Here is a 57671-nt window from a genome sequence, read left to right as displayed (position 1 = left end):
GCAAAAGTATTCCTACCGTAACCCACACGCAAATTGTAGTTCAATTACAGGGGGATCATGCACAAGGTTTGCCCGCGCTGGAACGGAGTGAGGCCTTGCGACATAAGCCTGGATGTTATGAACTGATTCATGAACGCATGAAAGCCATCCAACAACAATGGCAGGAACGTCCGTCTTATTATGTCATGATGAGCCAAGCCTTATTGATGGAAGTGCTTATTTATATAAATAGGGAACTGGATCGCGGAGTTATTCCACCGGAGAGACATGTTCATGCGGAGCGGATGAAGCGATACATTGAGCGGCATTACCGGGAGAAAGTTACGAAAGAAGAGCTCGGGGACGAGATCCGTAAAACCCCAAATTACGCAGCCGCGTTATTTAAAAGCATGACGAATCAGACGATCAGCCAATATGTTCATGATCAACGAATGAAAAGGGCGGTGTATTTGCTTACCGAGTCACAACTCTCTATTCAGGAAATTGCAGAATTTCTCGGTTACCGTGATCTGTCTTATTTTTACCGGATATTCAAGCGTTTAATGGGAACTCCTCCATCTGATTTGCTCCATGAACGTCCACCTATTGTATGAAAGACAGGGTCTTCATGGTCTCTTGAAAAGTTCTTACATTTAAACATCAAGCTGCAATCACGCAAAAAAAAGAGGGCCTCGGCCCTCTTTTTGGTCTCACGACAGTCGAATTACTCCTGCCGATGCAATATAAATCATATATTAAGCGTTGCTGCTTGTATTTGTAGCCGTGATTGGTTGCTTTGTTTTTTTGCTTGCCAGACCTGCGCGAACCGCAAATACATGCACAGCCCAGTACGCTGCTTCCGCGAACAGAATGCCGCCTGCTACATCCAGCAGCGAATGCTGCTTCACAAACACCGTAGAAGCAATGATCAGCCACAGCCATATCGACCAGGAAATTCGTGCCAGTGGTTTGAAGTTCAAATGGCGATTGATGATAATGAAGAGCAGATAACTTGTGAGACAGTGGATGCTTGGAAAACAGTTGAATGGAGCATCATTGGTATAAATAAATTGTACGAGCGCACTGCTCAAGCCAGTTCCGATAGCTTCTGGTCGCGGTACGTAAGTAGGGAAGACCGCAAAAACGATATTGGCTGCGATTACCCCTACGTTATAGGTAATTATCATACGCCAGAATAGCGATTTGTTCGTTAGACCCAAGTAAAGAAATCCAAGATACAGAATCGGCATCCAACTGACATAAGGATAAATAAATTCTTTGATAAAAGGAATCTGTGTATCAATCCAGGCATAATTGTAGAAGACATCACTTCCGGTGTTATTGCCCAACAAAACATAAATGGAACCTTGAAGCGGTATACATAAGATTGCCAGCAGATGTCCCCAGCGCAAAAATAATGCTTTCATAGTATCCCCCTGATTTTGTTCTTCATTTCAGCTTTCATCTTAACTCTTCATATATATGACGTTGCAGAAATGTCGTACCCCTGCACTGAAACATTCTATTAATACTATAATAGACATTTTAGCACTTGAGCCATACCTGATTGTAAGGTAAAAGCTGTAAGAGGAATTCTCTTTTTTGTTACTTTTATAGTTTTATCCAGAAAAGGATATCCGAATATCCACTAGATATGATACAACTAAATTGTCATATGAGTTCATGTGACAACCATTAAAAATGAAATGAGGCTGGTACAATCTATGAAAACCCCGCAATCCAAGCAAAATCAATCCTTTTCCGCGCGAAGGCCCGTGCTGACGGTAGTCATTATTGAACTGCTCCTTTTGCTGGTGGTTTTTGCGGCAGGGGCGGTCGCTACCGTGAAGCAACTGGACTACACATCACCCGTATTGATGTCGTTTACTCCAATTGCCCTCGTGCTCATTATTTATCTCACCCTGCGACGCAAATGGAGAGAGACTGGATTTCGCTCCATAAGAACTATCCCGGCAAGTCATGCAAAGTATTATATTCCACTACTCCTTGTACTGGGTACTCTTGCGCTGAAAGGATTTACTGAATTAACCTTGTCCAAGTTAGCTTTTTTTATCTTTTTCACCTTGCTTGTCGCTTTTGTGGAGGAAACCATTTATCGTGGACTAATCTTCAAAACTTTGCTTCGTAAGAGTGTGGTTGCGGCAGTTGCGACTTCAAGTGTTTTATTTTCTATCACTCATATCATGAATGCATTATCCGGTCAGAGTATGGCAGACACCCTTCTGCAACTGATCTATGCACTGCTGTTGGGAGCAGCGCTCGCGCTGTTAATGTTGAAAAACGGAAATATCGTGCCGCTGATTCTGTTTCATTTCATACATAATTTGATTCAATTTCTTGGGAACGACCGGCAAGATACCGGAACACTTCCCTACGATATCTTCATATTGGTTGTGTTGGTTGCTTATTGCGTATGGTTGACGTTTAGCGTTCGAACGAAGTCATCTTCTCCAGAGAGTAGTACACCGGGGAGTTCAATGGTTCATTAAATGGGCGTGTGATCAGTTGATGCATAACTCTGTTTACCGCCAGCCATAGGATCGTGGTATACTTCAGTCTGGCGGTATGACAGGCTTGTTCATAATCGGAGGCCCGTTCATCCGTACAATGCATAGATAAATAGGTGATATTGTGGAAAAGACAGCACAGGCAGTGGCGGAATGGATGGTACAGGAGATTAAATTCACCGGTACACTTCATCAGGAAGCTGCAATTGAATATGTGAAGTCCAATTTTGGGGAAGAATTTGTATTTGTGAATGAGAATGGAAATACTTCGTTATCAAAAGAAGTGAAGAAAGCGTTCCGCAAGCTACATCGTGGGCAGATTGCATGGGATCGTGATGCTTTTATGTGGGCATGGACCTAGTGTGTTATCATGTAATGGATTGAGCTTTCATGGATGTGTTGGATATGCATGTCAAAATATTTTATAGAAAATGTATAAGTTGGTTCGGATCTGCATATCCTTTCATAAGACCGCAATGAGCGGCAGGGCAAGCGACAAACCCTGTTCCAGTGCGTGCGAATACATGTATTTCCAAAGCTGTTTGAAAAGAAAATACAAAGATTTGCTTTTTGGTGGAAACGGAGTTATAATAAAAACAAGTTGTAGAGAGTGGAAAACCTAATTCACATATTGTAAAGGGCGATCACTTATAGGTTATGACTGGTACCTTTTTCAATGTGTGAATTTTTATTTGCTTGCTGCAAAGAACAAAGGAACATGTTAATCTTTATTTGGAGGTGTAATTCACATGCAAAACGGAACAGTAAAATGGTTCAACGCTGATAAAGGCTTCGGTTTCATCGAAGTTGAAGGCGGAGAAGATGTATTCGTACACTTCAGCGCTATTACAGGCGAAGGCTTCAAAACGCTGGACGAAGGTCAACGCGTGCAATTTAAAATTGTACAAGGAAACCGTGGTCCTCAAGCAGAAGAAGTTGTAAAACTGTAATTAAAGCATAGCTGCCTTTAACATGTTATAATGGTAAAGGCAGCTTCTTTTTTTTGAGCAGTTATAATGAAAGTCGGCCCAATAGTTGTCGAGACAGAAGTCCGGACGGGACAAAACTTCCGCTAAGTAGTGGCTTCTGTGAAATAACGTCGGATTAGATGTTTTTCCATAACAAAGGGGGTAGAAGTCATGTATAATCGCAAAAAACCGTTGGAAGAGATTCCACAAGCTGATGCGGCAATCTGGGAATGTACGAGTGATACGTGCAAAGGATGGATGCGGGACAATTTTGCGTTTGATAACGTACCTACTTGTCCGATATGTGCTTCTGAGATGGTCAGCACGACTAGGATGCTACCATTGCTTGAGAATTCGAATAGTAATCTTAAAACGATGCCTAAAGGAAATCGGATTTAACATAGCTTACCCGCCTCTAACGAGGTGTTTTTTTTTAAGTTGAACCTGACATCTTGTACAAAGGTAAGGGTATTAAATATGAAGTTCCCGGCATTCGTTTTGACGAATGCCTTTTTTTATATCTTTTTTTCCAATATGTCGGATAATGAAATGGAAATATATCCAATTTACAATGTATTTATTTGAATCCAGGGTTTGTAGAATAGATAGTAATCACATTTACACGCAATAAATAAAACGTTTTCGATAAAATTGTTAACGCTTACAGTTTGCCGATGACGTAATCGTATGTTCTCAGAGGAGGAAAAGCATTTTGAAGAAATGGTTAAGTCTTTCACTGGTTGCTGCTTTAAGTGCGACTCTTGTTGGTAACGCTTTCGCGGAAAGTGTGGAACCGAGCTCGACTCAATCTCCATCATTGGCTACAAAAGAGCAGACTTATGATTGGGGAAGGGCCAAAGTAGTGGGTGGCGGCTTCGTTCCGGGCATTATCTATAATAAGGCAGAGAAAGACCTCGTATACGCCCGCACGGATATTGGTGGTGCATATCGTTATGATGCTGAGAGTAAATCGTGGATTCAACTGCTTGATTTTGTTGGTTTTGATGAATGGAACATGTCGGGTGTGGAGAGCTTGGCTACAGATTCCGTTGATCCGGATCGCGTCTATATAGCAGCAGGTACATATACGAATGACTGGACAGATATGAACGGTGTGTTATTGCGTTCAACGGACAGAGGCGATACATGGCAGCGGACAGAGCTTCCATTCAAACTTGGCGGTAACATGCCTGGGCGTTCAATGGGTGAGCGTTTATCTATCGATCCGAACAACAACCGGGTGTTGTATCTGGGTGCTCGCAGCGGAAATGGACTATGGAAAAGCACGGATTACGGAGTGACCTGGAGCAAGGTAGACAGTTTTACAGCAGTCGGAAATGTTAAGGATGACTATAACGATATTGCAGGCGTAGCCTGGATTACCTTTGATCCAACTACAGGTTCGCGTGGCCATACGACTCAGACGATATACGTTGGAGTGGCAGATTCTGAGAAGAGCATCTATCGTAGTACGGATGGTGGGCAGACTTGGGCGCCTATAGAGGGCCAACCTACGCAAGGGTTTGTTCCCCATCACGGTGTGCTCGCATCCGATGGCTCCTTATATGTCACTTACAATGAGTTTGTTGGACCATACAGCGGTGGTAAAGGTGCCGTCTGGAAACTGGATACGAAAACAGGGAAATGGACCGATATCAGTCCAACTGTTAATACAGATAACCCGTATGGTGGGCTTGCAGTGGACAGCAAAGATCCGAATACACTAATGGTCGCAACGATGAACAAATGGTGGCCAGATGACTTCATTTACCGCAGCACCGACGGCGGGAAGACATGGAAATCATTCTGGACACTGGATTACGCCAAAGACCCAAGTCGGGAAAATCATTTTACTATCGATTATTCTCTATCTCCTTGGCTGGATTGGGGCGAGAAAAAGGAGTTGCCTGAAACTTCACCTAAATTGGGATGGATGATTGGTGACTTGGAGATTGATCCGTTTGATTCGAATAAAATCCTATATGGTACAGGCGCAACGTTGTACGGTTCGGATAACGTAACAGCTCTAGACCGAGATGAAACGGTGAAAATTTCCGTCAAAGCGGATGGTATTGAAGAGACGGCCATACTTGGTCTTATCAGCCCGCCATCGGGGGCGCCTCTTCTGAGTGCGATGGGTGACATTGGCGGATTCCGTCATGCTGACCTGGATAAGGCGCCGGAGATGATTACGAATCCGTATCTCGGAACCAGTACGGATATTGATTATGCAGAGTTGAACCCGAATCTAGTTGTACGTGTAGGTAACGCGGAAGGAAAGGCTGCTCGAATGGGAATTTCCACGGATAACGGCGTAACTTGGAAGCCGGCTTCGAATGCCTGGATCTCTTCTGATGAAGATAAGACAGAGGGTGGACATGCGGCCATTAGCGCTGACGGGAAATCGATTCTATGGAGTCCTGTCAGCAAGGCTGAAGGAGCTGCAAGACCGGTGAGTGTTTCGACCGATCAGGGTGCGACCTGGAAAGCTTCGAAAGGTATTCCGGAAGGTGCACGTGTCTCGGCTGACCGTGTGAATGAATCTGTTTTCTACGGATTCTCGAATGGGGCCTTTTATGTGAGTCGTGATGGTGGCGTTACGTTTGAGAAAACGACCGCAACTGGACTGCCTGTTGCCTTAACGAGTAACTTCAAAGCTGTACCGGGTTCAGAGGGTGAGATCTGGCTGGCTGCGGCAAAAGATAACAAGAAACTCGATAGTACGTATGGTCTGTTCCATTCCGTAGACTATGGTCATACCTTCACCAAGCTGGCTAATGTGGAAGAAGCAGCCACGATAGGTTTGGGTAAAGCGGCGGAAGGGCAAGAGCATATGGCATTGTATTCCTACGCCAAAGTAGAAGGAACGTATGGGATTTTCCGTTCGGACGATAACGGTGCTTCCTGGATTAGAATTAATGATGATCAGCATCAGTATGGTTCAGCCAATGTAACGATTACAGGTGATGCGAGAGTGTACGGACGTGTGTATGTGGGAACCAATGGTTATGGAATTGTAACAGGGAATCCAGCAGGCGCCGAGGGCGGAAATGTCGATCCTGAGCAAGAATCAGGTGCAGGGTCATCTACAACAGCTCTTCCATTCACTGATCTGGATGGACTGCCTCAAGATGTACAGGATAAGCTGGTTGCATTGCGTAAAGACGGAATTATTGACGGCAAAGTGGGTGGTATTTTTGCTCCTTATGCAGGTGTATCACGTGCCGAGTTTGTGAAAATGCTGTCTGGTGTCCTTTCGACTGTATCCGAATTGACGGAAGCGAAGGGATCGAAATATGCAGATGTAAAAGCGGGAAGTTGGTATGTGGGTTATGTAGCAGCTTTGGAAAAGATGGGTGTTCTTGTTCCTAAAGCTCAAGACAAATTCAGACCATCTGCTCTGATTACCGAGAAAGAAACGAATGAACTGCTGGCAAGCACATTGAAAGTGCTGAAAGCGGATCTGGACACGAAGGACCAGGGGCTGGTTTCTTATCTGGCAGAAGACTATAGCGCGGATGAAGTGTTGGGTGTAAGCCGGGGTAAAGCATCCGTAGTGTTATATAACCTGCAACAGTGGCTGCAGGAGAAACTTTAAGTGTGATAAATGAAAAACGAAGAACCTTCTCGCATGAAGCGAGAAGGTTCTTTGTTTGTTTGGAGAGTTTAGATGAACAGGAATGGCAGCAGAAAAAGTGTTGCTACCAGAGCCAGATCGATTCCTGCTCCAGCTCCATAGCCGTAACCACCGTAACCCCCACCATATCCTCCATAACCATATGGACCGTAGGCCGAAGATTTAACTTTCTTTGTTGCAACAGCGTTTTTCATGCTGCTTTTTACAATTTGCTGTTTGGATTTGACTGAACACAGTCGTGGTCCCTCGAAACATCCGTTCAAATAAACTTTGCCATCACGACATTGACTAAGCGTGCCATACATATGCTTACCGTCGTTCATAACGAGACAAACGGAACGTCCAACGTGCGGAGAAACCGTTTCTTCACATACCCGATTAATTCTGTACATGCAAATCCCCCTCATTAGGTGCGGTTGCCGCTTGAATTCAACGGTTTGTATATCATAGTAAAAAGAAGAACGATTGGTATGGACGAGTACCCGGATATTAGATGGGGAGGAGCCGTTTTTATATCTGCTCCATACACTGGAGGGAGTAAAAGGGAGGGGAGCTCATGGATTATCATGATTTGCTGGCCCGGCTCGGAGAAGGGAGTGCCCATCCGGGAGGGTTTACAGCAACGATGCAACTGTTGGATACGCTGTCTCTGCCTGCGCATAGTAAGGTGCTTGAGGTGGGGTGTGGTACAGGGAGGACGGCTTGTTATCTGGCTCGAAACGGTTATCGGGTAACTGCGGTGGATCTTAATCGGCAGATGTTGGAGAAAGCGGTGCGACGCGCAAGACGGGAGCGCTTAGATATTCGTTTTATTCAGGCAGATGTGAAATCCTTGCCTTTTCCGGATCATTATTTTGATGTGGTATTTGTGGAGTCTGTCACTATCTTCACCCAATGGCGAAGTACCCTTGCGGAATATAAGCGAGTATTGAAGCCAGGGGGTCTCTTCATTGATCGGGAGATGGTGTTATCCGGAAGGAAGACAGAGGTGATGAGCCGAAGGCTGAAACAATTTTATGGAATAAGGACACTGGCAACCATGACTACATGGAAGAAACGTCTCAGACAGTGTGGATTTATTGAAGTCTTGGTCAAGGAACAGTCTCGTTCTATGGGAAAATGGGGCGTGGATCATGATCCTCATCGGGAGATGGATATGAGCTTGTTTGAGGATGAGCAAGTGCAGCGCATGGGTCGCACCAATGATCGTTTGCTTGCGAGATACGGAAAAAGACTGGGTTATGCGGTTTTTGAAGCAAAGTCATCAATGGATAGCGATAATAAACAGAAAGAGTAGGATTACTTGTTGGCGAGAGGGTAGTCTATACGATATACGAATTTTTAAAAAAAGGTGGCTGATGCCAAATCTGGCATCTAAAAAAGCAACCCACTTTAAAGTGGATTGCTTTTTCTTTGTTTTGGGACTCTCAATCCAATCCAGTAAGTGATGAAAATAGTTCACGCCAGAGTTTGGTTAAAAGCATTACAGCATATCGTTGTCGATAATACGCCAGTGATGCTTCAGTAGAGCTTCCAGTTGCGGTTTATCTTTGGCTCGAAAAGCGCTTAGAATTTGGCGATGTTCTTCATTTACTTCATTAAGTACACTGGATAGCTTCGGCTTGTTGTCGCTAACATACGACTGGCGAATAAAGCTGTTTTTTAACGTGTTTAACATCTCGATGACAGTGGCGTTACCGCAGCGCTGGATGTACAGGTTGTGAAATTGATATTGACTCTTACTGTAAGCAGCCAGATCGAGCTGGGTAATATCTTCATCCATTCGTGCAACAAGGGCTTCCATCTCCAGGAACTCAGACGGTTTGAGGTGGTCTACTGCAAGTGTAGCAGCAAGTGCCTCAAGCGCACCGATGGCTTGCGAGAATTCGAGTTTTTTGCCAGCGTCAAAAGGAGCGACGATAAATCCCCTGCGTGGGATATATTGCAGGAGGTTGTCAGAAGTGAGTTGAAATAAGGCTTCCCGAGTAGGTGTGCGGCTGATGTCCAGCTTTTTGCAAATCTCCGCTTCATTAATCTTCTGATTGGGGAGCAGTGTCCCGTCTTGAATTTTCTGTGCGATATAATCGTAAACGTGATCTTTCAAGGACCGGTATTTGGGTGCCTCCATACCGAATCCCCCCTTCTGTATATAGTGATGATTGGATGTGTGAGGGTGTGAGCCCTGTAATGGTGCGCCGTTCGGGAGTTTCAAGTTTTTATCATCTTAACACCGAGGGGGGAGTTGGGCAAGCAATCTTAATGATCTAAAATGGTGTTAGTTTCATGTTAAATAAATTACGTAATATGGAATTATAGCGTATAAATGTGTTAAATTCATTGCCATACAACAGATTGTTTGTTAGTATTACTTACATTAAAGCCCATATATTGTCTTGTGTATATTGTATACAAGTTATATGCCTTTATCATTCCAAAACAGAACAGGGGTATGTTGAGTGAAAAGAGTGCTTTTGCCAATGATGCTGTTGTTAATGGTGGTAATCATGTCGGCTTGTGGGCAGGAACAAACGACGGGGGCCGGATCGGAACCTTCTCCATCCTCGGAGAGTGGTGGCGCAGAGAAGAAAGTAATCGTACTTGGCACCAGTGCAGACTACGCACCTTATGAATTTCACAAAAGCATTAATGGCAAAGACACTATTGTTGGTTTTGACATTGAGATTGCCAAGGCGATTGCTGCGGACATGGGAGCTGAGCTGAAGATTGAGGATATGGATTTTGATGGTTTGCTTATGGCGCTCAGCACGGACAAGGTTGATTTTGTGATATCAGGTTTAACCCCTACAGAAGAGCGAAAGAAGAACGTTGATTTTACGGATATCTACTACTATGCAGAACAGGCTGTACTCGTTAGAGCTGACGAAGGCGAATCGATAGCCTCACTGGATAATTTGTCGGGTAAGCAGGTGGGTGTGCAGAAAAGCTCTATTCAGGAAGGCATTGCTCAGGACATTCAAGGTGCCAAACTTACTTCTCTTGCCAAAATTCCCGAATTGATTCTTGAATTGCAGACCGGGCGGGTAGATGCGCTTATTCTGGAGAAGCCGGTTGCGCAGCAGTATGTAAAGAACCAGGAAGGACTGGTTGTTGCAAACGTGAAGATTGAACAGGCAGAGGATGAAGGAGGATCGGCTATCGCTGTGAAAAAAGGCAACCAGGAGCTCGTTGATCAGATCAACAGTACGCTGGAGAAGCTCAAAACGGGCGGAGATATCGAACGCTTCGTCGTAGAAGCCAATGAGATGTTAGGCGAATAAACCGGGCGAGTGAGGGATATGCCGTGAATTTAGATTTCTCCTTTCTATCGGAACATTGGCAGGACTATGTGCGTAGCGCGTGGGTAACATTGGAGCTTTCCTTCTTTGGGGTGTTGTTTGGCACATTACTGGGGGTTATGGTGGCACTGCTGCGTATATCACGAGTGTGGCCTATCAAATTCGTAGCATCGGCATATATCGAACTCATTCGCGGTACACCGATGTTGGTGCAAATTCTCATTATTCATTATGGTCTGACCGTAATCGGTGTGAACCTATCCGCATTTATGTCGGGGGTGGTCGCGCTGACCATGAACAGTTCGGCATACATGGCAGAGGTGTTCAGGGCAGGCATTCAGGCAATCGATAAAGGACAGACTGAAGCTTCGCGTTCTCTTGGGATGTCTCGTGGCATGACGCTTCGCTACATTATACTGCCGCAGGCCTTTCGTAACATGCTTCCAGCTATCGGCAATGAATTCATTATTATCATTAAAGATTCCTCGCTTGTTTCCATGATCGGGATTGCTGAGATTATCTATACAGCCAGAGCCGTTCAGGGGGTTACCTTCCAACCGCTTGCCCCGCTCCTTGTTGCTGCTGCCCTCTATTTTATAATTACATTTACGTTGGCCAACCTGCTCACCTGGCTGGAACGCAGACTTTCCATATCCCGATAACTTGCATACGGACTCTACGAATGAGTGGATTTAGGTGATAGCGGAAAAAGTGAGCAGGAGTCGTAAATGGTCGTGGCGAAGCATACATTGATATTGTATTTTGTATACAATATAATCAAAGAGGGGTGCTGGGAGTATATGTCAGATTCGAAAATGTTAATGGATTGGTCGGAACGTTATGCTGCACCTAATTATCATCCGCTCCCGATCGTTATTGAGCAGGCGGAGGGAGTATGGGTCGAAGATCCGGAAGGTCACCGTTATATGGATATGTTAAGTGCATATTCGGCATTAAATCATGGGCACAGACATCCAGCGATTATTCAGGCACTGAAGGATCAGGCAGATCGGGTAACATTAACATCACGGGCATTTCACAGCAGTGCGGCATCACATTTCTATCAGAAGCTCTCGCAATTTACGGGCAAACCCAAAATTCTGGCCATGAACACGGGAGCTGAAGCGGTTGAAACGGCCGTGAAAGCAGTGCGAAGATGGGCATATCGATGCAAGGGTGTACCGGAAAATCAAGCTGAAATCATCGTATGCTCCGGAAATTTTCATGGAAGAACACTGACGGTCACCTCTTTCTCATCTTCAGAAGAGTACAAAAAAGACTTTGGACCGTTTACACCCGGATTCAAAATCATTCCTTATGGTGACATTGAAGCGCTTAAGCTTGCGATTACACCAAACACGGCCGCTTTTCTCGTGGAACCCATTCAGGGGGAAGCTGGTATTGTCATCCCACCTGAAGGATATCTTGCTGAAGCCTTTACACTGTGTAAACAGCATAGGGTGTTGACCGTGGCGGATGAGATTCAGACCGGATTCGGACGAACGGGACGGCGATTTGCCTCTGATTGGGAGGGGGTTGAGCCTGATATCTGGATTATGGGTAAGGCACTGGGCGGGGGAGTAATGCCTATCTCGGCTATTGCTGCTAATGCAGAAATACTGGATTTGTTTGAACCGGGTTCTCATGGCTCCACATTCGGGGGGAACCCACTCGCTTGTGCCGTGGCTGTCGCAGCACTGGAAGTTCTGGAAGATGAGAAGCTTGCAGCGCGCTCGGAGCGTCTGGGGAATTATTTTATGAAACAGCTTCAGGGAGTTCGCAGTTCAGCTGTGCGTGAGATTCGAGGTAGAGGATTGTTCATCGGTGTTGATCTGCATGTACCTGCACGTCCTTATTGTGAGAAATTAATGTCTGTTGGATTGCTCTGTAAAGAAACTCATGAGACAACGATCCGTTTTGCGCCGCCACTTACCATTATGGAGGCTGAGATCGACTGGGCGTTGGAGCGAATTACTCAGGTGTTGGGTGACTGATAAAAATTTCATTCTTTGATTACTTCATATAAGCAGCGGAGGAGCTGACCTACATGGAAAACAATGATATTGAAACTAGAGGAACGCTAAATACTTCTAATGAAACGAGACAATTCGTTTTGCATCATAGTGATGTTGCCATCATTAAGGTTCCTTTTGGATTAGGAGGGGCACGAGGTGGTGCTGAGTTAGGTCCGGATGAACTCATTACAGCAGGATTGAAACGTGAAATTGCCAGCCTTGGGTTGAATGTATCAAAAGAGATCCGTGTAGATTGTCCCTCAGAGTCTGTTGCTCCAATTGAACGAAACCGTGTGAAATATTTATCCGAGGTTAGACAGGTGAGTGAGCGAGTGTGCAATGAAGTGTCTGGGGCGATAGCGGGAGGTTCTTTTCCGCTTGTTCTGGGTGGGGATCACAGTGTAGCTATAGGTTCTCTTGCTGGGGTGTCTGCACATTATTCCAATCTAGGTGTGATCTGGTTTGATGCCCATGCGGATTTGAACACAGAAGAGCGTAGTCTGTCTGGAAATATGCATGGGATGAGTGTTGCTGCCGCTTTGGGGCATTCTGCATTTAACTTGTCTCATATTCCGGGTGCAGGGTCGTTCGTTAATCCTTCCAATCTGGTCTACATTGGCTTACGTGATCTGGATGTGTATGAAAAGGAACAGATCCGAGCGCTTGGCATTAAGAGCTTTACAATGCATGATATTGATCGGATAGGTATACAACAGGTTGTTGAACAGGCGCTGGCTGTAGTCGGGGAAGGAACAGATGGTATTCATATTAGCTTTGATATGGATTGTCTTGATCCGCGTGAGGCTCCGGGTGTGGGTACGCCGGTACCAGGGGGATTGAATTACCGTGAAGCTCATTTCGCACTGGAGCTACTCGCTTCTACCAACCGAATCACGTCCATGGATCTGGTGGAAGTTAATCCGCTATTTGATCAGAATAGGCATACGGCCCGCCTTGGAGTAGAACTGATTGCTTCATTGCTGGGTAAACGGATCTTATAACGGTTGTATAGATATTTCTTGTTCGGATGAATTCATGCTTATATAGAAGGTAATGTCTAATCATATAATGTAAGGTTATATAAGAGCCAGGGTCAGACTCATCCATACGATCTTCAACGGAGTGAAGATAGGTATGAGTACTTCCCTGGCTAATGGTTGTTGGGTGCACTTCTTTACTTCTGAACGGATGGAGGGTGAAGTTAGCTTTATAGAGTAATAATGTTTGGTTGAGCGTGGCTTTCTTTTTACTTAAGAAGCATTGGGTATATATACGAGGGCTCTACTATAGAAGAAAGAGATTGTAGATTATCTGATGGAGAATGTGGTTCTAAAGTTTTTTGAAAATAAAGCTTGCGTTCCGAATCTCTACATGGTATATTCTAATTCCGGCCAAGAAAACACGAGAAACACGGTGCGGCAAGCGAATAAAATAAGCTTCGAAAGAAACTTAAAAAAAAGAGCTTGCAAAGTTGGTTCGGATGTGATAAGATATAAAAGTTGCTGAGGTGAACAACACACGGCAATGAAATAAGTTTGATCTTTGAAAACTGAACAACGAGTGAGTAAACATTCTGCTTGCAGAATGAACGCAAAAGTTCGAGACAAGCCTTGGTTTGAATCGACTGGAGCACAAATGAGATTTTTAATCTCGTCAGTTTCAAAATGAGCTTATCGCTCTTTTCAATACTTTATTGGAGAGTTTGATCCTGGCTCAGGACGAACGCTGGCGGCATGCCTAATACATGCAAGTCGAGCGGACTATCAGAGAAGCTTGCTTCTCTGATGGTTAGCGGCGGACGGGTGAGTAACACGTAGGCAACCTGCCCTCAAGTTTGGGACAACTACCGGAAACGGTAGCTAATACCGAATAGCTGTTTTCTTCTCCTGAAGAGAACTGGAAAGACGGAGCAATCTGTCACTTGGGGATGGGCCTGCGGCGCATTAGCTAGTTGGTGGGGTAACGGCTCACCAAGGCGACGATGCGTAGCCGACCTGAGAGGGTGATCGGCCACACTGGGACTGAGACACGGCCCAGACTCCTACGGGAGGCAGCAGTAGGGAATCTTCCGCAATGGGCGAAAGCCTGACGGAGCAATGCCGCGTGAGTGATGAAGGTTTTCGGATCGTAAAGCTCTGTTGCCAGGGAAGAACGCTTGGGAGAGTAACTGCTCTCAAGGTGACGGTACCTGAGAAGAAAGCCCCGGCTAACTACGTGCCAGCAGCCGCGGTAATACGTAGGGGGCAAGCGTTGTCCGGAATTATTGGGCGTAAAGCGCGCGCAGGCGGTCATTTAAGTCTGGTGTTTAATCCCGGGGCTCAACCCCGGATCGCACTGGAAACTGGGTGACTTGAGTGCAGAAGAGGAGAGTGGAATTCCACGTGTAGCGGTGAAATGCGTAGATATGTGGAGGAACACCAGTGGCGAAGGCGACTCTCTGGGCTGTAACTGACGCTGAGGCGCGAAAGCGTGGGGAGCAAACAGGATTAGATACCCTGGTAGTCCACGCCGTAAACGATGAGTGCTAGGTGTTAGGGTTTCGATACCCTTGGTGCCGAAGTTAACACATTAAGCACTCCGCCTGGGGAGTACGGTCGCAAGACTGAAACTCAAAGGAATTGACGGGGACCCGCACAAGCAGTGGAGTATGTGGTTTAATTCGAAGCAACGCGAAGAACCTTACCAGGTCTTGACATCCCTCTGATCGGTACAGAGATGTATCTTTCCTTCGGGACAGAGGAGACAGGTGGTGCATGGTTGTCGTCAGCTCGTGTCGTGAGATGTTGGGTTAAGTCCCGCAACGAGCGCAACCCTTATATTTAGTTGCCAGCACTTCGGGTGGGCACTCTAGATAGACTGCCGGTGACAAACCGGAGGAAGGTGGGGATGACGTCAAATCATCATGCCCCTTATGACCTGGGCTACACACGTACTACAATGGCCGGTACAACGGGCTGCGAAATCGCGAGATGGAGCCAATCCCAACAAAGCCGGTCTCAGTTCGGATTGCAGGCTGCAACTCGCCTGCATGAAGTCGGAATTGCTAGTAATCGCGGATCAGCATGCCGCGGTGAATACGTTCCCGGGTCTTGTACACACCGCCCGTCACACCACGAGAGTTTATAACACCCGAAGTCGGTGGGGTAACCGCAAGGAGCCAGCCGCCGAAGGTGGGATAGATGATTGGGGTGAAGTCGTAACAAGGTAGCCGTATCGGAAGGTGCGGCTGGATCACCTCCTTTCTATGGAGAATCGTTTCCCGAGTGGAAACATTCAAATACGCAGCTTAGCTGCAAATACTACTCACTCGTTGCTCAGTTTTGAGAGCTCAAACTCTCAAACAGCTTGCTTTTGCATGGAGCTTGTTCTTTGAAAACTAGATATCGAAACGAAATTTTGCGATTTAGAACATTCCTTTTTAAGCTGAACTTGTGTTAAAACAAGTTTTAATAAATAGTGAAAACTGCATTGCGATGGTATCGAATGAGAGCGACTTTTGGCTTTGCGTAAGCAAAACAAGGGAAGCGAGCAGTCGAAACCGGAGCAATTATGGTTAAGCTACTAAGAGCACACGGAGGATGCCTAGGCGCTAGGAGCCGATGAAGGACGTGGCGAACAACGAAACTGCCTCGGGGAGCTGTAAGCAAGCTTTGATCCGGGGGTGTCCGAATGGGGAAACCCAGCTGGGGTAATTTCCAGTTACTCATAACTGAATACATAGGTTATGTAGAGGCATACCAGGGAACTGAAACATCTAAGTACCTTGAGGAAGAGAAAACAATAGTGATTCCGTCAGTAGCGGCGAGCGAACGCGGAGAAGCCCAAACCAGAGAGCTTGCTCTTTGGGGTTGTGGGACATCTCACATGGAGTTACAAAGGAATCGGTTAAGCGAAGAGGTCTGGAAAGGCCCGCCAAAGAAGGTAAAAGCCCTGTACTTGAAAGTCTGTTCCCTCCGAGATGTATCCCGAGTAGTGCGGGGCACGTGAAACCCCGTATGAATCCGGCAGGACCATCTGCCAAGGCTAAATACTTCCTAGCGACCGATAGTGAAGCAGTACCGTGAGGGAAAGGTGAAAAGCACCCCGGAAGGGGAGTGAAATAGAACCTGAAACCGTGTGCTTACAAAAAGTCAGAGCCCGTTTTAGGGGTGATGGCGTGCCTTTTGTAGAATGAACCGGCGAGTTACGTTCCCGTGCAAGGTTAAGGTGAAGAGCCGGAGCCGCAGCGAAAGCGAGTCTGAATAGGGCGACATAGTACGTGGACGTAGACCCGAAACCGGGTGATCTACCCCTGTCCAGGGTGAAGGTGCGGTAACACGCACTGGAGGCCCGAACCCACGCATGTTGAAAAATGCGGGGATGAGGTGGGGGTAGCGGAGAAATTCCAATCGAACTCGGAGATAGCTGGTTCTCCCCGAAATAGCTTTAGGGCTAGCCTCGGAAAACAGAGTCGTGGAGGTAGAGCACTGATTGGGTGCGGGGCCCGCAAGGGTTACCAAGCTCAGTCAAACTCCGAATGCCATAGACTTACTTCCGGGAGTCAGACAGTGAGTGCTAAGATCCATTGTCAAAAGGGAAACAGCCCAGACCATCAGCTAAGGTCCCCAAGTGTGTGTTAAGTGGGAAAGGATGTGGAGTTGCACAGACAACCAGGATGTTGGCTTAGAAGCAGCCACCATTGAAAGAGTGCGTAATAGCTCACTGGTCGAGTGACTCTGCGCCGAAAATGTAACGGGGCTAAACACACCACCGAAGCTATGGCTTGATGCTTTGCATCAGGGGTAGGGGAGCGTTGTATAAGGGTTGAAGGTGTACCGTAAGGAGCGCTGGACATTATACAAGTGAGAATGCCGGTATGAGTAACGAAAAGATCAGTGAGAATCTGATCCGCCGAAAGCCTAAGGGTTCCTGAGGAAGGCTCGTCCGCTCAGGGTAAGTCGGGACCTAAGGCGAGGCCGAAAGGCGTAGTCGAAGGACAACAGGTCGAAATTCCTGTACCACCGTAAGCCGTTATGAGCAATGGGGGGACGCAGCAGGGTAGTGACGCGGACTGATGGATGTCCGTCTAAGCAGTGAGGCTGATGTGTAGGCAAATCCGCACATCGTTAAGGCTGGGCTGTGATGGGGAGCGAAAATTATAGTAGCGAAGGTCATGATCTCACACTGCCAAGAAAAGCCTCTAGCCAGGTGATGGTGCCCGTACCGCAAACCGACACAGGTAGGCGAGAAGAGAATTCTAAGGCGCGCGGAAGAACTCTCGTTAAGGAACTCGGCAAAATGACCCCGTAACTTCGGGAGAAGGGGTGCCCCGGTAGTGTGAATAGCACGAGGGGGCCGCAGTGAAAAGGCCCAAGCGACTGTTTAGCAAAAACACAGGTCTGTGCGAAGCCGTAAGGCGAAGTATACGGGCTGACGCCTGCCCGGTGCTGGAAGGTTAAGGGGAGCGGTTAGGAGTAATCCGAAGCTGTGAACCGAAGCCCCAGTAAACGGCGGCCGTAACTATAACGGTCCTAAGGTAGCGAAATTCCTTGTCAGGTAAATTCTGACCCGCACGAATGGCGTAACGACTTGGGCGCTGTCTCAACGAGAGATCCGGTGAAATTTTAATACCTGTGAAGATGCAGGTTACCCGCGACAAGACGGAAAGACCCCATGGAGCTTTACTGCAGCTTGATATTGAATTTGGGTACGATCTGTACAGGATAGGTGGGAGCCTTTGAAACGTGAGCGCCAGCTTGCGTGGAGGCACCGTTGGGATACCACCCTGATCGTATCTAGGTTCTAACCTGGTACCGTAATCCGGTGCGGGGACAGTGTCAGGTGGGCAGTTTGACTGGGGCGGTCGCCTCCTAAAGAGTAACGGAGGCGCCCAAAGGTTCCCTCAGAATGGTTGGAAATCATTCGAAGAGTGCAAAGGCATAAGGGAGCTTGACTGCGAGACCTACAAGTCGAGCAGGGACGAAAGTCGGGCTTAGTGATCCGGTGGTACCGCATGGAAGGGCCATCGCTCAACGGATAAAAGCTACCCTGGGGATAACAGGCTTATCTCCCCCAAGAGTCCACATCGACGGGGAGGTTTGGCACCTCGATGTCGGCTCATCGCATCCTGGGGCTGAAGTAGGTCCCAAGGGTTGGGCTGTTCGCCCATTAAAGCGGTACGCGAGCTGGGTTCAGAACGTCGTGAGACAGTTCGGTCCCTATCTGTCGTGGGCGTAGGAAATTTGAGAGGAGCTGTCCTTAGTACGAGAGGACCGGGATGGACGTACCGCTGGTGTACCAGTTGTTCCGCCAGGAGCACCGCTGGGTAGCTATGTACGGAAGGGATAAGCGCTGAAAGCATCTAAGCGTGAAGCCCCCCTCAAGATGAGATTTCCCAGTATGTAAGACCCCTTGAAGACGACGAGGTAGATAGGCTGGGGGTGGAAGTGCAGCAATGCATGGAGCTGACCAGTACTAATCGGTCGAGGGCTTATCCAAATATGCACGTTGTAAATCGCACATTTCGTTTCGGATCTAGTTTTCAGAGAATAAACTCTGAATGTAAGCTAAGCTATGCGTTTGGTGGCGATGGCGGAGGGGTTCCACACGTACCCATCCCGAACACGACCGTTAAGCCCTCTAGCGCCGATGGTACTTGGACCGCAGGGTCCTGGGAGAGTAGGACGCCGCCAAGCGAATTCCCTTTGGGGTATTTTTTTTGCCCCCCTCGTAAGGAAAAGGGAAATATATTGGGGCCCTTAGCTCAGTTGGTTAGAGCGCACCTCTGATAAGGGTGAGGCCGGTGGTTCGAGTCCACCAGGGCCCACCATTTAAGTTTTAAACCACAGTGTATGGGGCCATAGCTCAGCTGGGAGAGCGCCTGCCTTGCAAGCAGGAGGTCAGCGGTTCGATCCCGCTTGGCTCCACCATTCCCTGATAGCTCAGTTGGTAGAGCACTCGACTGTTAATCGAGTTGTCACAGGTTCGAGCCCTGTTCGGGGAGCCATTCAGGAGAGGTGTCCGAGTTGGTCGAAGGAGCACGATTGGAAATCGTGTAGGCGCCAAAAGCGTCTCGAGGGTTCGAATCCCTCTCTCTCCGCCAGATAGAATTTTGTTACTGTGGCCCGTTGGTCAAGGGGTTAAGACACCTCCCTTTCACGGAGGTAACAGGGGTTCGAATCCCCTACGGGTCATATATATGGAGGCTTAGCTCAGCTGGGAGAGCATCTGCCTTACAAGCAGAGGGTCGGGGGTTCGATCCCCTCAGCCTCCACCATATAGATTTCTGAATAACGACGCGGGGTGGAGCAGCCCGGTAGCTCGTCGGGCTCATAACCCGAAGGCCGCAGGTTCAAATCCTGCCCCCGCAATTATACTTTCTTTCAAGAAAGTGATCTGGAACCGTGGTGTAGTTGGCCTAACATGCCTGCCTGTCACGCAGGAGATCGCGGGTTCGAATCCCGTCGGTTCCGCCATTTTTACTCAAGCAACATTTTACACCGTGCCGGTGTAGCTCAACTGGTAGAGCAACTGACTTGTAATCAGTAGGTTGGGGGTTCAAGTCCTCTCGCCGGCACCATTTATTGCATTTACCTCTGAATTTATAATAGAATGTATATTGTAGTTTCAGATGGGAATACTGAGATACTCTCAGCGAGTGTAAGGGATAGCTTATGGCGATCGTGGCGAAGTGGTTAACGCACCGGTTTGTGGATCCGGCATTCGGGGGTTCAATTCCCCTCGATCGCCCCATGTTTTCTTAATGGGGATTAGCCAAGCGGTAAGGCAACGGACTTTGACTCCGTCATGCATAGGTTCAAATCCTATATCCCCAGCCATTTTAGTTTTAATTTGAGTCATTAGCTCAGTTGGTAGAGCACCTGACTTTTAATCAGGGTGTCGAAGGTTCGAGCCCTTCATGACTCACCATTATATTTTGCGGTCGTGGCGGAATTGGCAGACGCGCACGGTTCAGGTCCGTGTGGGCTAACCCCCGTGGAGGTTCGAGTCCTCTCGACCGCACCATATATTTTGCGGAAGTGGCTCAGCGGTAGAGCATCGCCTTGCCAAGGCGAGGGTCGCGGGTTCGATTCCCGTCTTCCGCTCCAATATTTGCGCCCTTAGCTCAGCTGGATAGAGCGTTTGACTACGAATCAAAAGGCCGGGAGTTCGAATCTCTCAGGGCGCGCCATTATTTTCATAAGTATCGGGATGTAGCTCAGCTTGGTAGAGCACCTGGTTTGGGACCAGGGGGTCGCATGTTCAAATCGTGTCATCCCGATTTTTATATGCGGGTGTAGTTCAATGGTAGAACTTTAGCCTTCCAAGCTAATAGCGTGGGTTCGATTCCCATCACCCGCTTCATGGTAAAATCAAAGAGAGCTCTTGCTTATTGCAAGGGCTCTTTTTGTTATAGTAATCTTAAATAAGAAAATAGTGGGAGGACTTATGAAAAATAAAATAGAAACGCCAAAGATTCCCCTGGAACTCGAGGACTTATCGTTAACTTTAGAAGCATGGGAGAGTAAAGAAGAAATCAAACATGGACGATTTACCAATATCTCTATTGAGAATCAGAGCGCCAGCAGGGTTTCATTCGATAAAGTGGTCTTTGAGAACGTGATCTTCAGCCAGTCCTCTCTCCCCGAAGTTGAGCTTACTGATGTGATTTTTGATAAATGTGATCTGTCCAATATGGACTTTAACGGTTCTTTCCTCCACCGGACAGAATTTAGAAACTGTAAATTGCTTGGTACCAATTTTGCAAATAGCAGGCTCCAAAATGTAAGCTTTCAGGGCTGTGTAGCTGACCTTTCTTTATTTCGATTCTCCAAGTTTAAACAGGTGAAATACACGGAATGTTCTCTGGTGAGTGGCGATTTCTTTCAAGCTACAGCCCAAAAACTGGAGTTTTCTGAATGCAAAATAGACCAAGCTCTTTTGTCGGGTGTAAAGCTTAAGGGAGTGGACCTTAGTGACTGTAGCTTTGAAAGGTTACATGTAGATATTGAGGATCTGGACGGGTGTATCATCTCAGATGCTCAGGCCGCCTCTTTTGTTGGATTATTAGGCTTAATTGTGAAGTAGGTTTGATTATGCGAGTGATCTTTGTTTAAATGAAGAGATCAATGAATGTACAATATCATGCTTCACTTAAAAAAGGAGGCGTATTATGAAAAGGGCTCTCGTTATTGGAGGAAATGGAACATTAGGCAAAGCTGTTGTTGCGAGGCTTCAGGAGTATTCCGTTGAGGTCATTACAGCCGGCAGGCAATCCGGGGACTACCAGGTGGATATGACCTCGACAGAGAGTATTACATCCCTCTTTGAAACGGTGACTAATATTGATTATGTCATTGTTGCAGCAGGCCAGACCCATTATGCGAAGTTGGAGGAGCTGACCCCTGAGAACAACATGATTAGTGTGCAGGGGAAATTACTTGGTCAAGTGAACATCGTCTTGATTGGGCAGCACTACATCAACGATAAGGGAAGTTTTACGCTGGTCAGTGGCATTATACAGGACCATCCTATTCTGAAAGGTGCATCCAGTGCTATGGTTAACGGTGCAATTGATTCGTTTGCCAAAGCAGCAGCTTATGAGTTGCCCCGAGGCATACGTCTGAATTCGGTTAGTCCTAACCTGTTTGTTGAATCCGCAGAGAAATATAAGGGTGTGTTTATCGGATTTAATCCAGTGCCTGTGGAGCGGGTCGCCAATACGTTTATCCAGAGTGCACTTGGTATCGAAACAGCCCAGAACTTTAAAATATATTAACTGTAAGGAATAGTAAATATAAAGGAGATCAGCAGAATATTCCTGCTGATCTCCTTTTGCTTTGGATGAAAATGGATGTAGGCTTGAATGGGCAGATAAACCAAACATATCATTGTATGTTTAAGCGATACGGTATGGGAAGGGGAAAGACCATGATTCGTTTCGTTTCATTAAGAACATAGACATGCCCCTTTTCCTCGTTGTCCCATAAACCGCTAGATACCATACTTAGACTTATACGGTATGGGCAGCAACAACCAATTAGTATCTTTCCAAGATGAGCTGAGTTTTCAGGCCATCGGCAGGAATGAGCCAGTTTTTGTTTGCTAGGACTTGCATCAGTTGAGTACGCAGTCCAGAAACAGCTGTAGAATCTGCTGTTTTGAACGAGATCTCAACGATATTCTCTACACCTGTGCCAGCTGCGTTGCGAATTGGCCATACTTCAAGGGTGAGTTCCTGTCCATTCCATGTACCTTCATAACGTTGGAACGTTACTGGGCCGTAGGCACGGGATGCCGTAAGTTGTTGTTTACCCCAGTTGGAGGAGGACCAATTTTTTAATTTACCAGGCAGCTTGTCCAATAACATGCTCAAGGCTTCCTGCTGTGATGGAAGTTGTACGCCTGTAGCGTTGGTATCCACCTTTTTAGTGTTGGAGAAGCTCAATGTTTGTTTGCCATATCCCCAGTCAATTTCAGCCTCGTAGTTATCATCTGACGCATTAAATCCCTCTTGGTTAGCCAGAGTCAACGCCGCATTAACATCACCATTGATGACAGGATAGCGCTTTTTATAAGTCAGTTCATAATTGTTCTTGTCATCCTTCTTCCGAAAACGGACATCCCATCCTGCTTGATTTAGATTGAGTGCGTTAGTGTCGAAATACTCTGCACTAATGTTTCTTGCTGTGGAGTTCAAGCCAAGTGTCTGAATGACTTCACTGCGTGGTGTCCCATCTGTGTTCAATACCAGCTCCGGCTTAGCCAGGAACTTCACTTCATAAGCAGGAACGGCGTTTGCTGCTGCTGAGGCCTGTGGTGCTTCCAGAAACGTCAGTCCACTTCCCAATGTCACGATGCTCAGCATGAATGAGGCGGTTACCTTTTTCCATTTTTTCAAAACCAATCACTCCCTAGGCTGGATTAACGTACAGACCCACTTTATCGTCCGAGTATATGAAAGCGATTAAATGGAAGGGCTCGTTGCGTTAACCCTGCATAGATTTGATGAATGCCAAGCGATAGTTTATATGGGATAGTGGGATCATGAATTAAAAAGAGAGATGCTGTGGCTCATGTCCCGCAGTACTTCCTTGAAGCGGTTGACCTGGACGGAAGGATGACGATCCTTGTTGTGGACGGTGTAAATATGCCGCGGAGCCTGCTCCCCCGGAATGGGGAGGACCTTGATCAGTCCATGCTGCTCTTCCCACTGTACGGCCATTCGTGACATGAACGAGATATGACCGCCGAGTAGAACCAACTGCTTGATCGCTTCCAGAGAGTCCATCTCAACAGTGCTTCGCAGACGAATATCATGCTGCTCCAGCCATTGGTTGGTTAAACGTCGAGTGCTGGATTCATCGCCATGCAGTGCAAAGGGAACCTGTGCCATATGCTCAGGTTTCAGCACATCCCTCTGAGCCAAGGCATGCTGTGGAGAGCAGATTAATACCAGATCGTCTTCACACAGCGTCTCTGCTTGAAGTACTGGCCCCACAAAAGGCTCTGAGGAAATCACACCCAGATCAATCTGGTGACGGATCAACATTTCGCGGATAACGGGTGAAGGTTTGACTGATAACATAATTCGAATACCGGGGAATTCCTGAGAAAATGTATTCAAAATAGGCGGCAGTAAATACGTTGCTGGTACATAGCTCGCTCCAATGTGCAGGGTGCCCCGATAGAGGCTGTCATATTCCTGTACTACCCGGCGCGCCTCTTGAGTGAGGGCATTGATTTTGACGGAATAATGTAAAAGGGCTTGTCCAGCCTCGGTGAGAAATGTCTTTCCACTACGCGATTCGAATAATCGCACCCCCATCTCTTCCTCCAGAGACTTCATATGAAAGGTAACAGTAGGCTGCTTGATGCCGAGAAGCTCGGCCACGCTGGTCATATGATGATGTTTATCAATGAGTTCAACAATTTGCAGTTTAATCAGGTTCAACGAACTCAACACTCCTCTCAGGTAACTTTCAATCACCTTATATAGATTTAATCTATGAAGATCAACAGAATTCATCTAAAAAGTTAATTCCAATTTTACATTTCTAACATACAACTCGCGAAAGCGGACGTTAGACTGAGAACAGTACAAGAAGACAGGCAGGGATGCTTATGAAAATGGAAATTAGGGGAATTCAAAAATCATTCAATCGTACTCCCGCGCTGCTGCCCACGGATTTAACACTTCAGCATGGACAGTTTACGACGCTGCTCGGCCCATCCGGCTGTGGCAAAACGACGTTGCTGCGCATGCTGGCGGGGCTGGAGCAACCGGATGCGGGAGAAATCGTCGCGGATGGCAAGAGTTTCTACTCGGCGACGAAGCGAATAGATGTACCGACACATAAGCGTAATCTGGGCATGGTGTTTCAGGATTTTGCATTATGGCCGCATATGACAGTATACGAAAATGTGGCGTTCGGCCTGAAAGCCGGAAAGCAAAAATTGGATCTGCGCCAAAAGGTGACCGAAGCACTAAGCATGGTTCGCCTGCAAGGCATGGAGGATCGTTATCCTCATCAGCTGTCGGGAGGACAGCAGCAACGGGTTGCTTTTGCCAGAGCGGTAGCAGTAAGACCGGGGATTATCCTGTTCGATGAGCCACTAAGTGCACTGGATGCCGTGCTGCGGGAAGAGATGCGAATTGAGATGATGTCATTGGTACGGGATATGGGACTTACAGCGTTGTACGTCACCCATGATCAGGTTGAGGCGATGTCGATGTCGGATGAGATTGTGGTGATGGAGAAGGGGCGCATATTGCAAAAGGGAACCCCGGAAACGATCTACGCATCGCCAAGCGATCCCTTTGTTGCTTCGTTTATCGGAAAGTCTAACTGGCTAACAACTAATCAGTCCATGGTGAGACCGGAACATGTTTCCTGGAGCAAAACAGGTCATGATGATCTGTGTTATCAGGCGGTAGTGCTCAGCGTCAGTTATGTAGGAGAGCGTTATGAAATTCGGGTGCAGATGGAGGGACTGGGTGTATGGACAGCCTATCTGGATCGAAGAGTACGCGTAGGAGAGAAGGTTCAGCTATATGTAGCCCCGGAGCGGATTTGCCGAATGAACGGACAAGACACTCCGAATGTGAAGCCTAGAGAGTTCATCGCAGCAGCTAACTGATCATGATGAGCATACAGCGTGAGTTTGCAGAAACTTAAATACTAATATAATCAGAAACCAAGGGAGATGGAATGAAAATGTTGGGTATGAAAACACGGAAAAGAAGCGCAATGCTGTTATTATCAGCGGTAATGAGTATCAGTTTGTTCGGATGTAGCACAGGTAATTCAACTACCGGGAATGTGGGTCAAGCTGCTGGGGAAGGCAGTACGGCTACTGCATCGGCGGAAACAACAAAACCAGCTGGCGGTAAGCTGGTATTGTACAGTGCAGGACCTCAGAAGCTGGCGGATAACATCATCAGCGGATTTACAGCCAAGACGGGCATTGAAGTGGAGATGTTCCAGGGTACGACAGGTAAAATTCTGGCTCGCATGGAAGCTGAAAAATCTAATCCGGTAGCGGACGTGGTTATCCTGGCCTCCCTGCCTTCGGCACAAGCACTGAAAGCAGATGGTCTGACACTCCCATATCCTGATGCGGAGAATGCAGACAAGCTGAACAAGGACTGGTCGGATGCCGACGGCAACTATTTTAGCTCCAGTGCTTCGGCACTTGGAATTGTCTACAATACGAAGCTGGTGTCCACGCCACCAACCAGTTGGGCTGAGCTGGCAACACCTGCCTGGAAAGATGTTGTGAACATTCCTGATCCTACACTGTCCGGTTCTGCACTGGACTTCATTACGGGATACCTGAGTGTGAATGGAGATAAAGGCTGGGATTTGCTGGACAGCTACAAAGCGAATGGTGTAGCGATGGCAGGAGCGAATCAGGAAGCACTTGACCCGGTAATTACGGGAGCGAAGAGCATCGTAGCGGCTGGTGTGGACTACATGGCGTATTCCTCCAAAGCCAAAGGTGAACCGCTGGACATCGTATATCCAGAGGAAGGGACTGTAATCAGTCCAAGACCGGCAGCGATTCTGAAATCGAGTCAGAATGTGGAGAATGCCAAGGCGTTTATCGACTACCTGTTGTCTGATGAGGCACAAAAGCTCGTTGCAGATGCTTACCTGATTCCGGGTCGTGAAGACATCGAGGCGACTAACCGGTCAAATCTGAAAGATATCCCGCAGCTTAAAGTGGATTGGAACTGGATGAGTGAACACGGAGATGAGACAGCGGCACGTTTCTCCGAGACTTTTAAATAAGCATAGTGTTATGACCTAACGATTGAGTAACTGAGCAACTAGAGTGAAGAGACGATTGTTTTGTGGAAGTCATGTGAGGTGAAATCGTAGTGAAACCTGGTGTAATAGACAACAACCGTATTTTTCGGAGAGTGGGCGTGATTCTGGCCCTCTTTCTGCTGACGATAAGCATTGGTGTACCGCTCTTGCTGATTTTCTGGGAAAGTGTGTATCCAGACGGGCAGTGGGATTGGATGGCTCCGATTCGGACCATTACCGGGCAGCATTTATCCGGGGTGTTGCTGAATTCCGTCTGGCTGGGGATCTGCGTGGTAGCTGTAACAACGCTGCTGGCATTGCCACTGGCCTGGATGATGGCGAAGACCCGCATGGGTCAGCATCGCTGGGTGAACGTAATCCTGATGATTCCGTTCATGACCCCGCCGTATATCGGCTCCATGGGATGGATTCTGTTTATGCAAAAAGGGGGATACCTGCAGCAATGGGTGCCCTCCGCTGCGAGCTGGAGTGAGTTGTTCTTCAGCTTCTGGGGCATGGTGCTCATTATGAGCCTACATCTGTTCCCTTTCCTATATCTATTGCTTCGGGATGCCATCATTCGCATTGGAGGCAACCTAGAAGAAGCGGGAGCGGTGCACGGGGGACGTGCGGGATATCGATTCAGACGCATTATTTTGCCACTGCTGTTGTCTTCCTATGGCATGGGGATCATGCTCGTCTTTGTCAAAACGATTGCGGAATTCGGAACACCGGCCACCTTCGGGCGCCGTATCGGTTATTATGTCATGACATCTGAGATTCACAAGTATATCTCCAGTTGGCCGATTGATTTTGGCAAGGCAACCTCGCTTGCATCGGTGCTGCTGTCGGTCTGTCTGGTGATGTGGTACATGCAGTCTGCCATGAGTCGGAAGTTCACGTACCGTCTGGTAGGGGGCAAAGGGCAGCGATCCAAACGATACTCCCTACGCGGCGGAGCGGGTTGGTTGTGCGGGTTGTATCTCGCGTTGCTGCTGATTCTCTCGGTGGGCATTCCGTATTTCTCCATTATTGCTGCTTCGACCATGAAGCTGCGCGGCGCAGGATTGTCCTTCGACAATCTGACGCTGGATCATTACCGGGAATTGCTGTCCTGGGGATCGGTCAGTATGAAAGCAATCGGGAACAGTCTGGGGCTGTCACTAGCAGCTTCAACGGTTGCGGTTATTATCGGTACAGGTTTTGCATTGACGATTGGTAAATCGTCTTCCTTTATGCAGCGTGTCATTGACCTGTTCAGTCTGCTGCCGAATACGGTACCTGGCATTGTCATGGTGGTGGGTCTCATCCTGTTCTGGAATTCACCATGGATGCCGTTCACCCTGTACAACTCGTACGGAATGGTTGTTCTGACGTATGTGGTGCTCTTCCTGCCGTACACGGTGCAGTATGTCAAATCAAGCTTCACCCAGATAGACGGTACGTTGTTCCAGGCGGGTCAGGTCTTTGGCGGAAGACCGTTGTATATTCTGCGGCGCATTCTTCTACCACTGATCATTCCCGGCATGTTGGCCGGGTGGATGATGACATTCACCATTGCCACGCGGGAGCTAGTGGGATCACTGTTGATTTTGCCTCCATCGATGCAGACATCGGCTACGTATATTTTTGCTCAATTTGAACAAGGTCAGGTGTCATTGGGAATGGCGATGGCCGTGGTTACTGTCGTTATGACGGTACTCATGTTGCTCGGCATTGAAGTTCTGAATTCGAAGAGAAAGTGGAATGCATCATGATCAAACTGAAGGTATGGGGCGGCGCCGGGGAACATGGGCGCTCTGCCTATCTCCTGAGAGGGAGCAGGGTTCAAATTTTGCTGGATTGTGGCGTGAAAAAAGAAGGAGCCGGCGAGTATCCATTGATTGAACCGGAAATCGTTAAAGAGCTGGATGTGGTTTTGTTGTCTCACGCCCATGAGGATCATTCTGTCGCTATTCCATTACTTTATAGAATGGGGTATCAGGGTGAAGTATGGACGACACGGGAAACCAGAGAGCAACTGGACACCTACTTCAGAGCTTGGCGAAGAAATATGGAGCGGGCAGGACACACCCTCCCATACGAAGAAGGCGATGAACAACTGATTCGCTACCGATTTTTGGAGGACGAAGCCGAGGGTGGAACCTGGTTTGAAATGGTCCCTGGCGTCTCGGTGGTGTGGGGGCGCAGTGGACATCTTGCAGGATCGGTATGGTTCGGGCTGGAAATCGAGGATAAGCGGATATTCTATTCCGGTGATTACACCTCCGAATCCATGCTTTTGCAGGAGGATTGTCCAGCGGATACGCTTTGGCAGGCAAAGTTACCACGTAACAAGCGTGGATTCGATACTCCGGTTAGTCAACGTTGGAAAACGGATTTACGAACCGCCGTGAATGGTGGGCATGTCTTGGCAGGAGAGCCATCCGCGTCGCAGACTCTCCCCTTTGCTGCATCCGAAGGGGTATTACGATCCCATGTATCAGCAGGGAGAACTGTGGAGCAAGGGGATTCCTATGCCGTATTCAAGGGAGTCGAAATGAACCAAGCATCTTCATCCGGCCTGCTCGATTTGGTGATTATGGATGCTGCCTATGGAACAGATCGCGATACGCAGGCCAACAAGCTGGAACAGCTGGAGCAGGCCATTCATGAGACCATTGCCCGGGGTGGAAAGGTGCTAATGCCTATGCCCTCAGTGGGTCGTGGTCAGGAAATCATGCTGTGGGCACAGCAGCAGTTCCCGGACGTTCCAATTGTAGTGGAACAAGGGCTGGTGGACGGTCTGAAGCAGCTATTACGTGCGCCCTATTGGCTAAAGGAAGAGGAAGACCACATTCCGGGCTCTGTAAAGGAAGCGATTGGGCGTTTCCTGAGGGGGCATGGATGGGAGATGCCTGTGACAAAGGAAGAGCGAGAGCGGCTACTGCATCAACATGCTGCCTCTTTGTGGTTCATTCCGGACGGGATGATGCAGTCCTCGCTTGCTCGCTGGTACTATAGCCAGTTTGCGGACGATGAACATAATCTGGTACTGCTCACTGGGCATGTCTCTGCTGGCACCTATGCTTACAGGCTGTTGCAGAATCCTGCAACACACGGAGCGTGCGAGGTACGGAAAATTCGTTATAAGGTGCATCAGGGATGGAAGGATGTCGAGAAAATGCTGCATCAGGTTCCTGCAAGGCATACGGTGCTTGTGCATGCGGACCGGGCAGAGACGGATAAACTGAGAGAAGGCTTACTCAGCGAAAAATCAGTCTCGGGGAAAGGGATTTTGCATTCGCTATCTCCTGGATATGAGCTGTATCTGTAAGTTGAATTGGATAAAGATTGGATCTATGTAGGGCGTCCCTGGGGACGTCTTTTTGAATGTGGATTTTTAATAAAAAATGCATGATGGGAAGTTATGCTTCTCATCATGCATGGGAGATGATTCAAGGAGAGAATCATCTGGAAATCATCCGGTGTCTTTTAAAATTAGATTAGGGCTCGCGCTGAATAGGATGCTCCAGCTCTGAATGGCCCATCAAGCTATCGAGGGCTTCACCGTCCACCAGAATATCGATACTTTCTACTTCATCGTATTGAAACATCGTCTGGGTTAGTGCATCCAATGCAAGCAGCTCGCCACTGGTTCCCAATTTGGCCTCATCCGGAATATGAACATCCAAAGTGACTTTGCCCTCGCCGTACTGTAGGGAGAGCAATTCGACTTTTTCCCAGAGGGATACGAGCTCCGAATCGGTATTGTTTTGTAAAGCTTCAAATGTTTTTTTGTATTTCTCGGAATCGTCCTTGTATTCAATTTCCTGCTCTTTTTTCTCAAGTTCCAGTACCTGGGCGTCTGCGAAATACACATCAACCGCTTGTGTGTTCATTGTGCCCAGATCCACCTCTGTTTCGGATGGGTTTGGTGACTGCCCCCCCTGAACAGCAGGTTCGGCCGATCCGGATTCATTAACTGGCTTTTGAGCACAACCAATGCCAACAATCATTAAGAAGGATAAGACGAGTGCGCATCCCAATTTCGTTTTCAATGGATCACATCCTACAGCATATTTAAATTACGTTTTATCATTTAATTTATACCCAGATATTCCTTAATCCCATCTGCTATCGCTTGAGCGGCTTTCATCTGAACAACATCGGACGACATCAGCTCTTCATCCATAACGTTACTCAGGAATCCTACTTCCAAAAGTACTGCAGCCATGGTTGTATCTCTGATCACTTCCAAGTTGCCATTTTTCACACCACGGTCTTTGAGCCCCATGGCTTTAACCAAACGTTGATGAATGATAGTGGCTAATTCCTTGCTGCTGCTGCGTTGATAGTAGAACGTCTCTGTACCTGTGGCCTGGGGTGAGGACTCCACATTATTGCTATGGATAGATACAAATACATCCGCGTTTAATTGATTAGCGAGCTGAACACGCTCCGGGCGGGTGGGATAAGTATCACCGTCACGAGTCATCACCAATTCGATATCCGGCTCATTGAGAAGAAGTGCTTGTACTTTGAGAGCCAATGCCAGATTATATTCTTTCTCGGGTTTGTTGGTGATGCTGGTTGAACCTGGATCTTTACCCCCATGGCCTGGGTCGATGACAACGACCTTGCGTCCTGAGTCGCCTACGGGAGTTAGAGGAACGGATGTGACGTTATCTCCCGAAACATTGAGATCAATAATCAGTTTATCGGCAATGATGTTCTGGCTGTACTGTACATCCTTCACCTGATTCAATTCAACGACAATTCGAACTTGACCAGGGTCTTGTTTAAAAAGAGAATATCTAACTTCCGTTACATTGGGGTATGCGTCCACATCCAGTTTGCCATTCATGTTTTGATTCAAAGGTTGCGATAGATCACCAAACACTGCTCCAGGCAGATCCACGACCAGACGATCGGGATTCTTCAAAGTCGTCATCACTGGTTTGGATTCACCATCCATAGACACGACCAGCTGATTGTTGGCAAATTGGATATCGGTAACATGTGTTAGTGATGCTGGGTTACCGTTTCCTGAACCGTTGCCTGGCTCAACATTGGGCACTTTACTGGTGTCGGTGTTGATTAAGTATACAATCTTCTCTTTGTTGTTCCATTTCACGTTGAGTCCCATTTGTTCACTGACAAATCGAATGGGTACCACCGTGGTGTTATTTAAAATGAGCGGAGCTGTGTTCAAGGTAACTTGCTTGTCAGCAACCATGGCTTGCTTTTGATCAACGGTTAAAGAAATCGTTTTGTCATTTTGCTGGATCTTTACATTACGTGTATTTTGATTCCAATCCACTTTGAATTTCAAATTTTCGGCAACGACACGAATCGGAATCATAACATTCTTATTCACGATGGTCACCTGAACGTCACTTGGGAGGATTAATTCTTCGCCGTCCAAGAAGATTTTCGACGTGCTTGCAGCCGCATTTCCCTGATGAGGGAGTACAACCAGCAAGAACAGACTCAAAAACAGGAGTAAAATCGATTTTTTCATTATGCACCTCTACTATTTAGATCGTTACTGTATGGAATACTTATCTAGCTTAAACCATTCGGCAAACTCATTACGGCTGATTTTCTTAACAGGCTTCACCTTGTTACTCTCTATGCTATACCTATAAAGTATCATTTGATCAGACGGGTACTCACTGATGTAATCTAGTATTTTTCCGTTTTTTTGCCACAAAATCAGATTGATACTAATATAATTGGTTGCCCTTGGTAGGTATACAACGCTCTCTTTCTGAACATTGTAGATGGCTATTGAGCTTTTGGAGGGATCTCCGTAAGAGAAGGCTATCTGATCTTCGTTGGGTGCCCAGTTATAGTCGGCAATCGTTTCTATGTTTTTCTTGCCTGCTTTTTTCAATCGATCATTTAATTCCGTCACTTCACCCGTTTGAAGGTTAAGCAGCATCAGAGTGTTTCCTGAGCTACGTTCTGCGTGTATAGCAAGCCATGTATTGGAGTTAGAGGCAACAACACTTGTGATATCGAGCCAATTGTCCTCCAAGTCACTCGTTTCAATCGTATATTTCTGGCTCTCCTTGGTGACGACAATGGATTGAATTACGTTTTGTTCAAATGTGGGCATACCTTCCAATCTCACTGTAGTAGCGGTTAAAGTAATATTTCCTCCTTTCAAGATGATTTTGTTGGTACTGTTGTTCTTTTTAAAAGGTGTGACGCTTGAATAGATGGAAGGAGTTACAGAAGTCGCATCAACGGAACGTTGTGAAATTCGTTCTGGTGTGGCTGGTCTGGTACCAACTATGAATGACGATGTAGTCGTCAATCCCCCCAGTAATAGCACAGTTGAAAACCAAATAGCAGCGTTGTTCATCTGAGTATCTCCTTCCGCTGGTGACAGCTTATAATCCTCAACATTTCGATTCCAAAATATACCTTCGTTATATAAACGGTAAAATTGTAAAAATGTTTCTTTTTTGATCGTTATTTATCTATTTTTATTTATAGAAGCATCTTGTGAGCATTTCATTTCGGACAAAGAGTCGCTATGGTTGGAAGAGTGTAATTAAATTTCATAAAATATTTGACTTGTGAAATTTTATATCATATACTGGGTGAAATTATGGCAGGATGACGTGTTCATCGGGTCTGGCGGGAGGTTGTGAATGGATGGATACAGGCAGCTATCCGATGTGGGAGCAATATCGCTTGAAACGGGAGCATTACATCATTGGACTGATGTCAGGCACGTCCCTCGACGGGACGGATGCGGCATTGGTGCGTATTCTGACAGATGACAGCGGGGCATTGCAAAAGATCGATCTGGTTGACTTCGTCTGCGTACCTTACTCCAATGAATTGAGAGAAGTGCTGATTCGACTATGTTCACCGGAGACGGCACGTGTGGATGAGCTGACGGCTGCACATTTTGGCGTATCGGAGTGGTATGCTCAGAGTGTCAGAGAGCTTATTCGATCCTCAGGAATCTCATCCTGGCAGGTGGATGCGATAAGCATGCACGGACAGACCGTATGGCACGCACCTGTAGCTTCGGCTTTTCCAGGGCCAGCAGGCGAGAGTCTTCCAGTGGTGTCCACGTTGCAGATTGGCGAAAGCGCCGTTGTACGTGAACGAACTGGCCTGCCAGTGATCGGCAATTTGCGGGCACGGGATATGGCGGCTGGCGGGGAGGGGGCGCCCCTTACCCCTTACGCCGATGCTTTGATGTTCCGCAGCCCGGAGGAAGGACGACTGGTGCAAAATATCGGCGGTATTGGCAACGTTACCGTGCTTCCATCAGCGTCTTCTAATGAAGGCATTTCGGCTTTTGATACGGGACCTGGCAATATGGTGATGGACGCGATCGTACGCCAGGCGACTGGTGGGCGGCAGCACTATGATCCAAATGGAAGCATCGCCGCACAGGGAAAGTTCGATCAGGATCTGGTGGATCTGTGTTTGGACGATACCTATTTCAAAAGGCTGCCTCCCAAGAGTACCGGACGTGAAGTGTACGGTGCGGCATATGCAGTACGCTTGATGGAGATGGCCGCTGCGCGTTCCTTATCCCTGGAAGATACGCTGGCTACCGCCACCTGTCTGACCGCGGAGACGATTGTGCGTGCAGTGAAGGATTTTATCCTGCCCAAGGTGCACATATCGGCCATGCTCGCCTGCGGTGGTGGTACTTCCAATGCCACGTTAATGGAGATGATCCGTCAGAGACTCCCGGAAGATATCCGTTTGGAGCGAACAACGGACTATGGTATACCGGATGATGCCCGCGAAGCGATTGGATTTGCCCTCCTTGGCCATGAGGCACTTATGGGAAGAACCAATACGCTCCCGGCAGTAACCGGCGCGAAACACGCCGTAATTTCGGGCAACCTGACACTGTAGTGCAGCAAGACTTTTGAATAAGTTAGCGATGCAAGGACGTTTAATCAATTAGACTCTATTGGAATTATAGGATAAAATGCTTGTACATGAAGGCAGTACGGAAAGGAGGAGCGGATGGAAGGCATGAAAGGTGGACTTGTACGTTTACGCGCATTAATGGATGACTTGACTCCGTCCGAACGGAAGATTGGAGCTTACATTCTTGATCATCCCCAAGAGACGGTTCAGTCTTCGGTGGCACAGCTGTCTGAACGGAGCGGGGGCAGCCCGGCTGCCATTATCCGTCTCTGCAAATCACTTGGTGTAACGGGTTTTCAGGAGCTGAAGCTGAAGATTGCCGGAGATTTGCAGACAGGTGAGCAATATCAATATACGGAGATTCGTCCCCAGGACTCCATGGAGAGCATTATTCAGCATGTGTCCGCAAACAATATTCAATCGGTGAAGGATACCGTTCATATTTTGGACCCGCGTCTGGTGGAACAGGCAGTGGACGTGCTCCATCGGGCGAACCGTATCTTTTTCTATGGGGTGGGGGCCTCCAACTTGATTGCGCTGGATGCACACTACAAGTTCATGCGAATCAATCGCACAAGCTTTTCGTTCGCCGATCCGCATATGCAGATTTCGTCCGCAACGACGCTTCGCGAAGATGATGCGGTGGTATGTATCTCGTATTCAGGGGAGACTTCGAACGTGATCTCCTGTCTGAAGCATGCTCGTGAAGGCGGCGCTGCAACGATTAGCATTACCAAGTGGGGGAGCAATACGCTCAGCAGTCTGGCGGATGTACCCCTGATGATTACTTCCACCGAAAGCGATATTCGGAGCGGAGCAACTTCGTCACGAATTGCACAGCTGAACGTGATCGACATTTTGTATCTGGCGATTGCCAGCCGCGACTACAACCAGTCGGTGGAATATTTGGAGAAGAGCCGGCAGGCTATTCTGGAGCATAAGTGAAGTAGATTCCATATGAATCCCTTTCTGTTTATACAGGAGGGGATTTTTTTGACGGATTATATCGGCTTTTATAATAAAAAAATTATAAAAAGAGCCCAGACTAATGTCGGGCTCTTCTCTTTCAACCTCTAGAAATACCCCTTTACGCTCAGGAAGGCCCTGCAATGGCGCTGCGAACAAATCCGTCAGCCAGATCCAGTCTTCGCTGAGCTTCCACGGCATCCACGCCTGCCATCAGCATGACGATTGCCGTTTTTACATGACCGTCTGCACCGGCAAAAGCCTGTTCAATATCCGCTTCGTTCGCTCCGGTTGCCAGATGGATCATGCGTTTGGCCCGATGGACAAGCTTCTCGTTCGAAGGGTTCAGATCGACCATGAAATTACGGTAAACCTTGCCCAGACGAATCATGGCGGTAGTGGTGAGCATGTTCAGAATCATTTTCTGGGCGCTGCCTGCCTTCATGCGTGTTGAACCCATGACAACCTCTGGACCGACAACAGCCTCGATACTCACATCAGCCAATAGGGTCATCGGCGTACCTGCGTTGTTACTCAGGCTGATCACCGTAGCTCCGATCTCCTTGGCGTGTCTCATCGCACCCAGCACATATGGTGTTCGCCCACTGGCTGCAATGCCGACCACGACATCGTTTTCGTCTAATCTATGTTCATCCAGGTCGGCAGCTCCCAGTTCCTCACTATCTTCAGCACCTTCAACCGGGTCCTTCACTGCCCGAAATCCCCCTGCGATAATACCCTGCACCATAGAGGGAGGGGTTCCGTAGGTAGGCGGGCATTCCGAAGCGTCGAGTATTCCCAATCGTCCACTTGTACCTGCGCCTACATAAAATAGCCTGCCGCCAGACTGAAAGGCCTCCAAGATCAGGTCCGCCGCTTGGGCAATGACCGGAATCAGGGGCTGAATGAGCTCCGCAATCCGTTGATCTTCCTTATTAATTAGCTCCATAATTTCTGCCGAAGGCAATTCATCTATGTGATCCGTTAGTGGATTGGGTTGTTCCGTTAGTAGTGAGTTCAGCATGTGATTCATCCGTATGGCCTCCTTCTCTCTTTTAAAATGATTCATTCAGGGAACAGCGTCTTCTTGCCAGTTGTGCTGCACCAATCGCTGGAGCAGGGGCATCTTCACGATATACAAAGTCCAACTCTTCATAATATCCCGATAACTTCTGGATAAATGTAGTTCGGAAAAGTGCAGCGTATCGAAACAATGATCCAGACAGGACAACCTGAGTGGATGCAAATTCGGGATGACGGGCAATCAGCGCCTTGGCGGTATCCGCCAATTGTGCGGCCTCATCGATGATCAGTGCCCGGGCGGCCTCATCCCCGGATTCAGCAGCCTCTATAGCCAGACGGGCGATGGATGCGGTCTCGGTTTTGCCCCAATCCGTCTGGTACACCCGTGCCTTTAACTCCGATATATCCCGAAGGTACAGTTTCTTTAGAAGAAGCGGGGTTAAACGGGTTGGAGGAAGAACACCGTCATAGCTCTGCATTACCACTTGGAGTGCACGCTGCCCAATACGATAGCCGCTCCCCTCATCTCCGAGCAGATGACCCCAGCCTCCTGCACGGTATCGCTCTCCTTCCAGCGTAAATCCGTACACGATGGACCCTGTTCCAGAGATGCACAATACACCGTGAGTATGTCCGAGAGAGGCCATCAGAGCAATCTCTCCTTCGGATACAACCCAGACAGGACACCCTTCTGATCCCTGTCGATTCCGACTCTTCATATAGTTATTTACTGCTTCGGCTATAAGTTGCCGCTCTTGGATCGTATCTACACCTGACATGCCGAGGCATATACCTTCACAATTTGTCAATAAATCACTTTTTAGATTAAATAGCTGTTCCAGCACTCGTTGCAGTTCGGAAAGGGCCTGTTCCAGTGGTACGCTATGAGGATTCGTGGGACCGCCGCTGAGCCGGGCGAGAATTTCGCCAGATTCAGAAATGATTGCTGCATCAGTATTGGTACCGCCTCCATCTACGCCTACATATACTCGCAAAGTGGCTCACCTCGATTGCTTGAGTTTTCTTTTTACATAGTATAGAGGCATAAAATGAAAAAGTAAAATTAAATTTTATAATAAAAAATAATGTTGAATTTTTATTTCATAGCTCATATAATGAACTCAATCTACAATTTTGGAAGGAATTAATACTGTTAATGTTAGCTAAGTTGACGTTAATATTGCATTTAAGAGATTAATCCTGCGTACGTTCAGGTCTAATCCATAAGGGAGGTGCATTTTCCTTACTGCCACGCTCAATAATCTGTTAAGTCGTTTAAGGATGGATGATTTTAAAAGGGGTAGCATGGTTAGGCAATGCAATTATCGGGAGACGACACGCGAAGGAGATGAAGGGATGAAAAAGAAGGGTCTGGTATGGGCAATGTTGTTGATGATGGTCTGGGTTACTGCCTGCGGGAATAGCGGGGGTGCTGCTTCAGATGATCCCAATGCGGAAGATACGGTGACCGTATGGACTTATCCAGTACATGGGACATATGAAGATGAACTGAAGGATCTGATCGTTGATTTCAATAAAGAACACCCGAACATTACCGTGAAGACGGAAATGCTCTCCTGGGCGGAAGGGCCCAAAAAATTCGATGTCGCTCTGAACGCGGGCAACCCGCCGGATCTTTACTTTCATAGTGTAGACGGCACATATGTGAATACGGGATTGGCACTTGAGCTGGACAACTACCTGACACCTGAGATCAAGGATGACTATCTGCCAGGTACGCTTGAATTAGGCCAGATCCAAGGGAAACAGTACGGAATGCCGTTGTATCAATTCCAATGGGCATGGGGTGGCAACAAACGCATTCTCGAGGAAGCGGGTATTGACTGGAAATCCATTCAGCAAAATGGCTGGACCTGGTCCGAATTCAACGCTGCCGCAGCCAAGCTGACCAAAACGCTGGATGGTGGGGCTAAACAATATGCAATGGTTACCGACGGAACCTCGCTTGATTTCATTGAAATGTTGTCCCGAAACAACGGCATGATTGACGTTCTCGATAAAGCTGGCACATTCCAATGGAATGATGGCCGCATTCTGGATACTCTCTCTTTTATCAAAAATCTGATGGATCAAGGTTATATGCCGAAAGAAACGGCTGCTCTTGCTCCAGCAAAACGGACGGATATGTTCTACGCGGGTGAAACGGCGATCATCTCCAAAGCGATTCCTTATTATGATGTGATGATCCAGAACCGCAACAAGGATATTGATGACGGCAAGGTACAAGGGGAGAAAATTGATTTTGTCCTGCTGCCTGTACCGCATAATGATGATCAACCTGCGGCAACAACGATGGGTGGCGAAGGGTATGTAGCCTTCAAACAGAAGAAGGACAAAGGTGAACAGCATGCTAAAAATACGTTCCTGGTTATGGAGGCACTCAGTGGTGCCAAAGCAGGGAACTCGGCCAATGAACTGGCACTCCCATTCGTAAGACAATCCCAGGTGGATCTGTTTAAAGGAAAAGAACTTGGTCAACCGGATAATCTGGCTGCTGCAAAAGTCATGGCAGAGAATATCGCTATGCCGGTTGTACTGGAACTGGATATCGACAAAGCATCACAGCAAAAACAATTCAAGGAACAAGTTGTGAAGCCTAACATTCAGGCGCTGTTCTCGGGTGAGAAGACACCGGAGCAGATCGCAGAAGACTTCAAGAACAAAGGCCAGCAGATGTTTGGACAATAACTCGGACCATACAACATAACGCAAAACCACACTGATTAGGAGAGGAGGATTCGCCATGCAGACCGCCCTTGCGCCAAAACCGTCTGTGCCCCGGACTTCCCGGGTTGCCCGGTTTTGGCGAGACTACGGGTGGGCGTATTTGTTTATTTTGGCGCCTGTCCTGCTGTTTCTCATTTTCACACTGTATCCCGTTCTGACGGCTCTCGTGATGAGCTTCCAGAAATACAACATTATGAACTCGACGTGGGTTGGATTGGATAACTACGAGCGACTGGTGAAAGATGAGACGTTCTGGAAGTCGATTAAAAATACACTCATCTTTACTGTAGGTACGGTACCGGTCAATATTCTCATTACATTTGTACTGTCCTACTTCATCTACCAGATGAAAAGCAAGTGGCAGACGTTCTTCAAAGCAACATTGTACCTGCCTGCGGTAGCATCCGGAGTAACCATCTCCATCGTATGGCTGGCGATCTTTGACCCGACAGATTCTGGACTGCTGAACCGCTTCCTCGGCCTGTTAGGCCTTGATCCGGTGATCTGGCTGGGCCAATCGGGAACGGCACTCTTTTCACTCATTCTGATGAACTGGCTCGGATCGCACGGAGCGGGCATTATTCTGTATCTGGCAGCCATGGGCGGTATTCCGAAATCGCTGTACGAAGCGGCGGATATTGATCATGCCAGCGGCTGGACCCAGTTCAGCAAGATTACATGGCCGCTCCTCAAACCAACGACGCTGTATCTGCTCGTGACAGGTGTGATCACGTCTTTCCAGGTGTTCATATCGGTATATCTGATGACACAGGGTGGACCGAACTTTGCGACAACAACGATCGCTTATCTGATCTATGAGACGGCATTCAAGTTCTATGAGTTCGGATTGGCTTCTGCACAGTCGTTCGTTCTGGCGATTATCATTATTGTCATCTCCGTCATCCAGTTCAAATATTTCTCCAGCGATATTGAGTATTAGAGGTAGTTCAAAACACGTACTATTAGAGCACGTTGCATTAAGCATCCGGGGGTGAATGAAATCCATGAAATCAACACAGAAAAAGACACTGCTTGTCGTTGCATCCATTCTGCTGGTGGTTTGGGCACTGGTGACGGTCATTCCGATGTACTGGATGCTAGTCGGTTCGGTGCAGGATAGTGCGATGTCGGCTTCCTTCAAACCGCAGATGATCCCGGAGCAGCTGTCGTTATCACCATATGAGCGCTTTTTTGCCAAAACTGATGCCTGGCGCTGGCTGTACAACTCGCTGCTCATCTCGGTCATTCTAACCGTGACGAATGTGTTCTTCGCCTCCCTGGCGGGATATGCGTTCGCCAAACTGAAATTTCCGGGAAGTCAGGCGGTATTCTGGACCTTGCTGGGGACGATGATGATTCCGGCACAGGTGACGCTGATTCCCTTGTATATTCTGATGGTCAACGTGTTTGACCTGGGAGATACGTATACGGCCATTATTCTGCCTGCTGCGGTCAGTGTGGGCAACATTTTCTTGATGAAACAGTTCATGTCAACGCTGCCCACATCACTGATTCATGCGGCACGTATTGATGCATGCAGTGAGTTCGGCATCTTCTGGAAAGTGATCCTGCCGATGGCGAAGCCAGGGATCGCGGTGCTAGCGATTTTCACGTTTGTAGCTTCGTGGAATGAATTTTTCTGGCCATTCCTAATCACTAACTCCAACGAGATGCGCACCGTTCAGGTGGGGCTGGCTTCGTTCGTATTTGCCGAATCAACGGATTTCGGCGCAATGATGGCAGGGGCAACAATTGGTGCGCTGCCGATGATCATTCTATTTTTCTCACTGCAACGTTATTTCCTACAGGGCATTACGATCGGTGCAGTAAAAGGTTAAGGTGAACTGTTAGTTCAGGACAAGCGACAACGTAAAGGGGGATCTACCTATGGCACGCGTGGAGTTTCGCCAAGTGCGCAAAGAATTCAAAGACGATCATAAAGGAACGTTCACGGCTGTGGCCGGCTCGGACTTTGTTATAGAGGATAAGGAATTCGTGGTTTTTGTGGGTCCTTCGGGCTGTGGCAAGACGACATCACTGCGGATGATTGCGGGACTGGAAAAACAGACGAGTGGCGACATTGTCATCGGGGAACGGGTCGTGAACGACCTGCATCCGAAGGATCGCGATATTGCGATGGTATTTCAGGATTATGCACTTTATCCGCATATGACGATACGTGAAAATCTGTCCTTTGGTCTGAAAAATCTCAAGAAACCAAAATCCTATATTGATGAACAGGTACAGAATGCTGCCGCCATTCTGGGGCTGGAGGCGATGCTGGAGCGCAAACCGCGCGAGCTGTCCGGTGGTCAGCGCCAGCGTGTGGCGGTAGGACGTGCGATCGTCCGTGATCCGCAGGTGTTTCTGTTCGATGAGCCGCTATCCAATCTGGATGCGAAGCTGCGGGTACAGATGCGGGTGGAATTGGGCGAACTGCATAAGCGGCTCGGTGCCACAATTGTATACGTCACGCATGACCAGGTGGAGGCCATGACACTTGGGGAGCGAATCGTGGTCATGAATCATGGAGATATCCAGCAGGTGGCTTCACCGAAAGAATTGTATGCGAGTCCGCGTAATATGTTTGTTGCCGGATTTATCGGTTCCCCGGCAATGAATTTCATTGATGCCCGGATTGAAGGCACGCAGGTTGTTGTGGACGGAGCATCATTCACCTTGCCAGAAGATGTACTCGCTCGTCTTCAGAGCTATCAAGGCAAACCGGTGATTATGGGTCTGCGTCCAGAGCATATTTTTGGTGACGATGTCGCTCCGAATATCCCGACAGATCATACGCTGCAGGCGCGGGTTCAGGTTGTAGAGCATCTTGGCTCCGAGAATCTAGTGTATTTCCATTCGGGTGCCCGTACCGTTACGGCCAAGGTTCACCCGGAAACACATGCTTATGTAGGAATGGACAAGAATTTTGTACTGGACCTGCGTAAGGCGCACTTTTTTGACCCAGAGACGGAACTGGCGATTGGACGGGAATAAGAAACGAGCTGCAAGAAAGGGAGTGTGGGGATGCGTAAGCTGAGTGAAGTGTTGGTCAAGTCGGGGGCGGAAATCTATCGGGATATTATTCCGGTGGCCCTGTACAGTGTTGTCAGCTCCATCGTGCTGGTACCCATTCTGATGTTTGCTCCGCTGCCAATCGCGGTGCTGCTTTTGGCCGTGATTTATATGCCAATCCTGTTCGGTGTCAGTTATGCCGTGCATCACAGACTGGAACGCAAGGAACGCCGCAATGGTCTTAAGGATATCTGGAACGGAACGATGAAGGGATTCATCCCGGGAGGGGCAGTAGGTGTTCTTTTCGCCGTGCTTGGCTTCATTCTCTGGTCAACCTGGTGGTATTACGGCGGACAGGGCGGGATTACAGGCACAGCGGTGAGCATGTTCCAAACGTTCTTCGTCCTCATGGCGCTGATGTCGCAATTCTATACCTGGCAGCTTGTTTTGCAAAAAAACATGGGCATCATTCAGGCGATGGGGGAAAGTGTGAAGCTATTCTTCCGTCATCCGGGGTACACGATGGGAGCCTGTTTTCAGGCGCTGTGTCTGACGGCTTTGCTAATGCTGACGGTTGTTGGCTTCGGAGCGCTGTTCGCGGGCATGTTTGCCATCTATCAGCATAAGGTAGCCCTTAATGTGCTTGAACCTGAAGAGGAACCTGTCACATCTGGCGGCAATGACCACCAACATACGGGGTGGATAAGCCAGGGGAATGTGTGATGGGTGTAAAAACTGGAGTTGATCTTTTATCCAGCGGGTTATCCCACCCATGGTTAACGGAAGCGCGTATTGGCCTGATGACGAACCCCACAGGTATTACGGCCGACTTTGTCTCTACGGTGGATGTTTGTGCCGGGTTGGCAGATGCCAAGCTTACAGCGCTTTATGCGTGTGAGCACGGGCTGGATGGTGAGCTTCAAGCTGGTGTTCGATTCGGGGATACGGTGCACCCACGTCTGGGCATCCCTGTGTTCAGCCTTTATGGGGAACACAAGAAGCCTACGCCTGCGATGCTGGCTGAGGTGGATACGGTGCTGTTTGATATCCAGGATGTGGGCGTTCGTTATTACACGTATGCATCCACTCTGTTCCACATGATGGAGGCCTGTGCCGAAGCAGGCAAACGCTTGTTGGTGCTGGACCGTCCCAATCCGCTGGGCGGGGATAGTGTGGAAGGCGGCCTGCTAAGCGCGGGGTATGAATCACTCGTTGGCGCTTGGCGTGTTCCTGTCCGCACCGGACTGACGGTCGGTGAATTGGCTCTGTTGGTCAACAGTGAGATGGAGGTGCCCTGCGAACTGGATGTGATAGCAATGGAAGGATGGCGGCGCTCCATGGAGTTTACAAATTGTGAGCTTCCTTGGATGCTGCCCTCTCCCAATATGCCCACGCTGGACAGTGTGCGGGTGTATGCGGGTACTTGCCTGTTCGAAGGCACCAATGTATCAGAGGGCAGGGGCACGACTCGCCCATTTGAGTGGATTGGAGCCCCCTGGATTGAGGGTGAACGACTGGCGGAACGCTTTCGGGAACACAAATTGGAGGGTGTACATGTGCATCCGGTCTACATGTCGCCAACCTTCTCCAAACATGCAGGTGAGCTGTGCGGAGGTGTGAGGATTTTCGTGACGGATAGCAGGGCATTCCGGGCGGTAGATACAGGTCTGGTGCTTTTGCATGAACTGGCATCGCTCTATCCGGAGCAATTTCGCTGGTTGGAGCCGCCACAGCCGGGTTCCCGTTATTTTATTGATCTGTTGACCGGAGGCAGGAAAGTCAGGGATGTCATTCATGACCGTGAAGAGTTAGTACGCTTGATGGAAGCATGGAATGCAGAGGCAGAGGAATGGAAGGAACGGCGTAAGCCGTTTTTGCTATACCCATAAAGTATGGAATTCATCAATAGAATGTCGTGTAATGTACGGATGATGTTTGTCATGGGGAGGAGGCATGGAATGAGTGGGCCAAAAGAGATATACCCGGTGAAGCTGAAACAGATGACCCTGCGTGAGAAAATTGGACAAATGCTGCTTTGTGGATTTCATGGCACTGAGGCTGCCGGTGATGTGGATGCTTTTCTGCGAAAGTATCCCATTGGCGGCGTAATCTATTTTGCGCGCAACGTCGAGTCGCCGGAGCAGGTAGAGCGGTTATCGTCGGGGCTGCAACGGATTGCTGTCGATAGCGGTAATGTACCGCTTTGGATATCCATTGATCAGGAGGGCGGTATGGTTGCCCGGATTACCGAAGGGATCACCCTGATGCCGGGACAGATGGCGATTGCGGCAGCAGGTTCCATCGAGGATGCATACCAGGCAGCCTATATCAGTGGGGTGGAGCTTAGATCGATGGGAATTAACATGAACTTTGCTCCGGTTCTTGATGTAAATAATAACGCCGCCAATCCGGTAATTGGTGTGCGTTCATTTGGGGAATCACCGCAGTCCGTGGCAGCGTATGGGGCCAGGAGCATTGCGGGAGTCCAAAATGCTGGCATTTCAGCGACAGCTAAACATTTCCCGGGACACGGGGATACGGATACCGATTCGCACCTGGATCTCCCGGTCATCACCCATGATCGGGAACGGGTAGACCGTGTGGAGCTGATTCCGTTCCGGGCTGCCATAGCGGCAGGTGTTGATGCAATGATGTCGGCACATATTTATTTTCCGGCTCTGGAACCGGAGCGTCTGCCTGTGACACTATCGCGAGCCGTGTTAAGTGGATTGCTTCGTCAGGAACTGGGATATGACGGTATGATTGTAACGGATTGTATGGAGATGGACGCGATTGCCGCCAACTATGGCACTGTCGATGCAGCTGTGATGGCGGTAGAGGCTGGCGCAGATCTGGTGTTGATCAGCCACACAGCTCAACTTCAAGCAGGGGCGTTTGAAGCGCTGCTGGCAGCCGTGCAGAGCGGGCGAATCAGCGAGGCCCGCATTGACGAATCTGTAACTCGGTTGCTGAAGTACAAGGCCAAACGAGGCCTGCTGGAGAAGGGAATAGGCAAAAGTAATGATGAAGTACACGATTCTGTGTCGACTTCACTCTCCGCTGAGGCATCAACTGATCCAGCTTCATCGAAGCTCCAAGAGCGCAACCACCCGTTACACCTAGAGGTGGCTCGACGAATCAGTGAGAACAGCATCACGCTGGTGCTTGACCAACTGAACATGCTGCCTTTGAAGCCGGAACGCACACTGGTCATAACGGTTGCTACATCTGTGACAACGATTGCCGACGAACAGCTGACTCAGGCGGTTACTCTAGGTTCGACTTTGTCGCACTGCGGTCTGGATGTGGTCGATTTAACAGTCACGCCAGAGGAAGTTGCCATTCGTTCTGCCCGTCTGCTTCAAGCTGCAGAAGAGGATGACGTTCGCCAGATTGTGGTGGGGACGTATAATGCAGGCAGTGCCTCTGGTGATCCTCAGTGCAGGTTGATCGGCTGGCTGCAGCAATTGGGCAAGCCGCTGGCTGTTGTGGCACTCCGTAGTCCCTATGATCTGCTTGCGATCCCGGAGGTACAGGTCTATGTGGCAGCGTACGAGAGTAGGCCGCTTGCCATGGATAGCGCCGCTCGGGCGCTGATGGGGCATATTCCTTTTGCCGGGAAACTTCCTGTATCCATAAAGTAGACAGGCGTTAAATGACGAACGAAGCGAAAGTATGATTCGGAATATGAAGACCAATATAGCAGAAGGGACGATCCTATAATGGACCGTCCCTTCTGCTATATCTAATGAATAATTACAAAATTATTGCAGATTCAGTGCCTGAGCTGTCTTAGCCTCGACTTCATCCATAAGCGAAGTCATATCCATACCCGCATGATTGCCGAGCAGAATAATGGTAATATCATCTGTTAAATTGCGTGAGAACGCTGTGGCAAAACCACCGCCGCTACCGTTATGGAACACGGTACGATTCTGATCGCTTTCCTTGAGAATCCAGGCGTAGCCATAATTTTTATCCGAATACGGCTCATACATATGTTCAATCGTATCCTGGCTCAGAATTTTGTCCGTGTACAGTGCCCGATCCCACTTCAGCAAATCATCCACCGTGGAGTAGATCGTCCCTGAACCTGATTGTGAAACATAATAAGGGGCAGGTACCCACTGCTTATTCTCCGAAACAAATCCACTGGTCGTATGGACCTCGCGTGAAGCTTCTCCGGAGTTCTTCATGCCGAGTGGCTTCAGAATGGTCTGTTGTACATATTCGCCATAACTCATGCCAGATACCTGTTCAATAACATAGGCTAGCAGAACATAACCACTGTTACTGTACAAATAGGCACTACCCGGTTCGAATTTCAATGTTTTGTGCCGGATTTCCTCTACCGTTTCTTCCAATGAAGTGCCTTCACCTCTGCCAAAGGCGGATGGAATACCTGAAGTTTGGGATAACAGCATATGGAGCGTGATCTGATCTCCCTTCGGTATACCTGAGATGTACTTGGATATTGGATCTTGCACATCGAGCTTCCCTTTTTCCACCAAGCTGAGAATGGAGGCTGCGGTGAAGGATTTGCTCAGAGAGGCAATTCTGGTCTTCTGATCTGGACGATTCAGCGTCTGTTCATCCGCTAGTCCGTAGCCTTGGCGAAGCAGCACTTCGCCATTGCGGGCAATCAGAGCCATGCCTGGAAAATCAATTTCGCGCAAATAGCTGTCTACACTAGCGACTTGACTATTTAATAGGCTCACTTTGTCCGTCTGGATATTAACACTCATCTGCCCTGAGGCTGTACGTTGCACTTTAATATCTGCCTTGAGAGCATTGGCAAGCGTGCGGACAGGTAACATCAGGGTGCCGTTAATGGTGCGGGATTGCACACCGGAGGACAGGCGAACGTGATTAACTTGAATGAAGTCACTGCCAGCCTGGTGAACGAGCTTGTCTCGACCAACGGTAATCGTAGCCGTTTTGGTACGAGCTTCCCACTTCAAGGTGCCATTTACAGAGGTAACCACATCTCGCAATGGAACATACGTTGTACCTTTGTATACAAGGGGTGCATTTTTCCACGATTGCTCTTTACCATTCACTTCAATGTGAACTGTTTGCGTCTCTTGTGCCGCGGATGCCGTGAAACTGGCTTGTCCCATAATAGGGCCTGCACAAAGGATGAGGGCTAACAGAATACGGAACATGGATGAATATAGTCTGGTAACAGGTTGTTGCACATGTGATTTGCGTAAGATTCGAATCCTCTCCTTCCAATCGTTTCATGGATAACCAGCTTATGAGATATTGTAAACGATCTCGCAGAGAGGGTCAAAATGAGGCGTGAGCATCATTTTCTATTTTCCTAACAAAAATAATGCAATTTCGATTCATTTTAGTATCCATACATAATATTTTTACTACGTTTGTCCGATAAAAAAGGGGTGAAGATGATGATGGGGGATATTTAAATGAAGAAAAGGATTCGCAATTGGTTTACATTAACGGTTAAGAAACGTCTGATCGCTTCGTTGCTCTTGTTCCTGATTGTACCGAGCATTAGCGTGGGATGGTTGTCTTATTTAAAAGCAGCAGACCAGGTCAGGGAAGAAATCATTCTTTCTGCACAGGCCAAAACGGAAATGCTCAGTCTGCAGATTACTCAAATGCTGGATATGGAGAAGGATAACGCAGCGCAGTTTGCAGCGGGTATTACTTCAACAGATATTATCAATAAATCACTAGCTGTTCAGAGACAAATGGATCGTATGTCCAAAGCTCACAAAGAATTGGGTGTAATAACAGCAGGTGCTGAAGATGGCAGCTGGATGAAATCCCCTGACCCCGGACAACAAATCTACGATCCACGGGAACGCAGCTGGTATACGATGGGTATGTCACAGGATGAACCAATTATCTCGGACACGTTCCAGTCGGTAACCACGGGTGAATGGGTTGTCACCGCAGCTGCCAAGCTGGCCGATGGTAAAGGGGTAATTGGAGCCAATGTAAGTCTCAATCATTTGAAAGATTCCGTTGATAAGATACATATTGGTGAAAAGGGAAAACTGTATATGCTGGATAACGGCGGGAAGTTCCTGTTCCATTACAATATCGAATCCGGTGTGCAGTCCAATGAGAGCTACATTAATGAGATGTATAAAAAAGATCAAGGAACTGTAAAGTACACGTATGATGGACAAGAATTGGAAGCCGTATTCTATACGAATCCCGAAACAGGCTGGAAAATTGTCGGTGAGATGGTTCCTTCTGAAGCAGCAGATGCGGTAAGACCGATCTTGATTCGTGCCTACACTCTGGTAGGGACCTCGTTGATCATTGGTATTATTCTGCTTGTGTTCATTATTCGCAGTATTCACCGTCCATTGTTGCAACTAACGCAAGCAGCATCCAAAGTAAGCGCGGGTGATCTGACAGTTCGTGTAGGTTTACAGCGCCGTGACGAGTTTGGACAACTCGGGACAAGCTTCGATACCATGACATCTTCGCTACGTAACGTTCTTGGCGAAGTGCATGATACATCAAGCCAGCTAGCGGCATCCTCTGAGGAGCTGATGGCGAGTTCTGAACAGACATCCAGAGCAACGGAACAGGTTGCCGAATTGATGCAGGATGCAGCGGCAGGAACGAACAAACAAAACGCCAGCCTTGCTGCAACGGGCCAACTCGTCGGTGAAATGTCTATAGGTGTCAAAGAAATCTCATCGAGTGCGGAAGACACAGCTCGTATAGCTGTAGAAGCATCTACTAAGTCCGAAGCGGGTATGGTTACGGTAGAAGAGGCGGTTGCTCATATTCAGAAGGTGAATAATGAGAGTGAGGCCATGGCTGCTGTCATTCAGGATCTTCGAGCGAAAAATGAAGAGATTGTTGAGATTGTGGCCGAGATTACCAACATCGCCAAACAGACCAATATCCTTGCTTTGAACGCATCCATTGAAGCTTCAAGAGCAGGTGAACAAGGTCGAGGCTTTGCTGTCGTTGCCAATGAAGTAAAATCGCTAGCCAACAATTCGGGCAGTGCAGCTGAACGTATTAATGAACTTATGCGTGAGATGCAAGAGAAAACGAATGCGGTACAGTCTACCTTTGCCCGTACAGGAGAAGGCATGATTAAAGGTACGCAAATGATTACGGAGGCGGGAGAGGCCTTCCAAAATATCCGTAGCGCCGTGCAGTTGGTTGCAGCACAAGCTGGAGAAGTGTCGGCAGCTTCCCGTCAGATTGATGGAGGCATGAGTCATGTGTCCAAGGAAGTGAATGATACCATTGAATTATCCAATCAGATTGCTTCAGGAACCGAAGATGGTTCAGCTGCTGCGCAGGAGCAGCTCGCTACAATGGAAGAGGTTGCAGCTTCTTCTGCGGCATTGTCCCGTATGGCTGAAGATCTGCAAAGCATGATTGAGAAATTCAAGTTATAGTTCAATAGCATTTCTCGAAGGAGACTGTGGGGTTGTAAACCCTGCAGTCTTTTTCTCGTTGGTGTTCTTCGTTAATCAACGTTTTATGAAGACTCGAAACTCATCTGTTCTGTAAAAGTGAATCTGTCTCTCCCTGAATGTCTCATCCTGTGGTATATTTCTAAATTAAAAGTAATCTACATGATGTGGATGACATGGAGAGGGGATGAACCGGATTTGGATAAATCCATACCACTGACATCCGGGCCCGCAAATACCGAAGAGGTGCTGGATGATGCTACATTTATGCAGGGGGTTAAGGATTGTATCCCAACACTGCTTGGATATTTAAGTATTGGGTTTGCAGCGGGTGTCATTGAAATGACGGCAGGCCTAAGTTTGGCGGAAACGGCTCTGCTTAGTCTAATTGTATACGCTGGATCGGCCCAGTTTATTGCCGCTGGTATGCTTGCCTCGAGTGGTTCAGCGACTGCTATCATTTCTACCATATTTTTCGTGAATCTTCGCCATCTGCTGCTGAGTGCAGCCGTATCACCGTACTTTCGTCATCTGACGCCGCTTAAAAATATGTGGATCGGCTCGCTGCTTACTGACGAGTCCTTCGGCGTGGCGATGACGCGAGCGATTGGCCGGAAAACGTTGAGTGAGCGCTGGATGCACGGTCTGAACATTACAGCATATCTGAATTGGTTTGTGGCGAATATGGCGGGGGCATACTTTGGACGCTGGATAACCAATCCCGAGCGGCTTGGACTTGATTTTGCCCTGCCTGCAATGTTTATTGGTCTGGTAGTGCTTCAACTGATGCAGCGCAAAAATAAAAAATTACACATCAATGTGGCGATCATCGCCGTGATCTGTGTAATCTTCGCCAGCATGGCTTCGCTTGGCAGCATGAGTGTTATTGTGGCTGCGGTCATTGCGGCAACGATGGGAGTAGTGATGGAACGATGGAAGTAAGATGGGATGTATTCTGGATTATTATGGGCTCGGCTTTGTTAACGTTCATCCCGCGCGTATTGCCGCTCATGCTGTTCAGTAAAATACAGATTCCGATATGGCTGTTACGCTGGCTTGAATATGTACCCGTGGCGGTCATGGCGGCACTGATCGGTCAGGAACTGTTTATGGCGGACAACCAGTTGGTGCCGATTACACATAATCCAGCCCTGTGGGCAGCACTGCCTACGATAGCTGTAGCCATCTGGACACGAAGTCTGCTCGGAACCGTACTTGTCGGTATTGTTGCGATGATGATTTTGCGGTACTTGATGGGTTAATATACGGGGCCTTTATGGGATCAGGTAAATCCTTCGCTCTAACGGTTAATAATGTCCTATAGGATTGTAATAGAGCGAAGGGAGCTAAATCCATGAGCAACTCGAAGCACAAAATATTGATTACGGGAGCAGCGGGAGTCATTGGTCGCAGTCTGCTGGAGGGGCTGAGGGAAAAGGGCAAGTATGACATCGTGGCTGCCGATCTTCATGATGATCCTCAAGCAGGCATTGTAGCGATGGATGTGACCGACGGAGAACGACTGAAAGAGCTGATGCAGAGTGTTCAGACGGTGCTGCATATTGCATGGGCCAAGGATGAAGAAGACTTTCTGGGCAAAGTCCTGCCAATCAACGTTACAGGGGCCTACCATGTGTATGAAGCTGCACGGTTGAACGGTGTACAGCGGGTTATTTTTGCGAGTTCAAATCATGCGACAGGATTTTATCCAACAGGAGAAGATATCGAAGTAGATGATCCATATCGGCCAGATAGTTTCTATGGTCTCAGCAAATGTTATATAGAGCTGCTTGGGCGATATTACGTGGATAAATATGACTTGTCGTCATTCAATATTCGAATAGGCAACTTCTCGGGCGATGCACATCCGCATTCTGAGCGTTCCGCACACATTTGGATATCACCAAGAGATATGGTACAGCTTGCCGAGTGCTGCATTGAGGCGGATTCGAGCATGAAATACGTTAATCTATATGGAACTTCAGCGAATACGGACAATTATTATGATATTGGATATCTGGAACAGATGATTGGGTACCGCCCGGAGGACGATGCAGCAGAGCTATGGGAAGAAGCGAAACGTAAGGGAACGCCGGATAAGCAGGATGAGACGGAATATCAGGGCGGAGGATATGTCGCGAAGGACCCGAAATCCTGAAATCCTGAAATCTTAAAGACCTGCAACGTCTCAGGACGTGGAGAACTACGGGTGACTTTGTAGGAAGTACAATGCGGAGAGTTAACTGAAAAGTACCGTTCTGAAAACGCTATTTTCTATTGCGTCCGAAAGGGATAAAATGGAGACTGCAGGGTTGAGGTTTTCATTTTACATACAGGAAGGAACGGTTTTGATTATGAGTACAAATTCATCCGTTATACTTTTTCAGGGAGATTCCATTACAGACGGCGGAAGATCGCGCAATGACGATCCGAATCATTTTCTCGGGCATGGCTATGCGTATTTGATCTCAAGCAAACTGGGTGTGGAACTGGCAGCCAAACAGCCAACGTTCTACAACAGAGGAATTAGCGGGGACCGCGCTTCTGATCTTTATGCACGTTGGAACGAGGATACTTTTAGTTTGAAGCCGGATCTGATTAGCATTCTAATTGGTGTTAATGATGCATGGCGTACCATGAATGGCGAACCCAGTGGAGTGACGGATCGTCTTGGACGTGCATATCGTCATTTGCTGGAGGAAACACGGGAAGTAATGCCGAATACCGGGCTGATTTTAATGGAGCCGTTCATTCTTAAAACGGGAGCTACAGTGGAGCTTTGGGATACTTGGCAGGCGCGTATCGGGCAGTATCAAAATCTGGTCCGTGAACTCGCAAGTGAGTTCGGGGCGGTCTGGGTACCTTTGCAGCAAACGTTCAACGATGCTCTCGAACAAGCTGACGCAGCCTACTGGTTATGGGATGGTGTGCATCCAACCGCAGCGGGTCATGAGCTGATTGCCCGTCAATGGCTGTCCGTTGTACAAAATTCTCCACTTGCGATTGGTTAATAGAATTAGAAATATCCAGTTTGAGCTAAAAAGCTGAATGCAACGAGGAACCCTGAGGGGTTCTTCGTTTTTTTTATATGTGGAACAGGAATTCTGTGGTTAATTTGGTTGGATATGATGGATAACTCTTCAAATGTACAGCATTATCCGGTAAAATGAAATCGGTTACATATAATGAAGGTTTCGTATTCCATATAGATTAGGGTGAATTCAATGGAAAACACCAATCAAAGTAAAGTCAGCTCCATCTGCATCCCGGATTCTACGGTCATTCAGCAGGCAGTACATCGGATGGTACGAGACAGAAATAGGAGTCAGCAGCTTCTGCTTGCTTCAGCAGCACCCTCAATCTGCTCTATCAATGCCATTGGAAAGGCATTATTGCAACCAGAGCTAGCTTCTTTTTACACAGATCTGAGCAGCTATGGGGAACGTGCTCTGAACGAAAGCTTGCCTTCGCTGTCATTCGGTCTTTATCGGAAGTTTGGGGATATAGGGGAACGAAAGTTGTATGAGGATGCGTACTTTGAACGCAGGGGACGTCTGGCGGCAATAGCGCTGCTTGCAGTGGATTCGAATACGCCGAGATGGATAGAGACATTGGAAGATATGTTGTGGGATGTGTGTGGTGAGTATACATGGTGTTTGCCTGCACATTTGGGTTCGGGGGGAGTGGAACAGGTCAACGGTAATATTGATCTGTTTGCCGCGGAGACGGTACATATGCTGGCCGAAATCGTGACGATTCACGCGGATCGATTGGACGCACGTATCATCCAGCGGATTAGGGCTGAGGCCGAGCGGCGCATCTTCACACCGCTCTATCGGGAACAACGTACCTATCACTGGCAAGATGCAGAGCATAACTGGTCTGCTGTGTGCAGCGGATGCTGTGGCATGGCTGGACTATTACTGCTGGAGGAAGAAGCGATTCTGACGGAATCGGTTGGTCAGGCGATTCGATCCATGCAGGTATTTCTGAGTGGATATGGCATGGATGGTGGCTGTGCAGAAGGCATTGGTTACTGGGTGTATGGGTTCGGCTATTTCGTCTATTATGCCGACATGCTACGCGAATACAGTAAAGGTGAGTTGGATCTACTGAATGGTTCAAAGATAGCGGCGATAGCAGCCTTCCCACTGCGGGTTCATCTGTCGGGGGGAACCTTCGTGAATTATTCGGATAGTGCGGAGCAGCAAGAGATTCCTTCGGGCTTACTTTCACTTCTGGCATCTCGTTTCGGTATACAGATCGATCTGCCGTATCATATTCCTTTGTTTACCGATGATCCCTGTCATCGTTGGGCTCACCTGCTGCGCAACGTGATGTGGAGCAGTCCGGCAATGTACCTGCAAGATAAGGGGGCTGTTCCGGCGGAACGAGGGATCATTTTGGAAGATTTGGGCTGGATGATTGCGAAGGGAGCACTTGATTCTCCAAGCGCTGAACTTACCGGAGATAAACCTCTCGCTGTTGCTTTTTCCGTCAAGGCCGGGCATAACGATGAACCCCATAACCATAATGATCTGGGGCAATTTATGATTCATTGTGGTGGCGAAAACATTCTTTGTGATCCGGGAGCAGGGCTGTATACACAAGCCTATTTTGCTCCGGGCAGAGAGCAGTTGTTCCACATTAGTTCGTTCGGGCATAGCGTGCCCTGCATTGAGGGGAAGGAGCAGAGTTCAGGGCGCGAGGCGCAAGCACAGATTCTTGAGGCAAATGTTTCGGACGATGACCGTACACTGGATGCCTGCTTGGAACTGACAGCAGCTTATCCTGAAGCAACTTCGCTCGCTCGTTATACACGCCAGTTGCATTGGAGCGGTTCTGCTAATGATGTCGGGAGCGTGCCAGAACTGCGTCTGAAGGATCGATTTCAATGGAAAAACAGAGCGGCGTCTTCATCAGGCACGTTACATTCGGTGGGAGAACTGCAACGGCCGAGTGTGACGGAGCGGTTTATGAGCAGAAAGGTACCTGAGAAGGTACATGAGGGGCAGATTCAATGGCATGGCGAACGAGCAACGGTATGTATGACGTATGATTTAAACCAATGGCAGGCTGATATAGAGATCATTAATACGGTGGATCATGACAATGTGCCAGTTACATTCTATCGGACATCACTTGAATGGCGAGAGCAGTCGGATAACTCCAGTGCGGGAAGTGATGAAACCGATCTGCTGGAGACGATGTGTGAGCTGAAATTCACGATTGAACCAAAGTGAAAGATGGAGGTGAGCATACGTGAGTAAGTATACAGCCGCATCAACGTATCCATGGAGCAATGCTCTCGAAAATTATCGTACACTGGCGGAAAAGGCGGGGCCTGCCCCGTCAGATGGTTGGAATCAGGCTCGCAAATTGGCCCTTGTGGAGAGTGTTGTTCGGGCTTATACACCTTACCAGGCCAGTAGCGGCGCCATTATTGATCCGTTCTCGGAGGCCGAACGATATTATTCCACACCAGCGTATGCAATGGCTGCATCGGTTCTTGTTCAAGCGGGACATATGGACCTGCTTGCTTCGGCCGCATCGGCCCTGTCACACAGCATCGATGTTGTTGTGAAGGGTTGTGCACCGGATCATCACCCGGACTTTTTCCCCGTGTTGATGATGAGAGCTTACATCCTGTTGAAGCCGCATATGCCTGAGCAAGCAAAGGTCTGGGCAGAGGCTCTTAAGAAGATACAGCCAGAACAAGATTATGTTTTTACAATGAGAAAAATGAACAATCCCAATCGCATGATTAACTGGAACGCCATCATGATCTCGGGAGAATATCTGCGCTTGAGGGAACATCTCGCCAGTGAGGGTACGGATTGGATGGACCGTTATCTGAATCTGTATCATCTGCCACGATTTACGGCGCTTGGACTATATCAGGACGGGCCGCTGGATCGACCCAATTGTCCATTTTCCTATGATATTGCAACGCGCTATCATCTGGATGTCATGCTTGAAGCGGGTTATGAGGGGGCCTGCGCTGGTGAGTTAAAGGAACAATTACGTCATGGTGCATTCAGTACGCTGCTTACACTGTCACCGCTGGGGGAGATTCCTCCGCGTGGACGCAGCTCCCAACATCAATGGAATGAAGCGGCAGCGGCCTACGTATGTTCTACCCATGCAACACAGGCCTTACAGGCTGGAGATTGGGTGATGGCTGGGGCGTTCGCTCGTGCTGCCAATCGATGTTTCGAAGCTGTGGAGCGCTGGAAGATGGATGATGGGCGTCTGAAAATAGTTCGCAACGAGTATGCACCTGAGGCACGTCATGGCTACGAAATCTATACGAATCATACGGGTTATAATCTGTGGACGGCAGCAGCGCTGGCCCATGCCTGCCTTAGCGATCCTGGTGAAGATGTCACGGAAATATACCTTCCTTCCGAGATAGGCAACCGGGTGTTGCAGACCAATGGATGGTTTGAAACGATCATTGCCTCGGTACCAGGTCAACAAATGATTCTGCATACAGCTATGAATGATCCATACACGGTTCCCGGTCTCGTGCGCATACAACAGGCGGGATTGCCAGGGCTGATCGGTCCATCCGCTGCTGGACATGTGCAATCTGGATTCACGGAGTTTGCGGAAGGGGAAGTTGGTCCGCTGAGCTATTGTCCTGTCTGGAAGACGGCAGATGGGAACTGGCACAGTCTTGCCGGGGGCATTCCGTCAGGTGCTGATTATGACCGGGATGCCGGGATTAATCCTGCCGATGGCGGAGGTTCGATTTTGCTTGAAACGGTAGATCGAGAGGTCCGAGATGATTCAGCCTCCTCAGAGGGAGATGACGGGAAACATCAGGAACAGGCCAATGCATTTACAGTGACATGGCTCGGCCCACTAATCGGGCTCAATTCACTGCGAACCCGTTATGTACAGCAGGCGGATTTGCTTACTGTGACATATGAATTCGACGGTGAGCTTGAGGCTGTCGGAGCACTCATTCCATTGATGTTCAGTGATGGTCGTGAGCAGGCTGTCATCACTCATTCCAAGCAGGCTGTGCGTAGCGAGTATCGGGGAGCTTATGTGGAATCAACCGTGCTGGATGAAGGAGCCATCATTCAGCTCAAACCACAGCCGGTGGCATCCCGCAATGGGCTGCTGAAGGAAGCACGAATGGAAGTGAGGGGCATGCGAAGTATAACGTTTACGATCAGATTGGGTATCAATTAGAGGAGGGATAGGTTTATGAATACATCAACATCAGTAAAATGGCTGGAGGAAGCATGGCGGCAAGGAGCGGCCAAAACGATTCGCAACGCGAAGCGCATCAAGGATACATTTCCGCACACCGCCCCGCAGGGCATGTATGACCGGAATGATCCCGAATGGTGGACCGCCGGCTTCTGGCCGGGGCTGTTATGGCTTGTCTATGGCGAGTCGCCGGAAGACGAAGCTGTCGCTCCGTTATCCCGCATTGCCGAAAGTTGTGAACGGCAATTGGAAGGTTGTCTGCGTGATCCCGAATCAGTGGATCACGATCTTGGGTTCATCTGGCTACTTAGTGGCGTAGCCAACTACCGCCAGACCGGCAGCGCAGATGGCCGGCGGCGGGGAATGCTCGCCGCCAATCTGCTCGCTGCCCGCTTTAACGTGCGCGGTGAATTCATCCGCGCCTGGAACTTCAGCTCGTCAACCATGGATACGCGCGGCGTAGCCATCATTGACAGCATGATGAATCTGCCGCTGCTCTACTGGGCATCCGAGCAGAGCGGCGACCCTCGCTTCCGCTGTCTGGCGGAAGCGCATGCGGACACCGTGGCGCGCGAATTCGTCCGCGCTGACGGGTCCATCTGCCACGTGGTGGAGTTCGATCCACTCACGGGGCAGAAGCTGCAGGAGCATGGCGGGCAGGGCC

The 57671-nt window shown here is 48.4% G+C and carries 45 protein-coding genes, 17 tRNA genes and 3 rRNA genes (2 of these 65 cut by a window edge); 54 read left to right on the top strand and 11 right to left on the bottom strand.

Going from position 1 to position 57671, the window contains the following annotated elements; translation table 11 throughout:
• On the top strand, positions 1-593 hold the 3' portion of the coding sequence (locus gpAD87_RS31075) for an AraC family transcriptional regulator (RefSeq protein ID WP_064642856.1). The gene continues 187 nt to the left of window position 1, outside the view; only the last 593 of its 780 coding nucleotides appear in the window; the start codon falls outside the window, past its left edge; the stop codon is at positions 591-593.
• 141 nt (positions 594-734) lie between these two features.
• Here the strand turns inward: gpAD87_RS31075 and gpAD87_RS31070 are convergent, their stop codons facing one another.
• Entirely contained in the window at positions 735-1406 is a 672-nt protein-coding gene (locus gpAD87_RS31070; protein ID WP_064642853.1) for a phosphatase PAP2 family protein, read from the bottom strand.
• A 297-nt stretch (positions 1407-1703) separates the two neighbouring features.
• Here gpAD87_RS31070 and gpAD87_RS31065 point away from each other — a divergent pair, with 297 nt between their 5' ends.
• From gpAD87_RS31065 to gpAD87_RS31045, 5 genes are all read left to right on the top strand, one after another.
• Entirely contained in the window at positions 1704-2489 is a 786-nt protein-coding gene (locus gpAD87_RS31065) for a CPBP family intramembrane glutamic endopeptidase (protein ID WP_064642851.1), read from the top strand.
• A 142-nt stretch (positions 2490-2631) separates the two neighbouring features.
• Positions 2632-2868: a DUF6953 family protein gene (locus tag gpAD87_RS31060; RefSeq protein WP_063568137.1), complete on the top strand. Its 237-nt coding sequence runs from the start codon at positions 2632-2634 to the stop codon at positions 2866-2868.
• Between the two features lie 388 nt (positions 2869-3256).
• Positions 3257-3457: a cold-shock protein gene (locus tag gpAD87_RS31055; RefSeq protein ID WP_024633772.1), complete on the top strand. Its 201-nt coding sequence runs from the start codon at positions 3257-3259 to the stop codon at positions 3455-3457.
• A gap of 189 nt (positions 3458-3646) precedes the next feature.
• Positions 3647-3874, top strand: a complete 228-nt coding sequence (locus gpAD87_RS31050; protein WP_017691121.1) for a cold-shock protein — start codon at positions 3647-3649, stop codon at positions 3872-3874.
• 313 nt (positions 3875-4187) lie between these two features.
• Positions 4188-7073 (top strand): S-layer homology domain-containing protein, encoded by a 2886-nt coding sequence (locus gpAD87_RS31045; protein WP_082935418.1) that lies wholly within the window; start codon positions 4188-4190, stop codon positions 7071-7073.
• Positions 7074-7141: 68 nt separating this feature from the next.
• On the opposite strand, the gene gpAD87_RS31040 is transcribed toward gpAD87_RS31045, so the two are convergent.
• Positions 7142-7504, bottom strand: coding sequence for a hypothetical protein (locus tag gpAD87_RS31040; RefSeq protein ID WP_064642849.1), 363 nt, complete (start codon positions 7502-7504; stop codon positions 7142-7144).
• 164 nt (positions 7505-7668) lie between these two features.
• On the opposite strand from gpAD87_RS31040, the gene gpAD87_RS31035 reads away from it, so the two are divergent.
• Positions 7669-8409: a class I SAM-dependent methyltransferase gene (locus tag gpAD87_RS31035; RefSeq protein WP_064642847.1), complete on the top strand. Its 741-nt coding sequence runs from the start codon at positions 7669-7671 to the stop codon at positions 8407-8409.
• A gap of 186 nt (positions 8410-8595) precedes the next feature.
• On the opposite strand, the gene gpAD87_RS31030 is transcribed toward gpAD87_RS31035, so the two are convergent.
• Complete coding sequence (locus gpAD87_RS31030; RefSeq protein ID WP_064642846.1) at positions 8596-9240, bottom strand: GntR family transcriptional regulator; 645 nt, start codon at positions 9238-9240, stop codon at positions 8596-8598.
• Between the two features lie 328 nt (positions 9241-9568).
• On the opposite strand from gpAD87_RS31030, the gene gpAD87_RS31025 reads away from it, so the two are divergent.
• The 26 genes from gpAD87_RS31025 to gpAD87_RS30900 all read left to right on the top strand — a co-directional run bounded on the left by gpAD87_RS31025 (position 9569) and on the right by gpAD87_RS30900 (position 22180).
• On the top strand, positions 9569-10390 hold the full coding sequence (locus gpAD87_RS31025; RefSeq protein WP_064642844.1) for a transporter substrate-binding domain-containing protein: 822 nt from the start codon (positions 9569-9571) through the stop codon (positions 10388-10390).
• A gap of 23 nt (positions 10391-10413) precedes the next feature.
• The gene (locus gpAD87_RS31020; protein ID WP_064642842.1) at positions 10414-11070 is read left to right on the top strand and encodes an amino acid ABC transporter permease; all 657 of its coding nucleotides are present in this window, start codon (positions 10414-10416) and stop codon (positions 11068-11070) included.
• A 138-nt stretch (positions 11071-11208) separates the two neighbouring features.
• The gene (locus tag gpAD87_RS31015; protein WP_064642983.1) at positions 11209-12402 is read left to right on the top strand and encodes an ornithine--oxo-acid transaminase; all 1194 of its coding nucleotides are present in this window, start codon (positions 11209-11211) and stop codon (positions 12400-12402) included.
• 53 nt (positions 12403-12455) lie between these two features.
• Positions 12456-13424 (top strand): arginase, encoded by a 969-nt coding sequence (gene rocF, locus gpAD87_RS31010; RefSeq protein ID WP_082935417.1) that lies wholly within the window; start codon positions 12456-12458, stop codon positions 13422-13424.
• 689 nt (positions 13425-14113) lie between these two features.
• Positions 14114-15665, top strand: a 16S ribosomal RNA gene (locus tag gpAD87_RS31005).
• Between the two features lie 309 nt (positions 15666-15974).
• Positions 15975-18900: ribosomal RNA gene (locus gpAD87_RS31000) — 23S ribosomal RNA — on the top strand.
• 80 nt (positions 18901-18980) lie between these two features.
• Positions 18981-19097: ribosomal RNA gene (rrf, locus tag gpAD87_RS30995) — 5S ribosomal RNA — on the top strand.
• The 16S, 23S and 5S rRNA genes sit together here with 17 tRNA genes alongside, the layout of an rRNA operon.
• 57 nt (positions 19098-19154) lie before the next feature.
• Positions 19155-19231, top strand: a tRNA-Ile gene (locus gpAD87_RS30990).
• Between the two features lie 24 nt (positions 19232-19255).
• Positions 19256-19331: transfer RNA gene (locus gpAD87_RS30985), tRNA-Ala, on the top strand.
• A gap of 1 nt (position 19332) precedes the next feature.
• Positions 19333-19408 (top strand) — tRNA-Asn (locus gpAD87_RS30980).
• 4 nt (positions 19409-19412) lie between these two features.
• Positions 19413-19504 (top strand) — tRNA-Ser (locus tag gpAD87_RS30975).
• Between the two features lie 19 nt (positions 19505-19523).
• Positions 19524-19595: transfer RNA gene (locus tag gpAD87_RS30970), tRNA-Glu, on the top strand.
• 7 nt (positions 19596-19602) lie between these two features.
• Positions 19603-19678 (top strand) — tRNA-Val (locus tag gpAD87_RS30965).
• A 20-nt stretch (positions 19679-19698) separates the two neighbouring features.
• Positions 19699-19772 (top strand) — tRNA-Met (locus tag gpAD87_RS30960).
• 27 nt (positions 19773-19799) lie between these two features.
• Positions 19800-19877 (top strand) — tRNA-Asp (locus gpAD87_RS30955).
• A 28-nt stretch (positions 19878-19905) separates the two neighbouring features.
• Positions 19906-19981 (top strand) — tRNA-Thr (locus tag gpAD87_RS30950).
• Between the two features lie 97 nt (positions 19982-20078).
• Positions 20079-20154: transfer RNA gene (locus gpAD87_RS30945), tRNA-His, on the top strand.
• Between the two features lie 11 nt (positions 20155-20165).
• Positions 20166-20240: transfer RNA gene (locus tag gpAD87_RS30940), tRNA-Gln, on the top strand.
• 15 nt (positions 20241-20255) lie between these two features.
• A tRNA-Lys gene (locus gpAD87_RS30935) sits at positions 20256-20331 on the top strand.
• A gap of 9 nt (positions 20332-20340) precedes the next feature.
• Positions 20341-20427: transfer RNA gene (locus tag gpAD87_RS30930), tRNA-Leu, on the top strand.
• An 8-nt stretch (positions 20428-20435) separates the two neighbouring features.
• Positions 20436-20510 (top strand) — tRNA-Gly (locus gpAD87_RS30925).
• A gap of 6 nt (positions 20511-20516) precedes the next feature.
• Positions 20517-20593 (top strand) — tRNA-Arg (locus gpAD87_RS30920).
• Between the two features lie 16 nt (positions 20594-20609).
• Positions 20610-20683 (top strand) — tRNA-Pro (locus gpAD87_RS30915).
• A gap of 9 nt (positions 20684-20692) precedes the next feature.
• Positions 20693-20763: transfer RNA gene (locus tag gpAD87_RS30910), tRNA-Gly, on the top strand.
• 87 nt (positions 20764-20850) lie between these two features.
• Positions 20851-21489, top strand: coding sequence for a pentapeptide repeat-containing protein (locus gpAD87_RS30905; RefSeq protein ID WP_064642840.1), 639 nt, complete (start codon positions 20851-20853; stop codon positions 21487-21489).
• 85 nt (positions 21490-21574) lie between these two features.
• Positions 21575-22180 (top strand): short chain dehydrogenase, encoded by a 606-nt coding sequence (locus gpAD87_RS30900; protein ID WP_064642837.1) that lies wholly within the window; start codon positions 21575-21577, stop codon positions 22178-22180.
• A gap of 261 nt (positions 22181-22441) precedes the next feature.
• On the opposite strand, the gene gpAD87_RS30895 is transcribed toward gpAD87_RS30900, so the two are convergent.
• Positions 22442-23302: a CYTH domain-containing protein gene (locus gpAD87_RS30895; RefSeq protein ID WP_139295715.1), complete on the bottom strand. Its 861-nt coding sequence runs from the start codon at positions 23300-23302 to the stop codon at positions 22442-22444.
• A gap of 144 nt (positions 23303-23446) precedes the next feature.
• Positions 23447-24355: a LysR family transcriptional regulator gene (locus gpAD87_RS30890; RefSeq protein WP_079695908.1), complete on the bottom strand. Its 909-nt coding sequence runs from the start codon at positions 24353-24355 to the stop codon at positions 23447-23449.
• A gap of 170 nt (positions 24356-24525) precedes the next feature.
• On the opposite strand from gpAD87_RS30890, the gene gpAD87_RS30885 reads away from it, so the two are divergent.
• The 4 genes from gpAD87_RS30885 (at position 24526) to gpAD87_RS30870 (ending at position 30030) form a co-directional block, all read left to right on the top strand.
• Positions 24526-25542, top strand: coding sequence for an ABC transporter ATP-binding protein (locus gpAD87_RS30885; protein WP_064642978.1), 1017 nt, complete (start codon positions 24526-24528; stop codon positions 25540-25542).
• Positions 25543-25619: 77 nt separating this feature from the next.
• Entirely contained in the window at positions 25620-26696 is a 1077-nt protein-coding gene (locus gpAD87_RS30880) for an ABC transporter substrate-binding protein (RefSeq protein ID WP_064642835.1), read from the top strand.
• Positions 26697-26785: 89 nt separating this feature from the next.
• Positions 26786-28471 (top strand): ABC transporter permease, encoded by a 1686-nt coding sequence (locus tag gpAD87_RS30875; RefSeq protein ID WP_064642833.1) that lies wholly within the window; start codon positions 26786-26788, stop codon positions 28469-28471.
• Positions 28468-30030, top strand: a complete 1563-nt coding sequence (locus gpAD87_RS30870; RefSeq protein WP_064642831.1) for an MBL fold metallo-hydrolase — start codon at positions 28468-28470, stop codon at positions 30028-30030. The genes gpAD87_RS30875 and gpAD87_RS30870 overlap by 4 nt, the downstream gene beginning before the upstream one ends.
• Positions 30031-30199: 169 nt before the next feature.
• On the opposite strand, the gene gpAD87_RS30865 is transcribed toward gpAD87_RS30870, so the two are convergent.
• From gpAD87_RS30865 to gpAD87_RS30855, 3 genes are read right to left on the bottom strand one after another with little or no spacing between them, the layout of a single operon-like run.
• A complete protein-coding gene (locus tag gpAD87_RS30865) occupies positions 30200-30754 on the bottom strand; it encodes a GerMN domain-containing protein (protein ID WP_082935416.1) in 555 nt (184 codons plus the stop codon).
• A 41-nt stretch (positions 30755-30795) separates the two neighbouring features.
• Complete coding sequence (locus gpAD87_RS30860; RefSeq protein WP_064642829.1) at positions 30796-32217, bottom strand: N-acetylmuramoyl-L-alanine amidase family protein; 1422 nt, start codon at positions 32215-32217, stop codon at positions 30796-30798.
• Between the two features lie 24 nt (positions 32218-32241).
• The gene (locus gpAD87_RS30855; protein WP_064642827.1) at positions 32242-33066 is read right to left on the bottom strand and encodes a hypothetical protein; all 825 of its coding nucleotides are present in this window, start codon (positions 33064-33066) and stop codon (positions 32242-32244) included.
• Positions 33067-33362: 296 nt separating this feature from the next.
• On the opposite strand from gpAD87_RS30855, the gene gpAD87_RS30850 reads away from it, so the two are divergent.
• Together gpAD87_RS30850 and gpAD87_RS30845 are read left to right on the top strand one after the other, a co-directional pair.
• Positions 33363-34592: an anhydro-N-acetylmuramic acid kinase gene (locus gpAD87_RS30850; protein WP_064642825.1), complete on the top strand. Its 1230-nt coding sequence runs from the start codon at positions 33363-33365 to the stop codon at positions 34590-34592.
• Between the two features lie 123 nt (positions 34593-34715).
• On the top strand, positions 34716-35555 hold the full coding sequence (locus gpAD87_RS30845) for a MurR/RpiR family transcriptional regulator (protein WP_064642976.1): 840 nt from the start codon (positions 34716-34718) through the stop codon (positions 35553-35555).
• 148 nt (positions 35556-35703) lie between these two features.
• Here gpAD87_RS30845 and murQ read toward each other — a convergent pair whose 3' ends face one another.
• Positions 35704-36609, bottom strand: a complete 906-nt coding sequence (gene murQ / locus gpAD87_RS30840; RefSeq protein WP_064642823.1) for an N-acetylmuramic acid 6-phosphate etherase — start codon at positions 36607-36609, stop codon at positions 35704-35706.
• A gap of 22 nt (positions 36610-36631) precedes the next feature.
• Positions 36632-37594 (bottom strand): N-acetylglucosamine kinase, encoded by a 963-nt coding sequence (locus tag gpAD87_RS30835; RefSeq protein WP_064642821.1) that lies wholly within the window; start codon positions 37592-37594, stop codon positions 36632-36634.
• Positions 37595-37955: 361 nt separating this feature from the next.
• Here gpAD87_RS30835 and gpAD87_RS30830 point away from each other — a divergent pair, with 361 nt between their 5' ends.
• The 7 genes from gpAD87_RS30830 to nagZ all read left to right on the top strand — a co-directional run bounded on the left by gpAD87_RS30830 (position 37956) and on the right by nagZ (position 46006).
• Complete coding sequence (locus gpAD87_RS30830) at positions 37956-39308, top strand: ABC transporter substrate-binding protein (RefSeq protein ID WP_064642819.1); 1353 nt, start codon at positions 37956-37958, stop codon at positions 39306-39308.
• Between the two features lie 55 nt (positions 39309-39363).
• Positions 39364-40287 (top strand): carbohydrate ABC transporter permease, encoded by a 924-nt coding sequence (locus tag gpAD87_RS30825; RefSeq protein WP_063568019.1) that lies wholly within the window; start codon positions 39364-39366, stop codon positions 40285-40287.
• Between the two features lie 64 nt (positions 40288-40351).
• Complete coding sequence (locus tag gpAD87_RS30820; protein ID WP_062322342.1) at positions 40352-41185, top strand: carbohydrate ABC transporter permease; 834 nt, start codon at positions 40352-40354, stop codon at positions 41183-41185.
• Positions 41186-41234: 49 nt separating this feature from the next.
• Positions 41235-42344, top strand: coding sequence for an ABC transporter ATP-binding protein (locus gpAD87_RS30815; RefSeq protein ID WP_064642817.1), 1110 nt, complete (start codon positions 41235-41237; stop codon positions 42342-42344).
• A 30-nt stretch (positions 42345-42374) separates the two neighbouring features.
• Positions 42375-43085: a hypothetical protein gene (locus tag gpAD87_RS30810; protein ID WP_064642815.1), complete on the top strand. Its 711-nt coding sequence runs from the start codon at positions 42375-42377 to the stop codon at positions 43083-43085.
• Positions 43085-44251 carry an exo-beta-N-acetylmuramidase NamZ family protein gene (locus gpAD87_RS30805; RefSeq protein ID WP_082935415.1) on the top strand — a complete coding sequence of 389 codons (1167 nt, stop codon included), beginning with the start codon at positions 43085-43087 and terminating at the stop codon, positions 44249-44251. The genes gpAD87_RS30810 and gpAD87_RS30805 overlap by 1 nt, the downstream gene beginning before the upstream one ends.
• Before the next feature lie 69 nt (positions 44252-44320).
• Positions 44321-46006 (top strand): beta-N-acetylhexosaminidase, encoded by a 1686-nt coding sequence (gene nagZ, locus gpAD87_RS30800; RefSeq protein ID WP_082935414.1) that lies wholly within the window; start codon positions 44321-44323, stop codon positions 46004-46006.
• Between the two features lie 120 nt (positions 46007-46126).
• Here the strand turns inward: nagZ and gpAD87_RS30795 are convergent, their stop codons facing one another.
• Positions 46127-47560: a serine hydrolase gene (locus gpAD87_RS30795; RefSeq protein WP_064642810.1), complete on the bottom strand. Its 1434-nt coding sequence runs from the start codon at positions 47558-47560 to the stop codon at positions 46127-46129.
• Between the two features lie 231 nt (positions 47561-47791).
• Here gpAD87_RS30795 and gpAD87_RS30790 point away from each other — a divergent pair, with 231 nt between their 5' ends.
• The 8 genes from gpAD87_RS30790 to gpAD87_RS30755 all read left to right on the top strand — a co-directional run.
• Positions 47792-49765: a methyl-accepting chemotaxis protein gene (locus gpAD87_RS30790; protein WP_064642808.1), complete on the top strand. Its 1974-nt coding sequence runs from the start codon at positions 47792-47794 to the stop codon at positions 49763-49765.
• A 285-nt stretch (positions 49766-50050) separates the two neighbouring features.
• Positions 50051-50725 (top strand): AzlC family ABC transporter permease, encoded by a 675-nt coding sequence (locus gpAD87_RS30785; RefSeq protein WP_064642966.1) that lies wholly within the window; start codon positions 50051-50053, stop codon positions 50723-50725.
• A complete protein-coding gene (locus tag gpAD87_RS30780) occupies positions 50716-51045 on the top strand; it encodes an AzlD domain-containing protein (protein WP_064642806.1) in 330 nt (109 codons plus the stop codon). Before gpAD87_RS30785 ends, gpAD87_RS30780 begins: the two co-directional genes overlap by 10 nt.
• A gap of 92 nt (positions 51046-51137) precedes the next feature.
• Entirely contained in the window at positions 51138-51941 is an 804-nt protein-coding gene (locus gpAD87_RS30775) for an NAD-dependent epimerase/dehydratase family protein (RefSeq protein ID WP_064642804.1), read from the top strand.
• 196 nt (positions 51942-52137) lie between these two features.
• Positions 52138-52794 carry an SGNH/GDSL hydrolase family protein gene (locus gpAD87_RS30770; protein WP_064642964.1) on the top strand — a complete coding sequence of 219 codons (657 nt, stop codon included), beginning with the start codon at positions 52138-52140 and terminating at the stop codon, positions 52792-52794.
• A gap of 213 nt (positions 52795-53007) precedes the next feature.
• On the top strand, positions 53008-55026 hold the full coding sequence (locus gpAD87_RS30765; protein WP_064642802.1) for a heparinase II/III domain-containing protein: 2019 nt from the start codon (positions 53008-53010) through the stop codon (positions 55024-55026).
• 19 nt (positions 55027-55045) lie between these two features.
• Positions 55046-56986: a hypothetical protein gene (locus tag gpAD87_RS30760; RefSeq protein WP_064642800.1), complete on the top strand. Its 1941-nt coding sequence runs from the start codon at positions 55046-55048 to the stop codon at positions 56984-56986.
• A 15-nt stretch (positions 56987-57001) separates the two neighbouring features.
• Positions 57002-57671: the 5' portion of a glycoside hydrolase family 88 protein gene (locus gpAD87_RS30755; RefSeq protein ID WP_064642798.1), read on the top strand. The gene runs 467 nt beyond the window's last position; only the first 670 of its 1137 coding nucleotides appear in the window; it begins with the start codon at positions 57002-57004; its stop codon lies beyond the right edge, outside the window.

Origin of the sequence: Paenibacillus sp. AD87 (assembly GCF_001659845.1) — a bacterium.
GTDB lineage: Bacteria > Bacillota > Bacilli > Paenibacillales > Paenibacillaceae > Paenibacillus > Paenibacillus marchantiae.
This window is presented reverse-complemented; position numbering and strand designations above follow the sequence as displayed.

What these genes read in the sequence shown, in the direction of transcription:
- gpAD87_RS31070 (WP_064642853.1), bottom strand. Translation starts at nt 1,406, where the DNA reads ATGAAAGCATTATTTTTGCGCTGGGGACATCTGCTGGCAATCTTATGT.
- gpAD87_RS31065 (WP_064642851.1), top strand. Translation starts at nt 1,704, where the DNA reads ATGAAAACCCCGCAATCCAAGCAAAATCAATCCTTTTCCGCGCGAAGG.
- gpAD87_RS31055 (WP_024633772.1), top strand. Translation starts at nt 3,257, where the DNA reads ATGCAAAACGGAACAGTAAAATGGTTCAACGCTGATAAAGGCTTCGGT.
- gpAD87_RS31050 (WP_017691121.1), top strand. Translation starts at nt 3,647, where the DNA reads ATGTATAATCGCAAAAAACCGTTGGAAGAGATTCCACAAGCTGATGCG.
- gpAD87_RS31040 (WP_064642849.1), bottom strand. Translation starts at nt 7,504, where the DNA reads ATGTACAGAATTAATCGGGTATGTGAAGAAACGGTTTCTCCGCACGTT.
- gpAD87_RS31035 (WP_064642847.1), top strand. Translation starts at nt 7,669, where the DNA reads ATGGATTATCATGATTTGCTGGCCCGGCTCGGAGAAGGGAGTGCCCAT.
- gpAD87_RS31030 (WP_064642846.1), bottom strand. Translation starts at nt 9,240, where the DNA reads ATGGAGGCACCCAAATACCGGTCCTTGAAAGATCACGTTTACGATTAT.
- gpAD87_RS31015 (WP_064642983.1), top strand. Translation starts at nt 11,209, where the DNA reads ATGTCAGATTCGAAAATGTTAATGGATTGGTCGGAACGTTATGCTGCA.
- rocF (WP_082935417.1), top strand. Translation starts at nt 12,456, where the DNA reads ATGGAAAACAATGATATTGAAACTAGAGGAACGCTAAATACTTCTAAT.
- gpAD87_RS30905 (WP_064642840.1), top strand. Translation starts at nt 20,851, where the DNA reads ATGAAAAATAAAATAGAAACGCCAAAGATTCCCCTGGAACTCGAGGAC.
- gpAD87_RS30900 (WP_064642837.1), top strand. Translation starts at nt 21,575, where the DNA reads ATGAAAAGGGCTCTCGTTATTGGAGGAAATGGAACATTAGGCAAAGCT.
- gpAD87_RS30885 (WP_064642978.1), top strand. Translation starts at nt 24,526, where the DNA reads ATGAAAATGGAAATTAGGGGAATTCAAAAATCATTCAATCGTACTCCC.
- gpAD87_RS30880 (WP_064642835.1), top strand. Translation starts at nt 25,620, where the DNA reads ATGTTGGGTATGAAAACACGGAAAAGAAGCGCAATGCTGTTATTATCA.
- gpAD87_RS30870 (WP_064642831.1), top strand. Translation starts at nt 28,468, where the DNA reads ATGATCAAACTGAAGGTATGGGGCGGCGCCGGGGAACATGGGCGCTCT.
- gpAD87_RS30860 (WP_064642829.1), bottom strand. Translation starts at nt 32,217, where the DNA reads ATGAAAAAATCGATTTTACTCCTGTTTTTGAGTCTGTTCTTGCTGGTT.
- gpAD87_RS30855 (WP_064642827.1), bottom strand. Translation starts at nt 33,066, where the DNA reads ATGAACAACGCTGCTATTTGGTTTTCAACTGTGCTATTACTGGGGGGA.
- gpAD87_RS30850 (WP_064642825.1), top strand. Translation starts at nt 33,363, where the DNA reads ATGGATACAGGCAGCTATCCGATGTGGGAGCAATATCGCTTGAAACGG.
- gpAD87_RS30845 (WP_064642976.1), top strand. Translation starts at nt 34,716, where the DNA reads ATGAAAGGTGGACTTGTACGTTTACGCGCATTAATGGATGACTTGACT.
- murQ (WP_064642823.1), bottom strand. Translation starts at nt 36,609, where the DNA reads ATGAATCACATGCTGAACTCACTACTAACGGAACAACCCAATCCACTA.
- gpAD87_RS30830 (WP_064642819.1), top strand. Translation starts at nt 37,956, where the DNA reads ATGAAAAAGAAGGGTCTGGTATGGGCAATGTTGTTGATGATGGTCTGG.
- gpAD87_RS30825 (WP_063568019.1), top strand. Translation starts at nt 39,364, where the DNA reads ATGCAGACCGCCCTTGCGCCAAAACCGTCTGTGCCCCGGACTTCCCGG.
- gpAD87_RS30820 (WP_062322342.1), top strand. Translation starts at nt 40,352, where the DNA reads ATGAAATCAACACAGAAAAAGACACTGCTTGTCGTTGCATCCATTCTG.
- gpAD87_RS30815 (WP_064642817.1), top strand. Translation starts at nt 41,235, where the DNA reads ATGGCACGCGTGGAGTTTCGCCAAGTGCGCAAAGAATTCAAAGACGAT.
- gpAD87_RS30810 (WP_064642815.1), top strand. Translation starts at nt 42,375, where the DNA reads ATGCGTAAGCTGAGTGAAGTGTTGGTCAAGTCGGGGGCGGAAATCTAT.
- gpAD87_RS30805 (WP_082935415.1), top strand. Translation starts at nt 43,085, where the DNA reads ATGGGTGTAAAAACTGGAGTTGATCTTTTATCCAGCGGGTTATCCCAC.
- nagZ (WP_082935414.1), top strand. Translation starts at nt 44,321, where the DNA reads ATGAGTGGGCCAAAAGAGATATACCCGGTGAAGCTGAAACAGATGACC.
- gpAD87_RS30790 (WP_064642808.1), top strand. Translation starts at nt 47,792, where the DNA reads ATGAAGAAAAGGATTCGCAATTGGTTTACATTAACGGTTAAGAAACGT.
- gpAD87_RS30785 (WP_064642966.1), top strand. Translation starts at nt 50,051, where the DNA reads ATGCAGGGGGTTAAGGATTGTATCCCAACACTGCTTGGATATTTAAGT.
- gpAD87_RS30780 (WP_064642806.1), top strand. Translation starts at nt 50,716, where the DNA reads ATGGAAGTAAGATGGGATGTATTCTGGATTATTATGGGCTCGGCTTTG.
- gpAD87_RS30775 (WP_064642804.1), top strand. Translation starts at nt 51,138, where the DNA reads ATGAGCAACTCGAAGCACAAAATATTGATTACGGGAGCAGCGGGAGTC.
- gpAD87_RS30770 (WP_064642964.1), top strand. Translation starts at nt 52,138, where the DNA reads ATGAGTACAAATTCATCCGTTATACTTTTTCAGGGAGATTCCATTACA.
- gpAD87_RS30765 (WP_064642802.1), top strand. Translation starts at nt 53,008, where the DNA reads ATGGAAAACACCAATCAAAGTAAAGTCAGCTCCATCTGCATCCCGGAT.